The 56,668-nt window shown below is 53.4% G+C and carries 58 protein-coding genes and 6 pseudogenes (2 of these 64 cut by a window edge); 23 read left to right on the forward strand and 41 right to left on the reverse strand.

Annotated elements, in window-relative coordinates; genetic code table 11:
- The 14 genes and pseudogenes from K3T83_RS50450 to K3T83_RS50515 form a co-directional block, all read right to left on the reverse strand.
- Positions 1-132, reverse strand: partial view of a hypothetical protein gene (locus tag K3T83_RS50450; protein ID WP_220210694.1) — the 5' portion only. The gene continues 12 nt to the left of window position 1, outside the view; the window shows 132 of its 144 coding nt (coding positions 1-132); its start codon is at positions 130-132; its stop codon lies beyond the left edge, outside the window.
- A gap of 437 nt (positions 133-569) precedes the next feature.
- Complete coding sequence (locus K3T83_RS50455; protein ID WP_220210695.1) at positions 570-1,136, reverse strand: DUF4202 family protein; 567 nt, start codon at positions 1,134-1,136, stop codon at positions 570-572.
- Between the two features lie 503 nt (positions 1,137-1,639).
- The gene (locus tag K3T83_RS50460) at positions 1,640-2,281 is read right to left on the reverse strand and encodes a hypothetical protein (protein WP_220210696.1); all 642 of its coding nucleotides are present in this window, start codon (positions 2,279-2,281) and stop codon (positions 1,640-1,642) included.
- A gap of 19 nt (positions 2,282-2,300) precedes the next feature.
- Positions 2,301-2,834, reverse strand: a complete 534-nt coding sequence (locus K3T83_RS50465; protein WP_220210697.1) for a hypothetical protein — start codon at positions 2,832-2,834, stop codon at positions 2,301-2,303.
- A 93-nt stretch (positions 2,835-2,927) separates the two neighbouring features.
- Positions 2,928-3,281 (reverse strand): hypothetical protein, encoded by a 354-nt coding sequence (locus tag K3T83_RS50470; protein WP_220210698.1) that lies wholly within the window; start codon positions 3,279-3,281, stop codon positions 2,928-2,930.
- Positions 3,282-3,863: 582 nt separating this feature from the next.
- A complete protein-coding gene (locus tag K3T83_RS50475; protein ID WP_220210699.1) occupies positions 3,864-5,090 on the reverse strand; it encodes a cytochrome P450 in 1,227 nt (408 codons plus the stop codon).
- Positions 5,087-6,586, reverse strand: a complete 1,500-nt coding sequence (locus tag K3T83_RS50480; protein WP_220210700.1) for an NAD(P)/FAD-dependent oxidoreductase — start codon at positions 6,584-6,586, stop codon at positions 5,087-5,089. Before K3T83_RS50480 ends, K3T83_RS50475 begins: the two co-directional genes overlap by 4 nt.
- Positions 6,583-6,825 (reverse strand): ferredoxin, encoded by a 243-nt coding sequence (locus K3T83_RS50485; protein ID WP_220210701.1) that lies wholly within the window; start codon positions 6,823-6,825, stop codon positions 6,583-6,585. Before K3T83_RS50485 ends, K3T83_RS50480 begins: the two co-directional genes overlap by 4 nt.
- A gap of 475 nt (positions 6,826-7,300) precedes the next feature.
- Positions 7,301-8,503 carry an AI-2E family transporter gene (locus tag K3T83_RS50490; protein WP_220210702.1) on the reverse strand — a complete coding sequence of 401 codons (1,203 nt, stop codon included), beginning with the start codon at positions 8,501-8,503 and terminating at the stop codon, positions 7,301-7,303.
- A 429-nt stretch (positions 8,504-8,932) separates the two neighbouring features.
- The gene (locus K3T83_RS50495) at positions 8,933-10,288 is read right to left on the reverse strand and encodes a serine hydrolase domain-containing protein (RefSeq protein ID WP_220210703.1); all 1,356 of its coding nucleotides are present in this window, start codon (positions 10,286-10,288) and stop codon (positions 8,933-8,935) included.
- A 650-nt stretch (positions 10,289-10,938) separates the two neighbouring features.
- Complete coding sequence (locus tag K3T83_RS50500) at positions 10,939-12,435, reverse strand: bifunctional nuclease family protein (protein ID WP_220210704.1); 1,497 nt, start codon at positions 12,433-12,435, stop codon at positions 10,939-10,941.
- 13 nt (positions 12,436-12,448) lie between these two features.
- Positions 12,449-12,748 (reverse strand): annotated as a pseudogene (locus K3T83_RS58365) (RNA polymerase sigma factor); the annotation flags it as partial.
- Between the two features lie 57 nt (positions 12,749-12,805).
- Complete coding sequence (locus K3T83_RS50510; RefSeq protein ID WP_220210705.1) at positions 12,806-13,060, reverse strand: RNA polymerase sigma factor; 255 nt, start codon at positions 13,058-13,060, stop codon at positions 12,806-12,808.
- A 460-nt stretch (positions 13,061-13,520) separates the two neighbouring features.
- The gene (locus tag K3T83_RS50515; RefSeq protein ID WP_220210706.1) at positions 13,521-13,700 is read right to left on the reverse strand and encodes a hypothetical protein; all 180 of its coding nucleotides are present in this window, start codon (positions 13,698-13,700) and stop codon (positions 13,521-13,523) included.
- A gap of 161 nt (positions 13,701-13,861) precedes the next feature.
- Here K3T83_RS50515 and K3T83_RS50520 point away from each other — a divergent pair, with 161 nt between their 5' ends.
- The 7 genes and pseudogenes from K3T83_RS50520 (at position 13,862) to K3T83_RS50550 (ending at position 18,901) form a co-directional block, all read left to right on the forward strand.
- A complete protein-coding gene (locus tag K3T83_RS50520) occupies positions 13,862-14,101 on the forward strand; it encodes a hypothetical protein (RefSeq protein WP_220210707.1) in 240 nt (79 codons plus the stop codon).
- Between the two features lie 40 nt (positions 14,102-14,141).
- Positions 14,142-14,363, forward strand: coding sequence for a hypothetical protein (locus tag K3T83_RS50525; protein WP_220210708.1), 222 nt, complete (start codon positions 14,142-14,144; stop codon positions 14,361-14,363).
- An 89-nt stretch (positions 14,364-14,452) separates the two neighbouring features.
- Positions 14,453-15,624 (forward strand): annotated as a pseudogene (locus tag K3T83_RS50530) (IS3 family transposase).
- Positions 15,625-16,430: 806 nt separating this feature from the next.
- A complete protein-coding gene (locus K3T83_RS50535) occupies positions 16,431-17,723 on the forward strand; it encodes a WD40 repeat domain-containing protein (RefSeq protein WP_220210709.1) in 1,293 nt (430 codons plus the stop codon).
- A 144-nt stretch (positions 17,724-17,867) separates the two neighbouring features.
- Positions 17,868-18,200: pseudogene (locus tag K3T83_RS50540) on the forward strand (transposase); the annotation flags it as partial.
- 91 nt (positions 18,201-18,291) lie between these two features.
- Positions 18,292-18,504: a helix-turn-helix domain-containing protein gene (locus K3T83_RS50545; RefSeq protein WP_220210710.1), complete on the forward strand. Its 213-nt coding sequence runs from the start codon at positions 18,292-18,294 to the stop codon at positions 18,502-18,504.
- A gap of 16 nt (positions 18,505-18,520) precedes the next feature.
- Positions 18,521-18,901, forward strand: coding sequence for a hypothetical protein (locus tag K3T83_RS50550; protein WP_220210711.1), 381 nt, complete (start codon positions 18,521-18,523; stop codon positions 18,899-18,901).
- Between the two features lie 8 nt (positions 18,902-18,909).
- Here the strand turns inward: K3T83_RS50550 and K3T83_RS50555 are convergent, their stop codons facing one another.
- The 6 genes from K3T83_RS50555 to K3T83_RS50580 form a co-directional block, all read right to left on the reverse strand.
- On the reverse strand, positions 18,910-19,335 hold the full coding sequence (locus K3T83_RS50555) for a tetratricopeptide repeat protein (RefSeq protein WP_220210712.1): 426 nt from the start codon (positions 19,333-19,335) through the stop codon (positions 18,910-18,912).
- 159 nt (positions 19,336-19,494) lie between these two features.
- Complete coding sequence (locus K3T83_RS50560) at positions 19,495-19,674, reverse strand: carboxymuconolactone decarboxylase family protein (RefSeq protein ID WP_220210713.1); 180 nt, start codon at positions 19,672-19,674, stop codon at positions 19,495-19,497.
- A gap of 239 nt (positions 19,675-19,913) precedes the next feature.
- On the reverse strand, positions 19,914-20,420 hold the full coding sequence (locus K3T83_RS50565) for a DUF2269 domain-containing protein (protein ID WP_220210714.1): 507 nt from the start codon (positions 20,418-20,420) through the stop codon (positions 19,914-19,916).
- 181 nt (positions 20,421-20,601) lie between these two features.
- On the reverse strand, positions 20,602-21,237 hold the full coding sequence (locus tag K3T83_RS50570; RefSeq protein ID WP_220210715.1) for a hypothetical protein: 636 nt from the start codon (positions 21,235-21,237) through the stop codon (positions 20,602-20,604).
- A gap of 125 nt (positions 21,238-21,362) precedes the next feature.
- Positions 21,363-22,307, reverse strand: coding sequence for a TIGR03621 family F420-dependent LLM class oxidoreductase (locus K3T83_RS50575; RefSeq protein WP_220210716.1), 945 nt, complete (start codon positions 22,305-22,307; stop codon positions 21,363-21,365).
- A gap of 122 nt (positions 22,308-22,429) precedes the next feature.
- Complete coding sequence (locus K3T83_RS50580) at positions 22,430-23,104, reverse strand: DUF998 domain-containing protein (protein ID WP_220210717.1); 675 nt, start codon at positions 23,102-23,104, stop codon at positions 22,430-22,432.
- A 214-nt stretch (positions 23,105-23,318) separates the two neighbouring features.
- Between K3T83_RS50580 and K3T83_RS50585 the strand changes: the two genes are divergently transcribed.
- The gene (locus K3T83_RS50585; RefSeq protein WP_220210718.1) at positions 23,319-23,900 is read left to right on the forward strand and encodes a TetR/AcrR family transcriptional regulator; all 582 of its coding nucleotides are present in this window, start codon (positions 23,319-23,321) and stop codon (positions 23,898-23,900) included.
- 291 nt (positions 23,901-24,191) lie between these two features.
- Positions 24,192-24,392, forward strand: a complete 201-nt coding sequence (locus K3T83_RS50590) for a hypothetical protein (protein WP_220210719.1) — start codon at positions 24,192-24,194, stop codon at positions 24,390-24,392.
- Here K3T83_RS50590 and K3T83_RS50595 read toward each other — a convergent pair.
- Both K3T83_RS50595 and K3T83_RS50600 read right to left on the reverse strand, forming a co-directional pair.
- Entirely contained in the window at positions 24,381-24,629 is a 249-nt protein-coding gene (locus tag K3T83_RS50595; protein ID WP_220210720.1) for a hypothetical protein, read from the reverse strand. The two genes, K3T83_RS50590 and K3T83_RS50595, sit on opposite strands and share 12 nt — an antisense overlap.
- 134 nt (positions 24,630-24,763) lie before the next feature.
- The gene (locus K3T83_RS50600; protein WP_220210721.1) at positions 24,764-25,132 is read right to left on the reverse strand and encodes a hypothetical protein; all 369 of its coding nucleotides are present in this window, start codon (positions 25,130-25,132) and stop codon (positions 24,764-24,766) included.
- Between the two features lie 139 nt (positions 25,133-25,271).
- On the opposite strand from K3T83_RS50600, the gene K3T83_RS50605 reads away from it, so the two are divergent.
- The 6 genes from K3T83_RS50605 to K3T83_RS50630 all read left to right on the forward strand — a co-directional run bounded on the left by K3T83_RS50605 (position 25,272) and on the right by K3T83_RS50630 (position 30,392).
- Entirely contained in the window at positions 25,272-25,958 is a 687-nt protein-coding gene (locus K3T83_RS50605; RefSeq protein ID WP_220210722.1) for a helix-turn-helix domain-containing protein, read from the forward strand.
- Positions 25,959-26,095: 137 nt separating this feature from the next.
- On the forward strand, positions 26,096-26,746 hold the full coding sequence (locus K3T83_RS50610; protein ID WP_220210723.1) for a dihydrofolate reductase family protein: 651 nt from the start codon (positions 26,096-26,098) through the stop codon (positions 26,744-26,746).
- Positions 26,747-27,268: 522 nt separating this feature from the next.
- Positions 27,269-27,439, forward strand: coding sequence for a hypothetical protein (locus K3T83_RS50615; RefSeq protein ID WP_220210724.1), 171 nt, complete (start codon positions 27,269-27,271; stop codon positions 27,437-27,439).
- A gap of 174 nt (positions 27,440-27,613) precedes the next feature.
- Positions 27,614-27,856 carry a hypothetical protein gene (locus K3T83_RS50620; RefSeq protein WP_220210725.1) on the forward strand — a complete coding sequence of 81 codons (243 nt, stop codon included), beginning with the start codon at positions 27,614-27,616 and terminating at the stop codon, positions 27,854-27,856.
- A 113-nt stretch (positions 27,857-27,969) separates the two neighbouring features.
- On the forward strand, positions 27,970-28,716 hold the full coding sequence (locus tag K3T83_RS50625) for a hypothetical protein (protein ID WP_236065269.1): 747 nt from the start codon (positions 27,970-27,972) through the stop codon (positions 28,714-28,716).
- A 731-nt stretch (positions 28,717-29,447) separates the two neighbouring features.
- A complete protein-coding gene (locus K3T83_RS50630; RefSeq protein ID WP_220210726.1) occupies positions 29,448-30,392 on the forward strand; it encodes an LLM class F420-dependent oxidoreductase in 945 nt (314 codons plus the stop codon).
- An 817-nt stretch (positions 30,393-31,209) separates the two neighbouring features.
- Here the strand turns inward: K3T83_RS50630 and K3T83_RS50635 are convergent.
- The 5 genes from K3T83_RS50635 to K3T83_RS50655 form a co-directional block, all read right to left on the reverse strand.
- Positions 31,210-31,767, reverse strand: a complete 558-nt coding sequence (locus K3T83_RS50635; RefSeq protein WP_220210727.1) for a hypothetical protein — start codon at positions 31,765-31,767, stop codon at positions 31,210-31,212.
- 48 nt (positions 31,768-31,815) lie between these two features.
- Complete coding sequence (locus K3T83_RS50640) at positions 31,816-32,562, reverse strand: hypothetical protein (protein ID WP_220210728.1); 747 nt, start codon at positions 32,560-32,562, stop codon at positions 31,816-31,818.
- A gap of 783 nt (positions 32,563-33,345) precedes the next feature.
- A complete protein-coding gene (locus K3T83_RS50645) occupies positions 33,346-34,005 on the reverse strand; it encodes a class I SAM-dependent methyltransferase (protein WP_220210729.1) in 660 nt (219 codons plus the stop codon).
- Between the two features lie 38 nt (positions 34,006-34,043).
- Positions 34,044-34,478: a hypothetical protein gene (locus K3T83_RS50650; protein WP_220210730.1), complete on the reverse strand. Its 435-nt coding sequence runs from the start codon at positions 34,476-34,478 to the stop codon at positions 34,044-34,046.
- A 39-nt stretch (positions 34,479-34,517) separates the two neighbouring features.
- Positions 34,518-35,369 carry a TetR family transcriptional regulator gene (locus tag K3T83_RS50655; RefSeq protein WP_220210731.1) on the reverse strand — a complete coding sequence of 284 codons (852 nt, stop codon included), beginning with the start codon at positions 35,367-35,369 and terminating at the stop codon, positions 34,518-34,520.
- A gap of 136 nt (positions 35,370-35,505) precedes the next feature.
- Here K3T83_RS50655 and K3T83_RS58375 point away from each other — a divergent pair.
- A pseudogene (locus tag K3T83_RS58375) lies at positions 35,506-35,709 on the forward strand (ISL3 family transposase); the annotation flags it as partial.
- Between the two features lie 483 nt (positions 35,710-36,192).
- On the opposite strand, the gene K3T83_RS50665 reads toward K3T83_RS58375, so the two are convergent.
- Positions 36,193-37,359: an FAD-dependent oxidoreductase gene (locus tag K3T83_RS50665; protein WP_220210732.1), complete on the reverse strand. Its 1,167-nt coding sequence runs from the start codon at positions 37,357-37,359 to the stop codon at positions 36,193-36,195.
- Between the two features lie 208 nt (positions 37,360-37,567).
- Positions 37,568-37,765 carry a response regulator transcription factor gene (locus K3T83_RS50670; RefSeq protein ID WP_220210733.1) on the reverse strand — a complete coding sequence of 66 codons (198 nt, stop codon included), beginning with the start codon at positions 37,763-37,765 and terminating at the stop codon, positions 37,568-37,570.
- A 38-nt stretch (positions 37,766-37,803) separates the two neighbouring features.
- On the opposite strand from K3T83_RS50670, the gene K3T83_RS58720 reads away from it, so the two are divergent.
- The gene (locus K3T83_RS58720; protein WP_236065270.1) at positions 37,804-38,040 is read left to right on the forward strand and encodes a hypothetical protein; all 237 of its coding nucleotides are present in this window, start codon (positions 37,804-37,806) and stop codon (positions 38,038-38,040) included.
- On the opposite strand, the gene K3T83_RS58725 is transcribed toward K3T83_RS58720, so the two are convergent.
- Positions 38,007-38,477, reverse strand: coding sequence for a tetratricopeptide repeat protein (locus tag K3T83_RS58725; protein ID WP_220210734.1), 471 nt, complete (start codon positions 38,475-38,477; stop codon positions 38,007-38,009). The two genes, K3T83_RS58720 and K3T83_RS58725, sit on opposite strands and share 34 nt — an antisense overlap.
- Before the next feature lie 4 nt (positions 38,478-38,481).
- Positions 38,482-38,757: a tetratricopeptide repeat protein gene (locus tag K3T83_RS50685; protein WP_220210735.1), complete on the reverse strand. Its 276-nt coding sequence runs from the start codon at positions 38,755-38,757 to the stop codon at positions 38,482-38,484.
- Positions 38,758-39,212: 455 nt separating this feature from the next.
- Between K3T83_RS50685 and K3T83_RS58385 the strand changes: the two genes are divergently transcribed.
- Complete coding sequence (locus K3T83_RS58385; protein ID WP_373324724.1) at positions 39,213-39,470, forward strand: DUF4158 domain-containing protein; 258 nt, start codon at positions 39,213-39,215, stop codon at positions 39,468-39,470.
- 365 nt (positions 39,471-39,835) lie between these two features.
- On the opposite strand, the gene K3T83_RS50695 is transcribed toward K3T83_RS58385, so the two are convergent.
- Positions 39,836-41,380 (reverse strand): transposase, encoded by a 1,545-nt coding sequence (locus K3T83_RS50695; RefSeq protein WP_220210737.1) that lies wholly within the window; start codon positions 41,378-41,380, stop codon positions 39,836-39,838.
- A gap of 564 nt (positions 41,381-41,944) precedes the next feature.
- Between K3T83_RS50695 and K3T83_RS50700 the strand changes: the two genes are divergently transcribed.
- Complete coding sequence (locus K3T83_RS50700) at positions 41,945-42,259, forward strand: hypothetical protein (RefSeq protein WP_220210738.1); 315 nt, start codon at positions 41,945-41,947, stop codon at positions 42,257-42,259.
- Here the strand turns inward: K3T83_RS50700 and K3T83_RS50705 are convergent.
- A complete protein-coding gene (locus K3T83_RS50705; protein ID WP_220210739.1) occupies positions 42,252-42,635 on the reverse strand; it encodes a transposase family protein in 384 nt (127 codons plus the stop codon). The two genes, K3T83_RS50700 and K3T83_RS50705, sit on opposite strands and share 8 nt — an antisense overlap.
- 221 nt (positions 42,636-42,856) lie before the next feature.
- Here K3T83_RS50705 and K3T83_RS50710 point away from each other — a divergent pair, with 221 nt between their 5' ends.
- Positions 42,857-43,366, forward strand: coding sequence for a hypothetical protein (locus K3T83_RS50710; protein ID WP_220210740.1), 510 nt, complete (start codon positions 42,857-42,859; stop codon positions 43,364-43,366).
- A gap of 84 nt (positions 43,367-43,450) precedes the next feature.
- On the opposite strand, the gene K3T83_RS50715 is transcribed toward K3T83_RS50710, so the two are convergent.
- The 5 genes and pseudogenes from K3T83_RS50715 to K3T83_RS50735 all read right to left on the reverse strand — a co-directional run bounded on the left by K3T83_RS50715 (position 43,451) and on the right by K3T83_RS50735 (position 50,881).
- Positions 43,451-43,957 (reverse strand): AAA family ATPase, encoded by a 507-nt coding sequence (locus K3T83_RS50715; RefSeq protein ID WP_220210741.1) that lies wholly within the window; start codon positions 43,955-43,957, stop codon positions 43,451-43,453.
- A gap of 857 nt (positions 43,958-44,814) precedes the next feature.
- Entirely contained in the window at positions 44,815-46,944 is a 2,130-nt protein-coding gene (locus K3T83_RS50720) for a serine/threonine protein kinase (protein ID WP_220210742.1), read from the reverse strand.
- Between the two features lie 351 nt (positions 46,945-47,295).
- Positions 47,296-47,616 carry a hypothetical protein gene (locus tag K3T83_RS50725; RefSeq protein ID WP_220210743.1) on the reverse strand — a complete coding sequence of 107 codons (321 nt, stop codon included), beginning with the start codon at positions 47,614-47,616 and terminating at the stop codon, positions 47,296-47,298.
- A 387-nt stretch (positions 47,617-48,003) separates the two neighbouring features.
- The gene (locus K3T83_RS50730) at positions 48,004-49,236 is read right to left on the reverse strand and encodes an MFS transporter (RefSeq protein ID WP_220210744.1); all 1,233 of its coding nucleotides are present in this window, start codon (positions 49,234-49,236) and stop codon (positions 48,004-48,006) included.
- An 824-nt stretch (positions 49,237-50,060) separates the two neighbouring features.
- Positions 50,061-50,881 (reverse strand): annotated as a pseudogene (locus K3T83_RS50735) (IS6 family transposase).
- A 504-nt stretch (positions 50,882-51,385) separates the two neighbouring features.
- Between K3T83_RS50735 and K3T83_RS50740 the strand changes: the two are divergent.
- Entirely contained in the window at positions 51,386-51,799 is a 414-nt protein-coding gene (locus tag K3T83_RS50740; RefSeq protein WP_220210745.1) for an NUDIX hydrolase, read from the forward strand.
- Here the strand turns inward: K3T83_RS50740 and K3T83_RS58390 are convergent.
- Positions 51,768-51,995: pseudogene (locus K3T83_RS58390) on the reverse strand (hypothetical protein); the annotation flags it as partial. The gene K3T83_RS50740 and the pseudogene K3T83_RS58390 overlap by 32 nt on opposite strands.
- 132 nt (positions 51,996-52,127) lie before the next feature.
- Positions 52,128-53,297 (reverse strand): hypothetical protein, encoded by a 1,170-nt coding sequence (locus K3T83_RS50750; protein WP_220210746.1) that lies wholly within the window; start codon positions 53,295-53,297, stop codon positions 52,128-52,130.
- A 38-nt stretch (positions 53,298-53,335) separates the two neighbouring features.
- Between K3T83_RS50750 and K3T83_RS50755 the strand changes: the two genes are divergently transcribed.
- Positions 53,336-53,902, forward strand: coding sequence for a serine hydrolase domain-containing protein (locus tag K3T83_RS50755; RefSeq protein WP_236065271.1), 567 nt, complete (start codon positions 53,336-53,338; stop codon positions 53,900-53,902).
- Between the two features lie 56 nt (positions 53,903-53,958).
- Here K3T83_RS50755 and K3T83_RS50760 read toward each other — a convergent pair whose 3' ends face one another.
- Positions 53,959-54,975 carry a LacI family DNA-binding transcriptional regulator gene (locus tag K3T83_RS50760; RefSeq protein ID WP_220210747.1) on the reverse strand — a complete coding sequence of 339 codons (1,017 nt, stop codon included), beginning with the start codon at positions 54,973-54,975 and terminating at the stop codon, positions 53,959-53,961.
- Positions 54,976-55,380: 405 nt separating this feature from the next.
- On the opposite strand from K3T83_RS50760, the gene K3T83_RS50765 reads away from it, so the two are divergent.
- On the forward strand, positions 55,381-56,668 hold the 5' portion of the coding sequence (locus K3T83_RS50765; RefSeq protein ID WP_220210748.1) for an ABC transporter substrate-binding protein. It continues 14 nt past the right edge of the window; 1,288 of the gene's 1,302 nt are visible here — the first part of the coding sequence; it begins with the start codon at positions 55,381-55,383; its stop codon lies off the right edge, out of view.

Genomic DNA, 56,668 nt, shown 5'->3' on the forward strand with positions numbered 1-56,668 from the left:
CAATTCTTGTACAATCAAGCCGATCTTCTGGCTCTGCTGTGCTTGCTTTGCGGGATCGTGGGAGCGGAGTCGAGAAGATGCATAAGCATTGGAACTTACTTTGTCATTTTGCTCATCTAGGATACTGGCCATAACATCTCCCATACCACAACCAAGCACATTTTTCATTTCTTCCTGGAATAGGCCACGTTTTGGAGGGGAATTTAGAACCATCAGGGAGTGTTGTTCTATTAAATGAAAAGGCTTTGGCTAACTGCTCGGGAGTCACTTTCGCATTTCTCAGATCCGCCCCAAACAATTCTGCGCCCGTTAAACCTGCCCAGAAAGATTGGCCTCTTCGAGATTCGTTTCGGCAAGATTGGTGGGATCACATTATCCCGCTCCGGGCTTCCATTCCAGGGACTGCCCCCAGATCCTATGGCTGTTCGAGCAGCTGGTGAGGAATCACAATACCATCATGAGCCTAGCCTTTGGCCCTGATGGCTCGCGGCCTTTTCGATGAAAGGGAGGGTTTACCCCTGGTTTTTGGCAGTGCGACTCAGGTATCGTGCTACCAGAAGGCGACGTTTCTACAAGAGGCGACTTTCGGCTTTGCTCATCGCCTCCTCGTAGAGCGGTCTTGCCAGGTCACGAGCCTGGGGGAGTTGGATACGCTCATACATCCACCGCACTTTCGCACGCACCACCTCAGCGTTCTCGCGAGCCTTATCTTCCCCCAGTTTGTCCACGAAGTTGTCAATGTTGACTTCAAGGAAGCTGAGGCTGTCAGCCGCTTGCACCAGATTCTCATCATCCTCGCCACCATACTCATGTGCCCGAATAAGCCGTGCAACGTGTTTAATGCACTCCTGAGAAGTCTCTTGTTCCTGTAAATAGGAACTGACAATGCGGGCGGAGCGTTCACTATGCGCTCGATTGTAGAGCGGATCATCGATGCCACGAGAGAAGTCTGGTCGTGGGCTATCTGACGCGGGGAAGGCACGCTCCATATCGTGCAGAAGCGCGGCAAGCAGCACGGCTTCCGAGGCATCCGGCTGAAGCTGCTGCGCCCACTCTTCTGCCCGGAGGAGATGCCTCGCCCCAGAAGGGTAATGAGCACGTACCCATTCACGCGCTCGGGCTCTCACGGTCTCCATAGCTCTCCCTTTTGTTCCGTTTCTATGCACTGGATACAGCCTCTTTGTGAGCTGCTCGTTCTTGTCAGCTGATGGTGCTTTCAGAAAGAAGTGGCTTTCAACAGACGCTCATTTCCTATCCCTGGCATATCACACAGGAAGTGGAAAGCGGCAAGCTCAAGAGTGATGATGATTGCCTATCACACTCTGTAATATAAGAACCCCTAGTTAACTGCATGAGGGAAACGCAGAAAGAGATCAGCCAGATCAGTTGCCTTCGCAGCATCACCTAAGAGAGGGATAGTACCAAAGATTTCTTCTACTGTGCGCAAGACTGAGTGTGGCCTGAAACGTTACCGTATATTCTCCTTCTGGCAGCAATTCATCGATATGTACTACTACCTCGCCGTGGTGATTTATGAATGACATGGTGATCTCCGTACAGAGAGAACTCAAAAATTGGCTCCGGCTACACTGTCTGCCAGAGGAGAGTAAAATCCCTCCCCCATTGCGAATGGACTTGCTTATTCGCTGACCTTGTCCAAGAATTCGTCCAACGCCTTCCCGACGCGCTGAAGTCGTTTGGCCTCCGCTACCGACAGATTCGGATTCGCGACATACCAACCCTGCGCTGGGATCTGGTAATTGGCGATCCAGTCTTTCACTGATGGGTTACGAATCCCCGGCCACCCCTCGCAATTGCAGAACAGCAAATCCAGTTCGTTGGGGATCTTCGTCGCGAAGTCGTCGATGTAGGCATCCCACTCGCCATCGTAGGCGGTGGCGAAGAGCAGCTTCGTATCGTTATCCAGAAACACAAAGCGCATATCGTGGACGGTGCCAACCCTGTCCGTTTCCTGGAAGTTGCCTTCCCGCAGTTGCAGCAGGCCGCGGAGTCGCTTCGCTCCGCCTTCCGCAAAAGGAATGAGCATGGTCAACTCTGAGACCGTGCCCTGACGGCTGCCGACCCGGCCGGCGCTTTCCATCTGTGATGCTGGCTCCCCCAACTCCATTTCGCGGAGCGCGTTCTCCAGCGCGGTTTTCCCCACCTCCGGCGCGTCGGCGTAAAACTCCCGCATCTCTTGCACCTTCTGCTGGATATCCGAGGACTGCTCCGGTGCTGTCGCTACTTGTTCATGCTTGTTCATGCTTGTCTCTTCTTTCATATTTGCGCGATCCTGGTCGTCAAAACATGGTGCAGGTTGCTGTGACGAAAAAAAGCGCTCTTTGGTGAAACCGCGATATCGACCCGGTAGATGATCGAGACCCCAGCCAGATCGTCTTGGCTGCTCTGCGCAAGGGCGAAAGCGCGGCACGGTCGCCCGAGAAGAACGAAAGGGCCACATGCACCTCCGGCGTCCCGAAGGGCTTTTCCCAGGTGCTGGGAGCGCTCTCCCCCACGTCACCCAGGTGTGAGGCACGCGCCGCCATGCCTTGTTGAAACTCGGAGGCAAAGCTCTTCAGGCTTGCCTCTGGCACGCCCAGGGCCTTGAGTCCCTCAAAGGTGAAGGCTATATTGAACCAGGCTATGTCGGTGTAATGTTGCCAGTTAATCCCCGAGACCACCTTGGGGACAAGGCGACGCAGCAGCAAGCAACCATGAGCCGGGTTGTCAATGCGCAGCAGGAGATAGGCCCCGAAATAGGGAAAAGGACGATCCCGCAAGATGATGCCCTGGATGTCGTCCAGTTCGAGCGTGGTCGTTGATGGTTGCGTCATCGATGTTCTCCTTTGATCGTGTGGCAGTTTCGTAGGCAAGGATCAATGGATGTACAAGCATGCGCATTTATTGATCTTTCACAGGTGAGCCACTCAACTTGATGCAGCATCTAACAGGGTTTCAAACGCTTCCATCATCTTCCCTGCTTTGGCAATATCCTTGACGGTCATGTCTGGATTGGAAGCAAACCAGAGATCAGCCTCGACCTGATATTGGAGAACCCACTCTGCGATATTGGGAGCATTTGAACCAGGATAGCCATCAAGGACATCAGAGAACATCTCATCAAACCAGGGGCCGGCCTTGCTAAAGATGTCAACGAGATAGGGCTTTAAGTCGCCATCATACCCAACGCGTTTGCCTGGGCCATCAGGTTCTCTTGTCACCGTCTGCCGATATTCCTTGAATTTCTGAGCGAGTTCTGGTGAGATGGTTGATTGAGACATCTCTTTCTCCTTCCTTTGTTTCCCCTGGTTGTATCCCCCCGACGAGGTCAAGTAAGCTCTTCGAGAGGCGTCTCCCGATCCTCGATCCCGATTGAGCACTGCGCCAACACTGATCAGCGCAGGCTCCCAGTTTCAAGGTGAACGACTGAATGCCACTTGTGTTGAGCATGGCACACATGCAACGACGCCTCTTACCATAGTGGTTGAAGGCAAGAGATCTGCCGCCTGATCTGGCAACATGCACCCGATCAGTCACTGCAAACTGGGTAAACCCATAGAACTCATGGCGCTCCAGCATGCCGTAGGCTAGCTCATCGACTCGTCTGGCAGAGTCTGTGGAGTACATCCAGATATTGTCGCTGCTCACTCATCACGTCACATTCCTACCCTTCTGTTCAACATCTGACCACCCTCCTCTGAAAAAGTGTCTTTGTGGTTCGCTCCTCAAGCAACTTGAGGGTGGTTTCTTCCTTTGACTCTGTGATGGGATGATGTCGGTCGTTCATTTTCGTGGAGCCTCCAGTTCCAGAAGAAGCTCAGCCCTTCATCGTCAGGAGACCGAAAAGGGTCGGCCCTCCGTCCTCACTCGTTCAGATGCTCGAAGGCGATCTGCAAATGTTCTGGGCCACGCAAGGCTGCATTCTTTCGATACGGGGGCGGGTCAGTAACCAATCGCGGAGCCTGTAGACGCCGCGCGAGCGCCTTTACCGCCACCACTCCTTCGCGCCGAGCCAGCGGGGCGCCAACACAGTAGTGGTCGCTGCCGCCAAAGCCAAGATGCTCGTTCTCCTCCCGCTCGGGCCAAAACCGATCGGGATCGACAAAGCGAGCGGGATCATGGCTGCCCGACGCCAACAAGAGGGCAACTCTGGCTCCTTTGGGGATGCTCACACCAGCGATCGATATATCGGCAAGGGTTGTGCGTGTGCGAAATTGCACTGGTGGATCGTAGCGCAGCATCTCTTCCACCGTCGCGATTGCCAGATCCGGGTTGCGACGCAGGCGCTCAAACACCTCGGGATGACGCAGCAGCGCTAGCATGCTGTTGGTGATCAGGTTGACAGTCGTCTCATGGCCGGCGATGAGCAGCAAGACCATCGTCGCCAGCAGATCCGGCTCAGACAAGCGACCGTCCGGGCTATCTCCAACAACCAGGGCAGAGAACAAATCATCCTGAGGGTGTGCGCGACGTGTCTCGCTGAGCTGTTTCATGTATGCAATCAGCTGTGTGTGGCTTTGCACGGCGTGCTGCTTCTCCGCCTCACTCAAACTTTCCGTCGGGTCAAGTGTGCGCACCAGGGCCGAGGACCAGCCACGAAAGCGCGGTTCGTCCTCGGTCGGCACTCCGAGTAACCGGCAGATGATGGTGACTGGCAGTGGATAGGCAAAATCCTGAACAAGATCGAACTGGTGCTGTTGCTTCCTGGCATCGAGCAAGGCATTGACCGCCTGTTCGATGTGCTCTTGCATGCCCCCAATCCGTTGCGGGGTAAACTGCTGCATGATCTGGCGGCGCAACAGGGTATGCAAAGGCGGATCGGTAAAAATGAATGCCGGCGGGTTTGGTCCTCCCGGAGTATCCAGGGTTCTCGCCGGATGGGCACTCTTGCGCTCGTCGGAACTTATCCGAGGATCGTGCAACAGTAAGTTGATCTCCCGGTACGTGCTTACGACATAGGTCCCATCCTCTTGGAGCGAGACCGGCGTCTGGCGCAAGCGAGCATAGAGTGGATAGGGATCGGCCCGACTGGTCGGGTCGAGCACCTGGGCAAACAGTTTCTCTGAAGGAATAACAGGTGTCTGAGTCATGAGCGTATTTCTCCGGTGTGGACTTCTTGCTGAAGGGATGTATGCTCCATGCTAGTCCCGTTTGTGTATCGCGTGATGAGGGGTGGCGCACTAAGCGGGACACGTGGGTCTAATAGCTTGCGCACCTCTTCCTCACCCCATTGTTCCGGCGTGCTGGGGCCAGCCCCTGTCGGTGCGACACCTGGATCATGGGTGGGCTGTCCCCGTTTGGGAAAGCCTGCTGGTATGGGATGCAGCTCGGCTGGCCCGTCGGAAGCATGTAGCTCTGGTGGGAACGGCGCCCGAGCTTCGATCAGCGCTTGATAGGATGTTAAGATCCTGGGCGCGTTGGCTGCTACCACCGCGACCAGACGGCCTCCTCGCCCGTACGCAGCGACCAGGCGGCGCTCCTCGGCTGATGCCTGAGTGAGCACGATTGTATCCGCAAAGGTGGGCACACCAACAGACCTGATGTTGACCCTGAACTGGTTGGACCAGAAGGTGGGCATATACTTATGCGCGCGGCGTGTCGTCGTAGGGGCTAGCATGTTATGTGCGGCGGTCTCGGCCTGGGAGACGGCGTTGCTCCAGTGCTCGACCACCAGCAGTTCGCCGTCATAGAGGGGATGAGGCCAGCGAGCGACATCCCCAGCGACGAACATATCGTCGGTGACCACTCCATCGGCATCGAAGACACGACAGGCGGCGTCGCACACCACTCCACGCCCGTCGGCAGCCAACCCCGCGCCCTGTAACCACTCCGTATTGCGTAGGGAGCCCAGGGCCACCACAGCCACGTCTACGTCAAGCTCGTCTCCATCGGAGAGCTGAGCACGGTGCAGCTTTTGGTAGGCATCTCCTTCCAGATGCAGAACCGTGGTGTTGCAGCGCAGATCCACCCCATTGCGGCGCTGTAAAGAGGCGGCAAAGGTCCCGGCTGCCTCGCCAAGAGCACCCGCCAGCGGGGTCGCGCTACGCTCTGTGACGGTCACTTCTAGACCCAGCTCGCGGCAGACGGAAGCCACCTCCGAGCCGATGAAACCAGCACCAATGACCAGCACCCGCTTGGGGCCTGCCGCGAGTCTGGCATGAAGCCGCGCAGCATCATCACGAGTGCGGACCGTACACACGCCGTCGAGGGCGGCTTGCTCCTTGTCGGGCCAGGGACGCGCCCGCGTGCCGGTGGCGATCAACAGGCGATCGAAGGGGACCCGGCGCCCGTCGGCGAGCTGTACCTGCCGGTTGGGCAGATCAAGCGCCGCAGCTTTGGTCCCCAACAGCCATTCTGCCGCGATATCTCGTTGCCGAGGCAAGGTAGTATGCGCCTCGGAGATCCACCCGCCCAGGACCGTTTTGGACAAGGGTGGGCGATCATAGGGTTCGTAGGGTTCGTCGCCAATGAGGGTCAGATGGCCCGTAAAGCCTTCTGACCGCAGTGTCTCTGCCGCGCGCAAACCGGCGAGAGAGGCTCCAACGATTACCACGCGGCCAGTGGTGGAGCCAGCTGTACTCGTCATAACTTTCCTCCCATCCGCTCTGGTTGAGCTACCGTCTCAGGTGGCCCATCGAGGTAATCTAGCAGAATGGCCTGGACTGGGCAGGCGGCAGCGGCCCATCTGACCTGCTCACGCATCTTGTCATCAGGAGTATAGTCATATTCGAGGGCTTCCTCGCCATGAAAGCGGAAGACGTTTGGTGCCAGAAACACACACTGTCCATAGCTCTGACAGCGTGTCAAATCAACCACAATTCTCACGTGAACGCTCCTTTCGTATCTCCGGAATTTTCCAATGTTCTGCCGCGAATTTCCACATGCACGAGTTGAACTGGCCTTCATTCAAATGGAGGGTTTCACACCCCCAATGACAACCTGGTTGAGCATGTACATGCAACGACTTCTCCCTAGGAGCATAGCGGATGAGGGCAAGCAGACTGCCGCCTGATTTAGCTGCATGCACCCGACTGGTTCCTTCCCATTGCTCTCTCCTTTGCTACACCGCTCTCACTGTTCACAAAGAGAGGCCGCTCCTGCCGTTAGCTAGACCCATTCGCTCGGTTAGCTGCTGAGTCAAACTGTCAGCTGTCGCGTCGTGATAGGCAGAGCTATAGTTTGGAGTGTTAAGTGGTGGCAGACAGTATGCCTTAGAGATGACCGGGAACACAGCTATCTCACACGCTGTGTTCCCGGTCATCTCTGAAGCGATATGGGAAGGTTGCAGATACAAATACAGTCAGGGGTTCGGATCAGTGGCAGTGCCATCCGTCGGAGCACTCTGTTGTTCTGGCGAGAGCGTTGCTTGTGGAAGAGGCACCTCTTCTGACGGGAATAGTTCGGGATGCTGATGTTTCCACCAGTGCCAGAGAGCGACGATGATCTGTTGAAGCACACCAACAACAGGGACAGCGAGGAAGCCTCCAAGCAACCCGAAGAGTTCTGCACCAGCGATGAGCGCGAAAATAGCCATGATGGGATGAACGCCAACGGCTCTGCTGAAAATGCGCGGTGCCAGGATCTGTCCCATGACAATCCCCTGAAGAAGCATCATAGAGACAGCCACAATGAGCGTTGCTACCCACCCCTCTGGGAGAGCAGCGAGCATGCACAGGGCTCCGATTATATAGCCACCGATCACTGGAACGAAGTAGAGGAGAAAGAAGAGCGCTCCCAGCAAGGCTGCATAGGGGATGTGTAGCAGGGTAAGCCCAACCCCGGTACTCAAGGCTCCAATGAGGGCAAGGAAGAACGATCCTCGAAAGTACCCGCCGATGCTCTGATCGAGCGCGTGCAGCAGGAAGGTCATGGTGCCCCGATGAGTGATCGGAGTTTTCAGGTTGAGCCAGCTAATGATGCCAGGGCCATCAAAGACAAAGTAGACACTGAGTGTGACCACGACGATGAGGTTCACGATATTATTCAACAGCCCGCTCAGGAACGGAATCACCCCTGAGAGCGCTCCCTGGGCTTGAGAGAGCAGGTGGTTCGTGAACTGGACAGTCTGGTCTTTGGTGAGGCCAAGCGTTCCTAGAACACCAGTAAGCGATTGCGTCTGGCGCTCTCCAGCCGGACTTGATAGGAATTGGATGAAGTGCGCGAGCGAGGACGATTGCCGAATGAGGGAGGAAGTCACGAGAAATATACCCACCATCAGGACACTTACAACCAGCAGGTAGGCTATGGCTATGGCCAGAGAACGGCGGAGGCGGCGTTGTAAGAACCGCACAAGTGGATAGATGAGATAGGAAAGCAAGGCGGCAAGGATTATGAGCGTGACGGCATCTCTGATCAACGAAATCGCATACAAGATCATCGATCCGATAGCGATACACACCAGCACCGTTAGTGCGATGACTAGTTTCCTCAGTTGATGGCGGCCAGAAGAGATTGCGTCAGTTGATCCCTTCTCGCGTGGAGTATCAGTCGTATGTGAAGACATTGCTTGCCCTCCCTTTTCCCGGTGCTTCTGTTCCGGGTGTCTGTTGACTCGGACTGGGATTCACGGACTAGGAGAAATCTGCTCATCTGCTCTATGGCAGTGTGAGGGTAAGGGCCGTCCTGATCGGAGTGCAGCATCTCAAAGGGTCATCTCTAAAGCTCGCCTGACCAACTCCTCGCCCACGGTCAAGCGGGAAAAGAGATACTGGAAGTCACCCGATTTTGTGTAGCAGAAGAACCAAGAGATTGAGAATGATCGTTTTCCGCTCTCTCTACTCTTCCTGCTGTTTTTTCTGGATGACGGTCTGGGTCGGTGTCTACCATAAGCCCTCCTGCCTCGCGTGCTTTCTGCGTCAAAGGCAGACCACTGCATGAACAGGGGCCAGGACCAGTGGAGATTGGCTCGCTGGCCGAGTTGCTGGCGTAGGGTTTAGCTGATCCTTTCCGCCGTATTTCCGCTAGAGATGAGGGTTTGAGCGTTGCCTGCTTCATCGAAGGTGAAGTGGATCTTTTCGCCGTAGGCACCGCCGGGACGGCCACTCATGACGGTAAAGCTACCATCTGCATTGAAACGCAGTCGTTCCACAAATTCCAGGGGAAGGTCGGCGGCGGGATCGTAGCGCAGGAGGCTCTGGCCGATGTGGGCGATCTGATTGTCTCCCCAGATGTTACGATAGGTGCCGACGAAGCGTTCGGGATGCTCGACGGCCAGCTCGACGTTGGCGAGTTCGTCGTAGTCTACGATACATGTGTTGATGACCGACAGGACACCGTTGACCAGGGTGAGCGCGGGGCCGTCGATGGCATTAGTCAGCACGGCAATGCCGATCTGACGGTGAGGATCAAAGGCAAAGCGGGTGCTAAAGCCCTGGAAGCCGCCTGAGTGACCATAGACACGCCAGTCTTTGACTTTCCAGGTGGCAAAGCCAAGACACTGGTCGTCTACTACGTTTTCGCCCAACCACTGAACCCGCCGCATCTCGCGCTTGCTCTCTTCGCTGAGCAAGGTCATATCGCCGGGGAACTGAGCCTGGATATAGCGCAGAAGATCGGGCACGTTGGAGAGAAAGCCGGTCGCCGAGGCCATGACGCCAGTGCTGATCTGAGGAAAGCGCTCACGAGGCTGGCCGGGAATATCGCGACTGTAACCCACAGCCAGCTCTTGCTCGGCTTTGGCGTTAAGATCGGGGGCGGTATGGCGCAGGCCCAGCGGTTCAATAATGTGTTTGGTCACATATTCGTTGTACGCCTCGCCACTCACCGCTTCGATCACTTGTCCGACGATGGTATAGCCAACGTTGGAATATTTCCACTGCGTAGCAGGATCAAAGACTATAGCTCCGTCAAAAATATGTTGCTGGATGACAGACAGTGCAGGGAATTCTAACGTGACCCACTGCCCAGCCACACCATCACGGTCCAGGCCGGAGGTATGCGAAAGCAACTGGCGCAGGGTGATAGAGGTCACGCGGGGATCGTGGGGGGTGGTGAACCAGGGTAAATAGGTGCTCACTGACACATCCAGGTTCAGCTTGCCCTGCTCTGCCAACTGCATAGCGGCGATGGCACTAAACGTCTTAGAAAACGAAGCAATCCGGTAACCTGTCTCTTTGCGGGTAGGAAGACGCTCTTCAAGATTAGCATATCCATACGTCTGGTGCAAAATAATCTGGTTTTTATGGACAATTCCTACGGATAAGCCAGGAATGCGGCCCATTTCTGTTTTGTAGGCTAACCAGCGGTCAATGAAGCTGGCCGCATCGGTCATGGCTTTGTGGATGCTCATGCAGGATCTCCCTTTGAAACAAAAAAAGATGGACTTCTATTCTACAATGAGCGCGAGTTCAGCGTCAAATCGGACGTGTAGATCCCAGCATCTGACTCTTGAGCTACATCTCGTTGCGCATTCCGTGAATTTGAGCATTTCAAGATGACCCTGTGCTTCAGTTGAAGCACTCAAACCAGACGTGGCGAGGAACGTATGAGATGCGCTCCTCGCTCTCGGCTCAATCTTCGCTCTCGCCTCTTCCCTCAACAAGGGAGATCCCAAGGATGAATGCCTCTGTCAACTTACCTATAGGATCTGCCATTCGCTCCGCATCTTTAAGGAGTTGTCGGTAACGATGCTTTTCCAGGAGGTATGCCATCACTCACGGATTGCGCAACGAGGTGTAGCCCCTAGCAGAGGAAGCGAAAAATATGCCTCCTTACAAAGCTATACTATTAATACCAAATGGCGTTCACCTCTCTCACGCCCCACAGGTGTTCATCTGTAGGGGACCGCTTCAGCTTCTTCCCGCTGTTCACCACAGCGATTGCCCACGCGAATGCCAGTGAGTATAAAAAGAGACCGCTGTCTACGAACAATAACACTGCAAATTGAAAAGAAGAGATGCCTCTCTAAACGGATCGTGCAGAAGAGAGGCATCTCTTCTTTTACCCCACAACCTCAAAAGCCAGATCTTTCAGCCAGACCTGCCCTTTCCCATTCAACAGCAGCCCTATTTCTAGCTGGGACGCTTCTTCATGTAAAAAGGTCGCTATCTCGCATGCAGTCCAGTCTTGCGTGCCCACTATGCAGTGTTCAACATACCCCTGTATTGCACCTTTCCTCATATAGAGGCGGGCTGGCTTAAGCAATCCATTTCCCTTGAGACTTCCACGCAGACGTACCCGCTTACCAAGATAGTTATCTGCCTTGATGCTTTGTTGGAGCCGCATCAGACTACGTGGCTCCTCCCTGATAGCCTTGATATACATGCAGTGTGTGCCTTTTCCATCTACCGACTCAGTACCATAGGTATAGTCTCGCGGATTACCGCTCCTAGAGAACCAGCCATCCAGGCCGTGCTGAAAATCGAGGTTTTGCAGATCTGCCAGCGGTAGAGTGTGATAGAACTGTGTGAGCGGGACACTCTGATCGACAGGCTCCCACTGGATAGCGCTGATCCAGAATGTTCCCTGGTCCGCCATGTGGAGCTTGAGCATGATGACACTGGCGTTTTGTGGAACATCGACGACCAGTTCTTGTCGCTGCCAATCGGCGGTCTCCTCTAGAAGAGGCGTGCGCGTGATCAGTAGCTGGTAGTGCTCGCTATCTGGCTGTAACGGGGGACTGGTGACAACTATCTCAAAATAGGCCTCTTTTGCCTCTCTTACCTGGCAATAAGTGACCAGACGCATGCGCTTGCCACGATAGGTATCGGCGAGAAAGCCTTCATGGCTCAAGCTAATGACATTGCGCAATATACTTTCCTGGTTCGTACCATCTTCTCCTTGCAACACTGCCCGCAGAACTGGACGCCCCTGATACGTGACCTCAGGGTCGAGCTGCAAGTCAAAACGCTTTTCCCATAGAGGGAGCCCTCGTGCTTGCCAGCCTTTCAGGCCATCACGAAAATCGAGGTTGCGTGGCTGCTGAGACGTTATGGGTGACGCCAGGGGTCTGATGGAAGTATGTTGTGCCATTGCGGCTACGGCCTCAAACTGCAGCTCACGGTTTGCTTCCTTTTCTGTTAGTGACACGCTGAGATGCTGCCATAACTCATCGTTGATCGCCAGTGGTGTCTCTAGCCGCAGCGCCAGTGAGAGTGCATCATCGAGCCGCGTATTGACAAGAGCAGGTTTGCCATCACGCCCGCGCATATGTAATCGGGCGTAGGTGATATCTCCTTGTAAAGCGTCGATTTCTATTCGCTCGATGCTGCCACCAAGCTCCTGTATCAGTTTGAGCAGAAAATCAATGGCAAATGGTTCACCTATCACCTTGCGGCCAGCCTCGATAAGCGGGTCATGAATAATGGTAGAAAGCTCTATCTGGAGATTGTGATACCAGAATGGTAACGCCCTCTCTTCTCGCTCATCGCTCAAGACAACTGTTGTTGTCCAGAGCTTAGTAAGCTTCTTGACCAGGGCAATTTTTAGTGGGGTCATGGTTATTTGCTCCTTATGATGTCTTTTTACGCTGCGCGTCATGATGTCTTTTTACGCTGCGCGTCGCCAATTCGGGATAGCGTGTCTGCAGGTAGTTGCGCAGTTGTTCGCGGCTCTTATATAAGCGATTTTTGACGGCGGGTAATGAAAGATGTTTTTGGCGGGCAATCTCTTGTATGCTCAGGTCCTCATAATAGAAAAGTCTAGCCACCTCACGATTTTTGGGCGAGAGGAGCAAGAGCGCCTCAGAGACGATCTGCTGTAATTCTCGTTCCAGTACGACCTCCTCGGGATCAAGACAGATCTCCTCTGCTTCGCTCCCTTCGGTGAGCGCAAGCTGGCGTGCATCTAGACGTTTGCGCTGACGTAGCTAGCTCTGACACACATGTAAGGTGATACCGTAAAACCAGTTTTTGAAACGGCTGCCATCGCGCAATTGCTGTAATGAGAGATATGCTTGTAATAAGGCCTCCTGTACCAGTTCGCGTGCTACCTCTTCGTCTGCCACGTAGCGTTTGATGATATAGAGCGACATCACCTGATAGCGCTCGATCAGCAAAGAGAAAGCTTCTTTGTGGCCAAGCAGGCTCTGTTCTACCAGGAAAACATCCGAAAGCTCTTCCATATTCTGATAGTCATCCTCTCTTCAACTACGAGCAGGCCCGCCCACTGCATCTACCTACAGCGAACGGAGCGCTCCATATATATAGTGGTCAGTAAGATCGAAATGGTCTCTTTTTTGCTCGTCTCGCCTTGAGGTTTCCGCGTGTCGGCTGCCACATCAAAAGTTATACAGGTGTTCCATGACATAACGGTTGGCAATAACGTGTAAATATGATAATTATGAGACTCATACGCAAGTTCGATGATAGCTCAGACAATCTCTTCAATTGAGAATACACCAACCAACTCTAGAAGCGAAGACTCGTTTTTCGTGTCGGCTTAGGATGAGCGAGAATCATCGAACTTGCGTATGAGTCATTATGATGGCGGAATTTTGATAACTATGCTGTTTGTATAATTCGATCATTCAGCGCAATTACCATCATCAACTGAGTGAGAGAGGGTTGTGTGATGAGGTGGTCTCATCCGGTCGTAAACAAAGGCAACGGGAGTTGTTGAGCGAGAGGAACGATCTTGCCCGCTTTCTTGCGTGGGCTTGGCTCTGGTCTGCGCAGCGCAAGTAACCATTCCGTCTCGGAGATCTGCCAAAGGTCAAGCTGAGGGCTCCGAAAGTGCGTCTCTAGGCGGCGTGGGTTCCTCACCTGAGACCTCCTCATCTAATGCTTCACGTAGATGGAGCCTTCAAACTGACACACCATCTTGCTAATCGCGCTGTTACCTCCTACACTGATCTGTGATACGTGCGCGAGTCCTGTGAGGGCCGCGTGTGATGACAACATTTCTGGTGTAGGAGGCAGGCCACATGCTTATCGTGAACGACGAACATCTCAAGAGAGCTGGCATTAAGAGTCTCTCAAAACGCTGCTCGTTCTGCCGCAAACCGCTCTCGGAGTACCCTTTGATCATGAACGACGATGCTGGCTTCCACGTCTTCCATGCCGCCTGCGCCGCTGCGCTTGCGACCGATATCATACTCTATCCTCGCTCATTCCCATTTGACCCACGACTTGCACAACGCAATGAGATGCGGATTCAGCACTAGTGGGTTTTGCCGCCTTCCTCTTTGCTCAAATGTGTGGTGTATGAGCACGTTTGTTTTTGGAAAGCAGAAGGGAGAAGAGCATGATGCCTCCCTTGTTCCCCATGAATCAGAAGTGAAGTTCACCCGTTTTTGTGAAGTCAGAGAAGCAAGAGCATCGCTCCACTTCACCTATCTGGGGCATTTGGCTTCTCTTCAGGGCCTCCACGCACATCGGGTCACGATCAGCGTGACCCAGCAATTGACCTATGGGGAATTGACTTGAGCATTGCGATATGGTGTTTGAGCTTCCCCCCGTTTGAAAGAGTCGGGAAATGTGGAATATACTAGACTCAATCAAACGAGGGAAGAAAGATGACCAAAGAACAAAAAGCCTACACGAAAGAGTTCAAAATCGAAGCTGTACGCTTGGCCGAGACCAGTGGCAAACCTATCACCGAGATCGCTCGTGATTTAGGGATAAGCGACAGCACCATTCATAACTGGCGTAAGCAGTTTTCCGAGCACGGCGAGCAGGCATTTCCAGGCAGCGGGCATCAAACACCCGAGGCCGAAGAACTGCGCCACCTCAAACGCGAACTGGAAGTCGTGAAACAAGAACGAGACATTTTAAAAAAAGCGCTTCATATATTTTCACGACAATAGCGGTGAAGTTTCAGTTTATCGAAGATCACCGGCAAGAATATGCGGTAAAGACGATGTGCCGAACACTTTCCGTCTCAGAATGTGGCTATTATGCTTGGCGCAAACGACCAAAGAGCGAGCGTGAGCAGAAGAACGAAGAACTCACGCAACACATTCAGCAAATTTTTGAGCACAATCGGCAGATCTATGGGAGTCCGCGCATTCATGTGGAACTGAACGATCTGGGGGTGAAATGTTCGCGTAAGCATGTGGCTCGTCTCATGAGAGCGGCAGGCATAAGTGCAGGACAGAAACGTCGCCGGGTTCGGACCACCGATAGCTCACATAAGAATCCAGTAGCGGACAATCGCTTGAATCGAGAGTTCAATGCTTTTGCCCCAAACACCAGATGGACAGGCGACATTACCGGCATTGAGACGGGGCAAGGCTGGCTCTATCTGGCGATCATCCTGGATCTGTATTCGCGGAAAGTGGTTGGATGGTCCATGTCCTTGCATCGTGATGAGGAGCTGGTCGAAAAAGCCTTGAAGATGGCACTGATCCAAAGATGCCCCAAATCAGGATTGATGCATCATACAGATCGAGGGAGTCAATATACTAGCCAAGCATATCAAGGTCTTTTAGCTAGTGCAGGAATCACCTGTAGTATGAGTCGAAAAGGCAACTGTTGGGATAACGCCCCTACGGAGAGTTTCTTTGGCACACTCAAACGAGAATGGACTCATCGACACCACTACCAAACTCAGACCCAAGCCAGGCAGTCCATTTTTGACGACATCGAAACGTTCTACAACCGCAAACGTCGGCATTCGGCACTCGGCTATCTCAGCCCTGTAGCCTATGAGCAGCTAAATAGAAAGGAGCTTGAAACAACTGTTTAAAACGTTGACGTAACGTATTTTTTCTGATAGAGTAAAAGTATCTTAAACGTTTAACGTAACGTTCTCTACGTTTTCTTCATCGAAAGCAAACTCATGAGACGTGGAACGCTCAGACGTTCTCCACACTCCTCGACTCTACGAAACGGGGTCAAGCTCACCCTCGCTCTCGGCTCAGTCTTCGCTCTTGCCTTCCTGCTCATCAATGGAGATCCCAAGTAGATTAGCCAACGCTTTTGTCGTCTCAATCACGTCATGAGCGATTTCGGGGCGTGTGAGATCATTTCTATGAAAGGCGGTCTCATAGCAACCCTCACAGAGTCCAATCAAATCGCTATTGAACTCACCTTCTATTTGCCTGAGAGATAGGCTCTTCTGGTAAAAGTGAATACACAGATACTACCAGAGGTAAGGAAAGAATTGATAGTTTTATACAGTAGTATCTATTGATAAAGTGACCCTAGCAGCTTGTCGGAGAGAAACAGGCGCCCGCCCGTGATATGAAGCTGCAGCATGTATGAAAGAGGTGAGCAGCGTTTGTGGCGAAAAACCTCTGGTTAACTTTGTTCTCGCAAGTAGACATTGGTTTGTATGAGGCTTGACAGAGATGCGCAGTATCGCCTGGAATGCACAGCCTTTGCCTAGCTAACAAAAATGGATCACGGTAACACATAGGTCATATGCCCCATGTACTCTGCAATCGTTGCGCTGTATACTTGCCTTCATCAGACGTCGTGCGGGTTGAGAAATGCGGCGACGTATGTTTCATGTGATACCTGAGAATATCTGAAGAAAGGGGACACAGGGTTATGTCGTCTCCCCATATCTTTTGTTCCTATTGCGGCTTTGCCAATGATCCGGGCATGGAGCACTGCCATCGATGTTCGCAACCACTCTTTGGGAAGATCTCCAACAACAGCGTTCCGCAGCTCTCAATACCGCGTTCGAGACTCTCACGCAGGACCATTCTTTGGGGAGTTGCCGCTGGAACGGCAGCGCTCTCAACAGGCGGATATCTGGTATATCGAAGGCTGACCGATCCCTCTCTCCTGACCTCCCATCTCTTGACCTATGCAGAGAATCAGGGAGGTATCGTCGGTGGTGTCCTAGACGTGGCCTGGTCGCCCGATGGGAGGCGCGTCGCCTCGGTTGCTGGGGTTGATGATGGGGCTGTTCAGATCTGGAATGCCACAACAGGAGAGAAGCTCTCGACCTGTAAACTGGAGCAACCTGTACCAGGAGGACTTCCAACACTGAGCGTGATGGGGCCAGCAGATGGCAAGCGTGTGGTGTGGTCTGCGGATGGGAAGTACATTCTGGCTTTTGTCGGACCGTTGGAGAAGCCGATAGTGCAGGTATGGAATGCGGCAAACGGGCAACGTGTGCGCAGCTTCCCAGTGACGCAATTGCTCACTTTGCCAGCAAATGGGGATGGAGGCGACCAACTCAGAGTGACTGCCTGGGCGCTCAATGCACGCTATCTAGCAGTGGCAAAACAGTTCGTTCTATCGGGGAAACCTTTTGTAGAGGTCTGGGATATAGCTGCTGGCAGCAAAATTTCTACATTAGATCCAACTTCCCCAGATCCTGGGGCGTCCTCTCGCCAATGCCACCGGATAACATGGGCACCTGATGAAAAAAACGTGGTTCTGGGCTGCTCTACAGAGAAAGGGGAGGACTTCGAAATCTGGGATGTGACATCCGGCAAGAGCATATCTGCTTTCAAGAAGGGGGATACTACAACCATGACGGCCTGGTCGCCGGATGGGAAATTTTTGGCGGCGGGAACAGTGGCCTATGATGTGGAGACGGGTCACAAGGTGACAACGTACTCTGTGGAATGGACACCGTTCTCGCTCGCCTGGTCGCCAGATGGGAAACGGGTGGCGGTGGCTTCCTATCGAGGAGAGCGTTATTGGGTGCCTACGTATGGTTACCTTTCGGTGTTTGATGCCTCCAGCGGTAAGCAGTTGGCTCAGTACGATCAAGGGCGGGTTGATATAGCCGTTTCGGGAATGGGCCTGATAGCTTGGTCGCCGAATGGGAAGTATCTTTTGGTGTTAAACGGACATATAGATCTCTGGAGGATGGAACAGAGGTGAGTTTCACCATCTCGCGCAAGTATGGTTTTATGCTCTTTTTGTGAGCTGGGTAAGGAGTGAAGGAGGATATTGCACATCTCTGTCAAACCTCACAAGAGCCGATGTCAAGCAGATATCTCTGTCTGTGATGGTATACTAGGAAGTATGAGTAGAACTTTCAAAACGGTGGACTACGATCAGGTGCTCGATTTGACCGTGCGCTTGGGTGGCTGTCTGCCGCCCGACCATCTCGCCCGCTTCGTGGTGGACAGCGTAGCTCAACTGGATCTCTCGGCGCTGTACGTCCAGTATGGGTCACGTGGTGGAGAGCCGTATGCTCCCGAAGTGTTGTTGGGCTTGCTGCTGTATGGGTATGCCACCGGAGTGTTCAGTTCGCGCAAGATTGAGCGTGCTACCTATGAGGCGGTGCCCTTTCGCTTCATTGCAGGCAACCGGCATCCTGACCACGATACGCTGGCAACCTTTCGGCGCACCTTTTGACGGATAGATCCTTCATTGCTATAGTAGCTACTATCAAGAGGAAAATATCGATATTTCTCACTATATCTGTCAAGAGAGGAAATAATGCATGAATACTGATCTCTTAACTGTTTCAGAGGTAGCTCGTCTCCTGCGTGTTGACGATACGACGGTGCGCCGCTGGGTGAAGCAAGGGGCACTTGAGGCGGTGGTGCTTCCCCATGTGAACGCTCGCCAAGCCTATCGCATCAAACGGGCCACCCTGGATCGGGTGCTTGGACAGCCACCCCTCGCACAAATGGCTCCGTCAGCGCAAGGATGAAGCTCATACCCACCCTATGAGCCGGACTTTCTCCCAGACCGATTTCCTCCAGACCAATCTTTCGGCTTGGGAGCAAGTCGGTTACGGAATTGCAAAAGGGGTGTTTGATAGGAGGGGAGGTATCACTTCCTCCTGTGTCTGCTGGCATGAAGAACCTCTGGCTCACTCAGCCTTTCTCATCATTTTCATCTTCTTCCTGCTCATCCTCTTGAATGGGAACAAGTATCCAGAAGTCGTTCTCATCAGTGTTACAGCTTGTGATCGTGATTCGCAGGAGAACGCCCTCCACTTTCTCTGGGTCATAATGGCCCTTTTCCCTCTCCATCTCGCATTGAAGAGAGATCAGACCGCCTGGAAATTGGTCTGGTTTCCAGGCGGAGAGCGGAAAGCTGGTTGAAACAACCTTTATTCCGACGATCCTTCGTTCCCACCGTGACCTTCTTGCTCCTCTTGCACAAGCAACGAAAGGAGAGCATCCATATCCCCGTTCGTATGGAGGTGCGATAAGAGTGTCAGGTAGTTCATGATGATCTGCTGTGTTTGAGGATGTTCCACGCCCAAAGAGGCTTGAGAAAGCAGAACGGCGCGTTGGAAGAGAGGTTCGGCCTCTGGGTCGCGTCCCTGGTTCGCGTAGAGGTACGCCAGATTGTTGAGGCTGGTAGCCGTATGCGTGACGGCTTCCACCACGGCGCTCTTGGTCCCAAATTTCTTGGTAAGAAGCGCCTTGACGCCCTGATAGGCATCGCCCACAACTGTTTTGGCGGTATCGGTGAGGCCACCAGCCGCGCCAACGGTCAACGCGGCAACGATGGCGGTCGTAATTGGGTCCATACGGGGTCGCTACGTTTTTCCCTCTCCAAATTACTCTAAGAAGGAAGAAATAGAAATTCGTCTCAGACTTTTTCCTCTAAAAAAGGGGTCAGCGCATCAAAACCTGAATTCTGTACGCTAAGGCTGGGATGCGCTGACCCCAAGCAGAGCAATCAACTCCTAGAGATGCTCAGTACGATCTGTGAAAACCTTTCTCGCAAGGCCGATTCCATTGAGCGCAGCAGGGAATCCTGCATATACCGCCATCTGTTGAATCGTTTCCACGACTTCCTCCGCCGTCGCACCGATATTGAGAGCCGCGTTGATATGGACCGCTCGTTGGGGCTGGGCCGTGTCCAAGCGGTACACATGGCAATGGTGGCAAGTTCTTTGATCTTCTCATCGAGCCCGGCACGGCGGAAGATTGCTAGCCCCGCTGCGATGTTTCACATCCGATGGATTGACTCCCGCCACGTGCATCCGCACATGCACCTCATCTGGTCCGAGGTGAGAAACCTCCATAGACTGCATACATGGCCTGTTTTCTTTTCAAAACATGTCCCGGAAGCTGGAACTTCCGGGTATGCGCGCTCGCTTACTCATAGAAACGTGGCAGGGCTACTTTTCTCCGACAGAGTGCTAGCCGACACGTTGTTCGGCGCCCGTTGGTCCGCCGCCTCCTGTCGTGAAGTATGTCTTCTCCGAGAGATGAGCAGGCTTGAGAGTAACCCGAGCACCAGAGCAACAGCCATCACAATGAGAGAGCCTCCCAGGTCTGACTTGGTCGTCATCAGGAAGACAATCCCAAGCAGCAGAACCGCCGTGGTTTGCGATGTCGCCCAGAGGACGGGGTTGTGGATGTGCTGAGAGAGCGCCAGAGAAATCTTCCCCTCTGGCGCTGAACGCTCCAGTTGCTTGATGAGGTCTCTTCTCCGTGGCCCGATGAGCGTAGCATTGGTTGTGAGGATCAGGATCAAGCTGATCAGCGCGACGAGAATCCAGCTCGTCAGCAAGCTCCAGGCCGACAGGGCCAGGTAGAGTCCTGCAATGAGCAGTACAAGTCCGCTACCATCGCCGAACGGGCCTGACAGGTCATTCACATGCATGAGGGCACGCACTTCTGCAACGCGCTATGCTCGCCGCAGACCCACCAGAATGAACAGCCAGCTACCAATGCTCAGAAAGTAGCCGATGGCTCCGATGATATGCACAAACAGGACGATGGTAGAGATACTCATCATCTTTCTCCTTTTTGTCTATACAGGCTGTACAAGCCGTGCCTGTTTTTCACACCTCAGGCCCGAACGGCATTGGTGGAAGCTCAGGCTGGCTCGTGGGCTGTCGAGACGACCACACCCCAAAACCGAGCCAGGCCAACCCGATGAGGAACAGCACTGAGCCAGTCGTGCCAACCACTGGTGGCAGGAAGGGAGCAGCTAAGCTGAGTACTACCCCAACGATGAGTGGGAGACCTGCCCAGCGCGCCACCGTCTTAGCACGCAGCATCGTGACGCCGAGCAACACGCTACCCACTAATCCCAGTAGACCTCCGATAAGAAAAAAGATCACTAATCCTTGTGGGGGCGACCCTTTCAGGAGGGAAGGGGCCGCCGATGCGAGGAACGGCAGAATGAAGGCTTCGACGGTATCACCGACTACTCCCTGGATAAGGATGTAGACAAGTGTGAACAGGAAACCGATCAGCCCTAAGAGACCTGCTTGTTGGGCTCGTCTGCTATACACCCCAGGCAACCCTACGACGATCAACATGTCGCCAATGATGCGAAGCAGAGCCGCTGTGGCGGCGATAGGGCTGCTAGGATCTTCACCAGTGAAGAGGACGGGAACGGCAGCAAGGGCAGCGAACAGGCCCCCTATGAGTAAGCTGATCCCACTCAAGCGATACAGTGTTGTTGATGACATGGTTTATTTCTTCTCTCCTTGTGTGATATCGTTTTTCTCTTGCTCACTTTGTTTGTTCTCCGCTCTTGGTCATGGCGCGAGTGAAATGCTCTCTTGATCATTCCTTTTTCACTCGTCGCCTGCGTTTACTTGCCCGAGAGCCGTGCGACAACGGGAGCAAAGGTTTCCAGGTCCTGTTCTAAGACACCGATGTAAGAAATGCCAAAGCGCTCACGGTTGGACAGCACCTGTTCGCAGATCTGATCCACCGAGCCAACCAGGGTATAAATGCCCTGGGGGGACTGCTGCTCTCCGGTGGTCCGAGACCGAAAGGTCGCCGCGATCCGTGGATCGAGTTGCTGTTCTCTCTCCGTCTTGACCCCTCCGATCACAAAGTTGCCAATCTCAATCTGGGCGAAGCGGTCTCCTGCCGCCTCGCGAATCCAGGCAATTTGCTGTGTTGTCGCATCCGCCGTCGCCTCGGCCATGTCAAGGCTATTGCCGTCTGGTGCTACAGGAGGATTGAGGGTAATGATGTCAGCGTAGCGGCCAGCAATCGACAACATCCGTTTCCCTCCACCAGAGAGCAGCAGAGGGGGATGGGGATGGTGGAAGGGTTTGGGAAAGATCTCAAATCCGTTCAGCGAGTAGTAGCAACCGGCAAAGGTCATCGGCCCATCAGAGAAGAGACCTGTGAGCACTTGAACGGCTTCCTCCAGTCTGCCCACACGTTGACTTGCGGGATCGAAAGGAATGCCTGTCATCTGGGACTCTCTGGCGATCCATCCTGCGCCCAGTCCAAGCTCGAAGCGTCCTTCGGAGAGCAGATCAAGCGTAGCCACCTCTTTGGCAAGCAAAGCAAGATGCCGGTAATTGATGTCGAGGACCAGCGTTCCCAGACGCAGCGTTCGGCTGGCCTCTGCTGCTGCCATGAGTGCTAGGATGGGAGAGAACTGGTTTCCCAGGTGGTCTGGCACCTGCAGGACGGAGTAACCAAGATCCTCGACTTTGTGGACTTTGGCGATCCATTCGTTCCTGGAGGCGGCTCCAAACAAGGTAACCCCAAAACGAAAGGGATGAGGTGTACTCATACTATCTTTCTCTTTCTTCTATAGTTAAAGTTTTCGGTACTCAATGTGCCAGAAAAAGCGAATAAAACATGATCTATCATCTGCCAAGCTACGTATGCCTGCTCCTTGGGCTGTTCCACCGCTCAAGCTATCGAGACCTTTTTGCTCATAAGGCGGATCGCTAGCAGGGCGACCCAACACCCGCTAACAATGATGCCAATGCGTGCAATGAGTTCTACTGGACCCCCGTCCAACAATTTGAAGGTGAGGACGAAGACGATATCAGAGGCGACGACCAACAGACCTGTGGCAACCGAATACCAGGCCCAGCCGCGCGATGCCTGATCGGCGGCATCGCGCCGTGCCAGCACGAAGCAAGCAGCAGCCAGCGAGATGAACTGAAGCTGGCCAAGGAGATTATGAAGGATTCCGGGAATGGTTGCCGTGCTCGACGCTCCGGGCGGGTATCCCAGCACCGGGTCGGTCACGAAGATCCCAATCCCGATGAAGGTGAGGCCAAAGAGGCCGAGCAGGATGTGTCCCCAGGTAGAACCACGTCCGGTGTGCAGGACACGCCTGAGCCCGATGGCAAAAGCGAGCAGGAGCACTCCAGTGACGATGTAGTTGGTGATTTGTATCCACCCGCCAGGCCCTAGTTCGAGCGAGCTATCGGGGATTTGCCAGGCATTGTAGCCAGGACGTGTGGCCCCAAGGATGAGAAGAACAATAATGTTGAGCAGCGGACCAATGGCACCGCCAGCCAGGAGCAGTTTGCTCGCCACCTTCTGCTCTCCAGCGCTTTGTGCTGAGGTTTCCATGTGTTTTTCCCTTTGTCGTAAGATCATATGACCATTCTCTGAAAATAGTCATACCTACTCTATTCAAATTCTTAGGAATACTATGTTCGCTACCGAATATGGTATTCTGAGGAGAGTGTACAAAGGAATGTTCTCCCCGCCAAGTACAAAGCAGGGAAACCGTTCTCTATCGAACAATTGACCCTGATTGTTCGCCAAAGAAGGAGGGACAGAAGTGAAACAGCAGAAAGCAGATCGTCGTTCCCAACGCACCTATCGACTGGTGAACGCTGCCTTTGCGGAACTTGTGGTAGAAAAACCCTACGATGAGATTCTGGTGCAGGATATTTTGGATCGGGCAGGAATTGGTCGTACCACCTTCTATGCCCATTATTTCGATAAAGAGGATGTTCTCAACACTATCGTAGAGCAGGAGCTAGAGCTGCTTACTCGCCAGATCGCCCATGCAGCAGCAAGACAACGGGTCGTGCCCAGTCTGGAACTGTTTGAGCATGCGTACCACTCTGAGAATCAGCAGTTTCGGGCGCTGATGCGAAGCCGTGCAAGCGAGTTCTTGTGGGAAGCCTTGCAGGCGGCCCTCTGCCGAGCGATTGAACCGGCCCTCTGCGCCTTCTGTACAGAGAGACGTTCTCCGCCGATCCCTCTACCAGTAGTCTCCCAGTACCTGGCCGGGGCCTTTCTCACCTTGCTCAAATGGTGGGTCGAGGCATCTCAGCCCTACCCACCAGAACAGATGGAAACCATCTTCCAGCAACTGGCGCTACCCGGAGTGTGGGCAATGCTCAAAGAAAAGTGAGCAGCAAACTGAGAGGAGAATGAGAGTCATGGGGTCCCGACATAAATTCCCGATAGATTCCGCTAAGGACAGGCAAGCAGTGAGTTGGTTCTGAATTTTTCCGCTAAGCCTGGGTTTCTGGTGCTTTCCTGCTTCCCTTTACATAGCGGAAAAATGTTGAGCGTGAAATTTCGAGCAGGGAACAGATATCAGCGACGGAATGCTTTGGAGTCCTGGTAGAGTTGCTGGGCCAGGGCAACTTTCCCATCAGAGGCCCTCCTAGTCCCTCTTCTGTCAAGTTGGGAGCAGAGCATGGAAGAGGTTCATAATACCAGTAAGCTGAGTAAATCCAATACGCAGGCTAGAGAGGTCGAACAGCAACATCCAGGGCCAGAGCAAACAGCCAAAGATGAAGGGCTGGAGGATGAGCTGCAAATTGTTGAGGCCGTTCTTCCAGCCGTGCCCCGTGTTCCACTAGGATGTTCGGGGGGCCGATCGACCTCAGGAGCCTGAGGAGCAGCAGGAACAGTGTCCTGCTCGCTGGTCTGCAAAGCAGAGCGACTTCCAACTGACGAGCGTGTAGGCACAGAAGACCAGTTCCCACCAGCGCTCGATCGAGGCGTAGTCTGTCACGCGGTAGTCCGCCCAGCCGAGTTCGTTCTTACTCTGTTTGAACCCGTATTCGATCCACGTGCGAAACCCGTAGGTGTTGCCGACCGTGTGATGGATCTTGCCCTCCAGATTGGTCATGATGAACCAGGTGCCATCCTTGGGCAAGGTGCACGGGTCAACGGTGGGAAGACTAAAAGCGCACGGAGCCGCGCCAGCCGAAGACAATCTCACGAATGGAGCGGGTTTCCTTCTCGCCATTGGAAAACACGCGGTCAAAGGGCCGCCAGGACAACTGGCGGATGCGACTGCCTGCAGGTAGCCAGGCTCCATGGTTGGAGCGGATGGCCAGCACGTATTTGAGGTGCCGTTTCTCCAACGCGCTGATGAACGTGTAGCTTTCCCCATAGACGCGAGTCCGCCAGGACCACGTCAAACTGGAAGTCCCGTTGTTCGAGCTCCTCAAGGATCTCCACGGCCAACTCCGGTTTGGTCTTGTAGGTGTCCTCAGGCAAGAGCCGTGTGTGCGGCTTGTAGACTTTGAAGAGCAACGGGAAGGTGATCTGATCCAGCACTCCATAGGCATTCACCGAAACAATCCCATTGGCCAGCTTCCCAATGTTCCCGATGTATTGGGGCGCCACGTAATCCGTCGATTTTGAGAATCTTCTTCACCACTTTGTCCACAGAGCATGTTGTACCCTTGAGCAAGATAGAAGAAGTTTTTTTGTCAGCCTGTGGTAACCTGTTTGTGCTCACGCCTGGTCCATTGGAGGCAAAAATATGAGTTCTTTCTTTGAGGGAAGAGGGTCGGACTCCCCGTATATAGAAGCGGTCTGGCATGGCCAGGCCGGCAGCGATTATGCTCCTGTTTGCCCGGCTTCTAGCCATTGGCATTTGCTCTTTCTTAAACAGCATGGAAGCGTCAACGTCACGGTGGTGGGACCATTGACCAGGGCGATTCCTGTCGCCCAGGCCGAGGGGACCTCCTGGTTCGGCATCACGTTTCCGCTTGGTACCTTTTTGCCTGCTGCGCCCGTAAGAGATCTCCTGGATGAGCAGGCCATTTTGTCTTTTGCCGCGAATGCATCCTTCAGCCTTGTAGGCTCCCGTTTTCAATTTCCTGACTACGACAATGCCGAGACGTTTGTCGACTGGCTGGTACGCAAGCGTTTGCTGGTGTCAGATCCGGTCGTGAAGGCGGTCTTAGCTGGTCATCCCCAGGAGATATCGTTGCGCACAGTAAGGCGCCGTTTCCTGTTTGCAAGCGGGTTAACGTTCAAGATGATTTCGCAGATCGAGCGGGCGAAGCAGGCAGCAACGCTTCTAGAGCAGGGTGTTTCACTTTTTGATGCAGCATATCAGGCGGGCTATGCCGATCAGCCACATATGACCAGAGCGCTCAAGCACTTCATCGGATACACACCTGCTCATATTGCTCGTCTCGGCAGCAAAGGGGAGTTGGGTTAGCTGTCCATTTTGTTCAAGACAGAGCCTTTTGATGAGCTGTATACTCCTACCAGTGACCATTGTTCGCGCATTTCAAGCCTCTTTCGAGGGAAGACTTGCGCAAAAATGATCAATCAAAAACAGAGGAGAATTGAGCTATGCAAACAGGCAAAGTGTTTTTCGACATGGTGATGTCTCTGGACGGCTTCATCGCTCCAGAAGGGATGGAACTGGCCCATATCCATGATCCGGAATACAAGCAGTGGTCGAAAAAATGGATGGGACTCATGCATTGGGTGTTTCAGCAGAAATTCTTTCGTGAGAATCTCAAAATTGGTGAAGGTGGCGAGACAGGTCAAGATAGCAGCATGCAGGAAAAAACCTTTCAACGTACCAGCGTGAGCATCATGGGAAAGAATATGTTCAGTGCTGGCGAGCCACTCTGGCCCGAAGAGGCCCCTTTCCATACCCCCGTCTTTGTCTTGACCAACCAGGTGCGCCAACCATGGGTGCGCCCCGGTGGCACGACCTTCTACTTTGTCAATGACGGTACAGAGAGTGCGCTTCGTCAAGCGCGAGAGGTTGCTGGCAACGGAGATATCAGAATAGCGGGAGGAGCCAACACAGTCCAGCAATACTTCAATACAGGGTTGATTGACGAGTTCACGATCCACTATGTGCCGGTCCTTTTTGGCCAGGGCACCCCGCTCTTTGCGAACATGAACCCCGATATCAAGGTGAAGATCAGGGAAACTGTCCCGTCTTCTCAAAACGTTCTTCATGTCACGTACGATGTCGAGAAGGAGTAACAGGTAGAACCATGTCGCGATAACGTGTCGTTGGTTGTCACGGCGTTTGTCGGTGGTCTAAACCGGCCTGTGGAGCGAGCCGATGGGCATTTGTCACGGTTGTCGTTGGTTTTGAGACTATTTTTGAGAGCGTGCCTGGACGAATGCGAGGAGAGGATAGCCCGGCAGACAGAAGAAAAAGAAAAGAAGAATCTTTGAAAATCAACGACAACCGTGACAAATGGCCTTGAAGTGGCGCTACAGGCTGACCTAGGCCACCGACAAACGCCGTGACACATGCAGGAAAGCAACGAGCTGGTGCATCGCCGAAGTTCCCTCCTAGCTCGTTACCCCCTCCTGGGTCTCACTTTTCCAACGGTTTTGACACTCAGCAGTTTCTTGAGAGAAAGAAACTGCTGAGTGTTGGACAGGAGAATTCAAAGAAAAGACGTGTTAAGGGTGTGAAGCAATGCTGCTTTCTGCATGAGCTAACTCACACTGGATTGGCACGGAGCGTACCTTGTCACTCCTGATGGGATGACGGTGACGAGCCGTGTGCATGCGGCGGTGCTCATCTGTGTCAAAACGCCAGCGATCCTTGGCGCGATTCTGGCCCTGGGGCCACTCAAGGAAGAAGACTATCTGCGCCTGGTGAAGGTCTGTACGGAGAGGAAAGATCACCTGGTTGGCATCAATGGCTGTGAGCATTCCTGACCGTGTTACGGCAAACCTGCGATTATCTTTCATGATCGAGGGAAGATCTTCACCTCTGAACGTGCGCGACAAGTGCTGGTGGATCGCTTGGGAATTATCACCGAGCAAGCCCCCCGTACGCGCCATCTGCAAAAGGAACGGTCGAATCACTTTTTCGGTGGATGACGGAACGTTTTGAAAAGAGACTTCCCAACTCATCACCTCTTGTGGGAACAGGCTGTGGCGGCATCCGGGGTCCCCCTGTATCTCGGTTCACCCGATGATTTGAAGTTGTTGCTCATGAAGGCCCAAAATCGCAAGACCCCGCATTATGGCTATCGTGTGCAAAACGGCAACAGATTATCGTTTCAGGGCGCTGGTACGTATGTCCTGGACTCCTCGTCGATGATGCACACGATCTCTCGCTCGAACACCTGATGTTGCTCAAGGAAGTGACGGACCAGGGGAAGTTACAGTACGATCATCCGCTTGGGTTGTGCCTGGTGGCCACAGGGCGTGGGGACACGATTCCCTTGAAGGAAACGTTCGATTTGCCTGACTCAACATGGCTGCAATTCCGACGACGCTTTGACAAATTGCAACCCTTTTGTCGCATCGCTTCTCACACCTCCAATGAAGTGCGTGCCATTCTGGCAACCCTGGAGCAGGTATACCAGCCCATCTTTCCACAGCTCAACATGCGCCAATGGACGAGCAGCATCTATGGCTGGCTCACCAATCCAGTCCTGGACCCGACCCACTCAGGCCGTGTCACGATGGACAATCTCATGAAGTTGGTCGTGACGGTTCTGGAATGGTCGTATCTGGCCGGAGAAATGGAGGTAAAGGCCGAGCGGTTCAAGTCCGCCGCAGAACTGCTGGTCCTGCGCCATGATACACTCAAGCTCATTGATGGAGCAGGCCCCGAGGCTCTCTCCCAGGATCAGAACCAGCGAGATGTGTCGGGCGTGAATGGAAAAGAACCTGAACAGCAAGCTGCCTCGGAAAACGCCGCGCCGAACACAGTGGAAACGGTGGAAACAGCGAAAGAACAGGAAGAAACGAGCAAAACAGCCAACTGCACGTTCTCTGGAGTGGTTCGTATCGATCCCCAACGATTTACCAACAGTGGCATCAATCTGGTGGAATGTCCTGGCTGTGGAAGAATGCGTTCGCTTACCCCGGTCAAGGGCATCCTCCGGTTCAAAGCGCACACCCCACGCAAGCAGCAGACCCGGTTGACAGCGAAGCGCTGGTCAACCACAGGAAAAACCGACTGGGAGGTGGTTGAAGGATAAACGAGGAACGGCAAGGATCGATTCTCTCGAAATCGCTCATCGTTTGCAACGAACCCCGAACTTTTGCCCCGCACGATCCGGGGAAGATGGTATGTTTTTCATACTCTCCCCATCACGATGCTCATACTCGCTATTTACCAGCAGGGCTTTCCAGTTCTCCGCTCAAAGGGGTGCAGGGGTCTCCCTGCCGGGGTCTGGGGTGTCCCCAGTTTCCTTCCCTCCTTCGCGCGCCGCCGCAGGCGGCGCGCAAAAGAGAAGAAAAAAGGTTTTTGCGGGGACACCCCGCACCCCGGCAAAGGGCTGCCGCCCTCTGCACTCCCGCTAGATGGGAGAATTGGAAAGCCCTGATTTACCAGAAACGACGCTTGACATCCCGATGCGCCCTGTGATAAAGTGAGCATATCTTTTCAAGAAGCAAACAGCCGCATAACACAGCAACTTTATCGATGGAGCAAGGGGGAAGCGTTGACACCTCCTCCAACCAATGTTCATGGTCAGCGTTCTTGCTTATCGTGCGAGGGTATTCGTGCTGCATGCATGAGGCGCACGGCGAGGAAAGAGAGTAGCAATAGAAGCTCTACCATTCGCCATCCTCTGTGAATACAGCTCGTAAAAAGTGTGCAGCGTCTCTACCGCGCGAAAAAGCTCCAACTTGTTTGAAAAGATTCATGCTACTCCTCCATCTGGGAAGGCGTAGGATCGAATTTTTTTGAAAAGGTAGGAACCCAAACATGAAGTATGGCATTTTGCTGCCCCAGGGTCTGGCCATGGATCTGACCAGCATCAAAGATCCCGTTGAAGCCTATGAAGCAATGACCCGCATCGCTCAGACCGCCGATGAATCAGGTTATCATTCCGTCTGGCTCTCTGATCACTTTCATACCACCCCTCAGCCATCACAGGAAGCCACCTTTGAGTGCTGGACCGCCACGGCTGCCCTGGCCCGCGATACCAAACGCGTGCGCATCGGCCAGACAATGACCTGTAACGGCTATCGCAATCCTGCCCTGCTGGCGAAAATGGCCAGCACCGTCGATGTGCTCTCGCATGGACGTTTGACCTTGGGGATCGCGGCTGGGTGGAATGAGCAGGAGTATCGTGCCTATGGGTATGCGTATCCCGATGTCCCCGAGCGTCTCCGCAGGTTGCGTGAAGCTGTCCAAGTGATTCTGGCGATGTGGACGCAAGAAGAGGCCGAATTTCTCGGCCAATACTACCAGATTCGCGGAGCGATCAATCAGCCAAAGGGCGTACAGAAACCCCACATCCCACTGCTGATCGGTGGCAGCGGCGAGAAAGTTACGCTCAAGCTGGTCGCGCAGTACGGCGATGTCTGTGACCTCGCTGGCGATCCTGCCACATTAAAGCGCAAGTTTGCTATTCTCAAAGAGCACTGTGAGACGGTGGGGCGCGATTATCATGCCATCCATCGGATGGCCAGAACCGTTGGTCTTCTCGCTGATAGCGATGAGGAAGCTGTAGCCAAAACACCCGAATTTGTCAAAGCCCACTTTGGTGATGACCTGGCCTATGGACTGATCGGCAGCCCGGACACCATTCGTCAACGCTTGGCTGACTACGAAGCTGCTGGTGTGCAAGAATTGAGGATCATCTTCCTGGATGTTCCCCAGTTGAACTCAATCCGCCGCTTTGCCAGCGAATTCATCGCATCATAAAGGGGTGCCCCACAGCTTTTTGCAAAGAGAGCCTCATATGAAGATTGCCATTCAGCAGGAAAAAAGAGGGAATTCGCTAGCAAGAGAGGGTGTCTGGCAGATGGATATCATCCCGGTAGTTGTGTAGGGAAAGTTCGTAAAGAAACAAGCAAAGCAGAAAGTGTATAATGCTTTTGTACACATCACACGCTTAGAATTTCCCATCAAAGAGGAGCAAGATGACTCGTTTTAGAGAAGCTGGAAAGGACCCAATAACCCGTAGACTATGCGAGATAGCGGAGCCCTTTGCTATTGATCTTCTGCATGATAAGTATAGCAAACAGGAATATAGTCCTTGTAGCAATGTCCTATTAGAAAGTCGTAGCGCTGACTATAGGGGTAACTATGAGGAGGCCTTTCGATTATATGTCCAGGAGGCCTGCAAGCAGGGATATAGTTATTGTAGCAATGACCGATTCGTAGCTGGTTTTGTTATTGCATCCAGAGAAACTGAAAAGGGCCCAACATTCCGTACATTGTGTGACATAGCGGAGCCCTTTGCTCTTGGTTTTATGTATGGGGGAAAATATAGCGAGGAGGAGGCCTTTCACTTGTATGCCCAGGAGGTCTGCAAACTGAGAGATATTCATTGTAGCAATAACCAGTTCCTACTAGCTTTTACTGAGACATGTAGCGTGAATAGATAGGGAGTGGCTTAGCGCCCAAAGCCGAGGCCATCTCAAATATTGTGGAAATGATATGCCGATTGCTACAAAAGTGAGATGTATGTAGCTGACTATGATAGATTAGCTCATAAAGCTGTACGATAGGCAATCTCTTACTCATACTGTCGCTCACGATAGGCGCGTTGGCGACAGGCATTAGAATAATACCGTCTGGCTCGGCCTCCAATTAACTGTGTCAAGGGCGTTCCGCAAACGCAAGTTTCGCTGCTCATCTCGCCTGATTTGTGACGCGAATATTTTCCCCGATTCCGTGCAGTATGCTGCTTGCGCCGACTGGAAAGACGACAAGAACCGGATTTCACTACAGACACAGCAGCAGGAGCGGCGGCCTCTGATGGCGATTGGGAAGGAGCAGGCGGTTGGGGAGTGGGGGCATCACTAACAGCGAGGAAAGCTTGTGCCTGTTGCTCTGACCGGGTCTTCCGACGAAGTGCTTGAAGCTTTCGATAGTGACCCAGCGCCTTTTGCCGCATCTCCTGCCAACGGTCATTGCAGACAGCATTGCGTAAGGCGAGCATGGGATTGACATAGTTGCCTTGCCAATGCATCCCTGGTCCTTTGAGGCGAGCTTCGACGATGTTTTTGTTGGCACTCTCCACCATACCGGAACCAATCGGCCAGCCGTCTCGTCGGAACCGAGGGTACTGCATCAATGCCTCTCGTTTCTGTAGGTAGTCCAAGCGTTCATGAAGCCCTTTTTATTGAGCCTGATCGCTCCCTAAACGATCAGCCATGTGCAGGAGAGGTCGAGGTCCTCTATGTTTGAGAAGATGCAAACAGCGAGAGAGCATGTGAGGAGGAAAATGCATACCCGCTTGTTCTAGAGCTTCCAGCAATTTGGTCGCGTGTTCTGCTGCATGGGGAAAATCCAAAATACGCAGCGCATCAGGTCGATGCCTGTTCGTAAACAATTGCCGCCAGTCTGCCCCATCCATCACGGCGCACACCTGCTTTGCCTCTTTCACTTTGCGTCGTTGCATCTCCACTGCTGCTAGATTGGTAAAGGTTGAGGCATCCGCCAGCCGTGAAAAATACGAGAGTTTGCCAACATGGATCTCCCTTGCTCCTTGGGCATTGAGCTTCTCTTGTGGCGAGCCTATGGCGACGGTGCGGGTTCCTACCCATTGTTTGTGGACCAGAGAAATCATTGCGCCATCGGCGCTAAAGACGCAACGCTCCAGCAGTTGCGCGTTTTCTGGTTCAGGTGCAGCATCAACTTCACCTTCTGCTATTTGCGCGGCTTCCACCCAGATTCCAGCCTGCTCGGTGAGTCGGCGTACCGTTTCCTCGTGGGTCTGCACCGAGACCATCTCTTGCATCATCTGAGCGACTTTGTCAAAGGGCATGAAGCAGGCCAGGTGCACCAGATGTTCGTGTTGACGTGGAGCAAGATTGCTTGGCAGTAACCCCAACTCCTCATCCAGGGGGAAAAAGACCTTCTCCACATTTGGGGCATGTCCCGTAAGTCCTGCTGAGGGTCACATTTTCTCCGCCATTGCCTTGTAAGGTGTGCTTGTGTTTGCCTCGTGCCTGCAAGGGCGCTGCGCATTTAGGACATAACACGGCTTCCTGCTCTGACCCTCTTCCCCATTCTCGGCTCGGACTCTGCTCGACTGCACCTTCTATCAGTCTAGCTTCCAATTGCATCAGTCGCTTGTGAATCTCATCTTCTATCTGCATATAGGCGGCTCTGGGATTGGCTCGCCGCCACTCTTTGATCTCCGTCAGGATCTCTAGACTCATTTGCTACAAGGCTTGTTCATCCATCGGTTTGTTGCCGGCTCTCTCCTCTTCAAGATGAATGTATTTTACCACTTACCTTTTACCTGAACATTTCATTTGCAAAACCGTGAGGGGCACCCGTGGCTGATGATTGCAGGTGGAAAGCGAAAGCCTTTAGAAGCAGGAGCAAGAGTGTTTGTTTTCATGCAGCTACTCTAGCATATGGTTCAGCTCTGCTCCCAAGTTGACAATGCCGATGCCAGGGAACGGATGAAAATTCTTCACACATCTTTTCTAACAAAAAATGTACTATTATCGTGGGATACTCGAAAATGTGGAAATAGTGTCGAACATTGAGCGCAAATTTTTTTGACCCGAATGTTCGACACTAGGTTGGTCTCCGCTCAATTTGCGTCGAACATTCGGGTCAATTACCAACAGGGGTTTTCACCACCTGGCCTCACGTGCGTTCCTCCTCGGTCATATACACGACCGGACCGCTTTGTTCACTCAGACTGAAGAGGACGGATCGTGCTCATTATCAGCACGGGCTGGAGTCCCCCTTGTACCTCTCGCGCCTTTGTGAGGAGGAAGCCAGCGGAAAGCACGGCCTGCCGGGTATCGCGGTTCCAATGGCAATTGCCAGCCACCCGTGTCGTCAGTGGCACCAGCACATCCTGAACCCATGCCGCTCTTTTTCCTTGCGCGCGGACATGTTCGATCAGCAAGAGTGTTCCTCCAGGCTTGAGCACGCGCCAGATCTCGTGCAGGCCCTGCTCGGGATCACCGACCGAGCAGAACACCAGGGTTGCTACCACGCTGTCGAAGTGCGCATCGGGGAAGGGGAGCGCCTCGACCGTTGCCTTGGTGAGTGTGATGGGAACGGGAGCCTCTGGAAGTCTCCGACGGGCAACCACCAGCATTGCTTCGTCTGGCTCGGTGGCCTCCACGCGTTCCACACGGTCGGCATCGTAAAAGGGGAAGTTCTGACCTCCGCCGGCTCCGACTTCGAGCACGCTTCCCTGTGCTTGGCCGACGATTTCTCGTCGCAAGGGATCTACCCACCGTGTGAGCCGAGGGCGAGTGGTCATCCAGGTATAAAACGCGGCAAAACGTGGATAGGAGATGTCCTGCAAGACCTCACGATGGTTCACATCCTTGTTCATTCTGTTGCTCCTTCTTCAGATTTCACCTAACAGGTCGTCTAACTATGCACATGATGTGATGGCCTGGGCGAGCGCGAAGTTTCAGTTCGCGCCTTGCTCCCTTTGCTGGTCATGTGGGGCCAGTCACCATACACTTGCAGCAGTTCGAGTTGGTCATCACGTGTGAGGTATATCACCAGAGCCGTCGCCGTGACTGTGCCCTCATTGATCCTCGATGCACACACCCGATCCTGCGGTCCCACCTCTGTGTACAACCTCACTTCCAGCAGGATGTGGACCCCCAAGCGTGTGGAGGAAGACCGAAATGGCCCACATCCCTCTGGAGCGCTCATCCAGTCATTAAGCACACAATGGACGATGCGCTCCTGCAAGCGAGTCTCGACGATCTGGCGGGGTGCAGCCAGATCGGTAGATGGGTGTTGGCGTGTACTGATAAGAAGTACTCTCCTCTCCGCTATGTAGTGAACGCCCACAGCGTCCACAGTACTTGTGTTGTTCGACGCTCCTTGTTCTCAGACGGGTCCTCCTGGGAGATCTGTTGGCGAGACGGAACGTTCTGGCGCTCCCTGCTCCACAAGACCTCCGGTGTCCCTGGAAGGCGCCAGCCCCTGCCAGAGCAGAGCCGCGATGGCGGGGGTGAGGGTAGCCAGATGGAACTCCTCGTCCTCTAGTAGCGACAATTGCAGCAGCCCCTGCAACAAAGCGTTGAACAGGACTGCCACCGCCATCGGATCGATCTCGCGAGTCAGGCGCTGCTCCTGCTGAAGTTGGCGCACGAAGGCACACACCATCTGGCGGCAGTCGCGCAGCATGGCGCGTAAGTGATTGCGCACCTGCTGGTCGCGGCTCGAAGCCAGAAACTCGGTCAGGAGTCTGGGCCACACCACATCCTTTTGTGCTGGGAGTAGTTCAAGCAGCAGCGCGCTGAGCCAAGTCACCGGATCTGGCGCGCTGCTGGCCCGCTCGAAGGCCTGTGGCAAGAGCGCCGCCTGTTCCTGGCAGTAGGCTTGCAGCAAGGCAAGGAACAGATCGCTCTTGCTGGCAAAATGCCAGTAAATGGCTCCCTTGGTCAGTCCCGCTGCGGCTGCCACCTCATCGAGCGTGGCCCCGACATAGCCCTGCTCAGCAAAGATCTGGTGGGCAGCGGCCAGAATGCGACTGTGGGTGTTCTGCTCGGACGTGGCCGACTCGCCGCGTTCCTCCGCCAGCAGCTCCTTCAGACGAGCTGTGTTTCCGATGTAGCGTCGTACAGTAGGCCAACTGACCCCAGCGGCGCGGGCGACCTGGGCCAAGCTCAACTGATCAAGGGGGTATTCAGTCGCTAAGCGCTGAGCTGCGCTGAGAATCTGCTCGCGGACGGTCATCTCTCTCTCCTTCAAAACATACTGACAAGTATCTAATTTAGATACTTGTCAGTATGGAGTATACTTACTCAGCGCTTCCCTGTCAAGGCCGGTGTACTCGCGGCTCTTCCTGGTTTTTGGTGAACCATTGAAAAAGATGGATCAATCTGCTACGCTCCTGCATTCTCTGTTTGCAGGAGAGAGCAGAACATGCCGACCAGAACGCAGCGTCGAATCAGTGGTAGCCTGGCTCGAAGTGCATCCAGAAATAGAGATCGTTAGCCGGGATCGGGACAGTACCTACGTGGACGGAGCGACCCAAAGCGCTCCTCTCGCGACTCAAGTGTGTGACCGGTGGCACCTGCTGAAAAATTGGAGAGAGGCTGTCGAAACCTTCCTCATCCGCACCCATGTCCGTCCGCCTGACAAGGCAAGCAGCAGAGTACCACAAGCACAGTGTGAAACACCGAGCGTCACACCCACCCAGGAACGTTCTTTTACCACGTACTCTGCTCCTCCCGCACAACAGGGGAAAACCCAAGCTCGTCTCCTCCGCAAATGGAAGCTCTATCAGCCCATCCAGGAGCTACACGTAGGCTCATCCCGCCTGCGCAAGATTGGCGAAGAACTGAGGGTAGCTCGCAATACCGTACGCAAGTATTTTCGACAGCCGCCAGAGCCGCCTCTGCCTCCTCTCCGACCTCTGCGAGCAAGTAAGTTAGATCCGGGATTTGCCTACAGGAGGAACAGAAAGTTGGAAGAGAAAAACAGTCCAACTTTCTGTTCCTCCTGTAGGCAAATCCCCATTATGCATGTTCGCCGGACATCACTTCACGAAAGAAGGCTAGTGTACGAGCGGGAGAAAACGCTCCATGCCCTCCTCGGCCACTCTGCCAGCAATCGCTGCGCGGGCGAACATCGTTGCTTCATAGCGGCGCACGGCCTCCTCAAGCGTGCTGCATTCGCCGATGGCGGTGGCAAGATCGACTGCATCGAGCATAGCGAGATTGACTCCTTCCCCCGACGGTGGCGTCAGATGGGCGGCATCACCCAGCAGCGTTGCTCCTGCATGGAACTGCCAGCGATGACCGATGGGAAGCGAATAGAGCGGCCTGACCGCGAAGAGGTCATTCGATTCCTGGATCAATGCCAGCAAGCTCTGGTCCCAATCAGAGAAGTAATTGAGTAGCCAGGCACGCGCCTTCTGGGGATTACTGGCATCAAAGCCGTTCGTGGTTTCCCACTTTTCGGGAATGCGCATGGCTGCATAGACCCTGATATGAGCATGGGCATTGCGCTGAGCGACCAGTCTTTTGTTGTTCTCTGGCAGAACACCCATGCTTCCATGCCCGACCAGCCGCGCTAGCGTAGGATGGAGCTGATCCACATCATCCAGGCCGAATTCGATGAACGTGACTCCTGCGTAGGTGGGCGTGGCGTTGGAGAGCAGAGGACGGACACGCGACCAGGCTCCATCCGCGCCGACGACCAGATCGAAGTGTTCGGTCTGGCCATGCTCAAAGACCAGTTCATGGCTGCCATCATGAGCCTGACGAACGGAGCGCAGAGGGTGGCCCCAACGCACCACGCCTGGAGCCAGCGAGTCCAGCAACATCGCTCGTAGCTCGGCTCGATCCACTTCGGGACGCTCTCCCCTCACCATCGCTCGTAGCTCGGCTTGATCCACTTCGGGATGGTCTCCCAGCACCTCGACCTCATTCTCCTGTTCACTTGTATAAAGCACCTGCCCCTCTTTGGAGAGGACGTGCATCCCCTGGTCCTCATAGCGGGCAATGGGAGCAAATTGCGCATCTAACCCGGCCAGATGGACGGCCAGGAGGCCAGACCCCGTATGCAAATCCAGCGTTCCTCCCTGTGGTCTCTCGTTGGGGTGGTTTTCCTTTTCAAAGACCGTTGTGGGGATCGTGTGCATTTGCAGCAGGCGTGCGAGCGTGAGGCCGCCAGGCCCCGCGCCGATAATGGCAATCCGTGGAAGCGTATTCGTTGTCATTGTGATCGGTTTCTCCCTAAACATGTCAGTAGCTCATTCAGTCAGCAGAGTGTCTCTGCTGAAACTGGGATGGCATCATTCTCGCCGTTTTCAAGCCGAAGAAGAGAAGGATATGGGGTCCACACCTTCTTGCTTCGCTTGTCCCTCACGAGTATAGTGCTGCATGGCCTACTCGTCGTACTCCTCTGGGAGTATTTCAGGGAGCATATTACGGATGCAGTGAGAGGACGTGCAGTTCGCGTGCCCGGAGCACTGCCTGAATGCGGTTGGTGGCATCCAGCTTGCCGAGGATATGTTTGACATGACGCTTGGCCGTGTTGGGGGTGATGAACAAGGCATCGGCAATCGCCTGATTTGAGGCACCATCGGCCAGCAGGGTGAGGACTTCTTGCTCACGAGGCGTCAAGGGGTCAATGAGTAAGGCATGAGAAGCAGGGGCAATGAATGGCGGGAAACAGACAACGAATCACCTGGCTTGAACGCTTTGTCATGTGCTGTCGCTGCCAACAAGGTGTGAAGATAGGGGAGCGAGGGAAGTGGGACAGCCTCCCGTTGCTTGGGGTGGGCCGCAAGACGGGTGAGCAGACGCGCCATCGGCTCTCCTTTATCAGCAAAGGTGCGGATGTAGCCTTCCGGCTCGGCCAGTATCAGGCTTGTTTCAAGGTAGCCAATGCCTGCTGAATATTGCCACCTTCCTCAAAGGCCATTGCCTTGAGTGCGAGTGTCTCGATCAGCAAGCCGTTGAAGCCACGCTGCTTGCTGAAATGGCACCATCTCTCGAGCAGCTTCAGAACCGCTGTCAGCCCGTATGGGTCCTGCGTACTATGAGCTTGAGTGATCACCACTTGCGCCAGGGTCATCTGTTGAAAGAACTGTTCTCTATCCAATTGCTCATTGAACTGGTCGTCGCCACGCATACGGCACTCGTGGACCCAGCGCAGCGCTTCTTCCAGCTTCCCGCCACGCAGCAACAGATGCGCCCGCTGCGTATCAGCATATGCCCGTATTGAGAGGGGAATCTTCCCTGTGGCGATGATGTCATCTAATGCATGCAGCATGTGCAATGCCTCATCGATGCGCCCCTGCGTAAGAGCGAGAGTGGCTCGCGGGAGTGGCATCAGGCTACATATCCCCTCTCGCCCGCACCCTTGCTGATGCGCCTGCACGGATGCGGTCCAGCAAGGTCGCAGCCTCATCCAGACGGTTCCATTCATACATCAGAGCGATAGAATCAGCGTAGAGAGCGAAGAGCATCACTGGTGGGAGTTCAGTGGTGATAGGGAAGAGAGACAGCAGATGGTTGTAGTGCTGAACCATTTTACGCAGATGTCCCTGTGCTTGGTACACCTCGGCCAGATCATGCATGGCGATCATGCTCAGAAAATGGGAGTCTCCCATAGGCTCCATGTTGAGATGGAGTGGCCGCTGATGACTCCATGCGTCCTCCCCTCTGCGCGTTGCACGTGTGATCCCAACAGTTCCCTAACACAGTATATCTCATTGCGCTCCCATGCAGTGCTGGAGTGGTGATCGCCTTCGGTGTAAAGCAATCATGGCACATGCGCGTTTCCTGCTTGGCTTCATACCATGCAATGAAGTGGGGGAAACCGCTCAGATCATGGCGCATCGATGCAGTTGCAAGGTCTTCTCGCTCGCGCAACCAGCACTCATGGGAAGCAAGTGCTTTTTCCCGTAGTCTCTGAGCGGTGGATGTGCTATCCGCTTCCTGTATTGTTCTCTTTTGTTGCGAACAACCTTAGCAGAAAGGGACTTCGAGGGATACGAAGAACAGTGGTAGAAAAAAAGTCCTAGAATATTGTCCAGATTTTTCCGCAAAATATATATTTGCAGAAGTGCATGCGAATGTACAGAATATTTGGCGAGTCACGTGGAAAGAGATCTTATGTATACCTGTTGAATGTTTGACGCTAGAGCAACGTAACCGCTATGGCCGCTATGTGGGCGAACCATCACCTGAGAAATTGGTACTCTACTTTCATCTCGACGACCGTGATCGCACTTTGTTAGAACCCCGGAGGCATGCTCCTCATACACGTTTAGGATTTGCCCTCCAGCTTTGCACTGTTATTCCTGGGAACGTTTCTCTCTGATTCAACCGACGTTGTGAGGAACGTTGCCCTCACACTCGCTTCCCAGTTCAACAGTGCCGAGTCTTTCGGTCCTCTCTCGCTAGCGCGAGGGCGAGATACGCTACGATCATGTCCATGTGCATCATAGCTGAGTAGGGCAAATAATTGAATAGAAAACGGATTACCTGTCCTTTGCCTCTGCTATTGTATCTTCAGAAGGTGCTAGTATGATGCCAATTGCTCCTTGATACGTCAGCCGTTGGTGGCAGAACCAGTTTTCGCGTGTAAGCTATTGGGACACGGCTCATTCTCCAACTTATGCCGGGCATATCAAATTAATAGCAATGGAAAGGTTCGCAACTGAGGATTGGACCCCTAGTATTTGGTCAGACGCTTGAGCCAACCGAAGGCCACGAGGTGGTCATCAAGGGCTTCGCGACTGGACGACCAAAACCTTCGTTATAACGCTTTGGACGAGGAGGTGGATACTCCTCATGATATGAGTCATCCCCAATTTTTCTGAAACCTTTCGAGATCTCGAATGAGGGAAGCGACAACGAGAGGATCATCAGAAGGGGAATGAAACAACTCAGATGAGGGCGATAATCGTTCCAGAGACGACTGAGCGCCCATCGGAGCCGATAGAGCGGTGCTTGACTGTTCAAGCACCGCTTTCCAGTGCGGTGGCATCTGAAGCGCAAAAGCGCGGCTACTAGATCTTGATAGGAGGAATCGAGCAAAGAAAGCAAGAAAGCATAGACGAGCATAACCATTCCCAGCAGTTTGAGACGAGCTTCCAACGACCACAAACGCGGACATTCCAACGCCAATTCGCATTTGGCATAGCGAAAACTCTGTTCAATTTGCCAGCGTCGTCGATAGGTGAAAAAGACCTCCCAGGCTTGTGTTTCTGTGTGAACGGTTTCATTCGTAATAAGATACATCACGCCTTTCTTCACGCGAGCTTTGACCAGAAACAGCGGTTGCCCTGACTGAGGATGGCGAACTGCACTCCACCAGAGGTCGCAAGACATCTTTTCTCCGGTGGTCGTATCCCAGATCTCTTTATGCGCTCGATATCTCTTGCCTTGCCCAATTTGCCAGAGCTTCTTTTCTTCTCCAGCCAGAGTGAGGAACACATGCTTTTTGATCCAGCGGATCACAAAACGAACACGATATTGCGAAAGGACGTGAAGCCAATATCCTGAAGCATACCCACGATCAAACACATGGACGAGCAACGGCCCCCATTTCCTGACACAGACACGTAATGCCTCTTCCTCGGCGTCCCGTAACTTGGTCGCAAAGACGCCTTTGGTCGTCCACCAACGACTCAGCGCTAGATGGGGAAGTCCTTGCATTCCCACAATCAGCGCTGCGGTCCATTGCATGCCCATGACCCGCACCGGGCGCACAGCAGGCCAGTTGAAGACCAAGCCCCGTTTCGTGCGGCTTCGTCGTTTTGCTTTACTCGAAAGAACGGGACACAATCCTTCGAGTTTTTCACTCTCGGCTTTTTCCAAGACACTTCCATCCCAAATGCAGAGAATCCGTTTTCTTTGTACTTTGAGGTTCTGTACTTCTTCATCAGCTTTTTCCAGGAGATAGTGGTCAATGACATCCACTGTCCATTTCACTGACCGCAGCAGTTTCCCAACCCGTTTCGTGCCTGCTGTCGCACTGGAGGCATATCCAGCATAGCCGTCCAGAGAGGAACCCAGTTCGCTCAACCAGAGGGCTTGCGGGTGATTGCGCAAGCTAATGATCGCCACCAGGCACTGCAACAAGGTACGCACAAGCCGTTTATCCAGGATCTCATCCAACGCTGTAAGCAAGGGGAACAAAAACGTTTCGAGCAAATGAAGCAGATGTTGTGATCCTCCCTGCGGATCTCGTTCCAGGTGTTTGAAGGTTTCAGACAGTTCTGCCATAATGACAACGGATCTCCTCGTTCAGGTGTTGATTGCTTTCATACTCAACAGTCTAAACGAGGAGATCCGTTTTGCCTAGCCTCTTTTTTTCTCTCCTGGCTACATATCAGTGTCCAGAAAAATCAGGGATGACTCATGTCTCCAATGACATCACCAGAGGAAGAGAGATCGAGCAGAGATGGCTGTTATTTGAAGAACAAGGGTTTGCGCTCGCAAGAACTTCTCAGTAGAAAGCGTGACCATAGACAGACCATGTGCTTCACCCAACGGATCGAGGCAGTGAAGCACATCCTCGGATTCGGCAAAAACACTCCTGGCATGAACGGAGCAGAAGATCGCCTCATATCTCCCTCTGCTACACGATAAGCAGTTCCAATACATAAGGTAACACCTGACACATTCGAGACACAGATACAAATGCTGTCAGTTACTCCTTCCCATGTCAGACGACTTCTGTTGCAATCGCTGCAATGGCAGGTTTGCGATCATCAGATCCCAATGCACCGTTTTTCTTCTTTTGTAGAACAGGTATCTGGTTGGCTTGACCAGGAGACCGACGAAAACATGTATCGTTCTCTCCTCAATGTTCTCTCTGTCTGGCAAGATAAAGAGACGGCGCAATTGGTTGGAATAGCCTTACTCAAGCAATTCGATGCTCTTGAGAGAAATCAGGAGCAGGACAAGGCAGCAGTACTCAAGGCACTGGCTCGTCTGACGCACATGCAACCTACACTGATCGAATCTCTGCGGATCTCGCTGTCCCAGAAGAGTATCGCCCAATCATCCACGCCGAGAACTCGCACAGATGGAATATTGGGCAAAGGAGCTGCCCTCAGTAAACGGAGAAGTGAATCATTGCTCAGAGACAGGCTCAAGTGATGAAGAAGTCGCTCCTCTGGCCTGCCCCCAGAGCAAAAGCGACCTGAAGGAGCAAGCTCTTCTGCCGTAGCCATCGTCGTGCATAAGCTGGAGCGCCAGGGTGAAGCCGCTCGACAAAGATCTTGCGAGAACATGATGTATTCAGACATTTGTATCGTCGAACCTGAATGGACCAACGAACAGGAAGCCCAGAACAAGGGAGATCTGCAAGGGTGCGGATATAGTGAGAGTGGATTTTCTCAGAAGAATGCTGGCAAAGTGGGCAGAGAGCCCCTTTGTTGTGGGTTGTCGCATGCACAACAATAGCCTCATTTCTGACTTCCATCTCAAGGATCTGTAGATATTCAGGGTCGGGTGAGCGCAATGCACTGGTCATGAGTTGGTTCCTTCCATTTCCTTTCAACTTATGACCGAAGTATAGCTGATCGCCCGTTAAGAACACATTAAAATTGAGTCAGAGCCAAATCACTACACGTAGTTGGGGAGAGCAAGTTGGCGAACCAGCTTGTCAAACACAAAGCCAGTTCTTACACTGTTCTGGAGAAGCGTGCTCTTGTTTAGGAGCCGTGCGAAAGGATTAGTGTAGGAGACTGCCAGATGCTCATTGTGAATGATGAACACCGAATCGCGGCTGAGGTTAAGAGCCTCTCGAAACGCTGCTCGTTCTGCCGAACCCCCTTTCAGCGTATCCGCCTTCCCATGAATGATGATGCGGGCTTCCATGTCTTTCATGCCGCCTACGCCGCTGCGCTTGCCACCGATCTCATTGTCGATTTGTCTACCTTTTTTCACCCACCAGCACCCTACCACCAGTTCTTTGTGCTCACAACACAAGCAGGCGAGTGCAACAACGAACGAGGAGGGACAGATGGAATCAACGGATCGCGGAACGAGATCAAGGCAGCGCTCTGGGAACAAGCCTCTCATCCCTGTATGCGGGTGAACTGGGGCACAGCACAAGTGATGGCAGCAAGACGCAGTAAGGGACAACTGCTGGTACAGCTCGCGCGGGTTTTCGCGCTGGCATCCTGTGGAAGCAGTGACCATTTCTCGACCTCGGCTGTGCCCAACTGGTGGCTGCGACCTCGAAGACGTACTGGTAAATAGCATCCGCGCGTGAGCAGGTTTGGCCCTTCGACCTCGCGCACTTGCCCTCCCCTATGGGCACAAAGCGTTGAGGTCAAAGCCTTATCAAGCCGAAGCTTGGACATGGCGAAGGATTTCGTCCACGACGCTGACAAGCGGCGGTGTGGCATCTATTACGATGCCACTGCTAGGGATGCCTTCTTTCGTTTGATACAAGCGCGCAGAGATTTCCCGTTCCTCTGGTCTTCCGCCCCAGTCAGTTGGGTCCAGTGCCACTCGCTCATCAATCCGCCGGAGACTGGTGTCAAGGTCGACCTCAAGAATAAACACGCCATCTAATAACTCGAGGAATTGGGAAAAATTCCTCGACCCACCGCAGAAAAAGGTGACCGCCTCATCCTTGTTAGCGATGAAGGCTTGTACTTTCTCTACATCCCAAATATGATGCTCGGGGCGGAAGCCTTCCGTTTTCTCACCAGTCGTTGGGTCTCCTTGGTAGGCCAGTTCTCTATCACCATGAATGGCCTGGTAGCCACGACGCTGTAATTCTGTGCAGACCGAGGTTTTGCCCGCGCCGGAGACTCCCCCGATCAGATAATTTCTCTTCCCCATTCATTGTCCTTTTCTTGATACGTGTGAGGAACAGTATACCTGATAGGGAGTGGTTTTTCCAGGAAACGCGTGTGAAAGTCAGGGCTTTCCAATTCTCCCATCTAGCGGGAGTGCAGAGGGCGGCAGCCCTTTGCCGGGGTGCGGGGTGTCCCCGCAAAAACCTTTTTTCTTCTCTTTTGCGCGCCGCCGCAGGCGGCGCGCGAAGGAGGGAAGGAAACTGGGGACGCCCCAGGCCCCGGCAGGGAGACCCCTGCCCCCTTTGAGCGGAGAACTGGAAAGCCCTGGTGTGAAAGTCGCCTCATAGGGGAGGGCAAGTGCGCGAGGTCGAAGGGCCAAACCTGCTCACGCGCGGATGCTATTTACCATTTGGTGGAGCAAGATCTCTTCAAAAGGGCCTTGCACCTTTTCTTGTTATCCAGTCGCGCCAAACAAAGGCAATGGGAGTTGTTGCGCGAAAGCCGTGATCTTGCTCACTTTCTTGCGCGGACGCGGGCTCTGGCCTCCTCAAAGCAAGTAACCATTCAGTGTCGGAGAGCTGCCACAGATCCATTTGGGGACTGCGAAAGTGTGTCTCCAGACGGCGTGCACTCTTGACCTCTTTTCTCGGGTTCGTTTCTCTCAATGATATCTCCTCCTGCGCACTATCTACATCCACTGCTTGTGAGAATATCAGAAGCACTGGCACTACTTTTTGGATAAATGACGTGAAAAGTGGGTCTGTCAGATTTGATGATTCGGGAATTTTGGATGACTGACTGCAACCATCTGAGAAAAGGGTTACGAGAAGATCTCACCTGTTCTCTCTCGCGGCCTTAAGGCAGACGTATACATCTTCACACTGCAATGCCAGTTCACATTCAGCAACTCACATGGAGGTGGAAAGGAAAGTCAGTGAGGCCCCCACCCAGATTCTTTGTTTCGACGTAGACTTCTCTGTTACTCGAATGTCCCCCCGCCGTAAAGACGAGTCCTGGATTGTAGACCAGCGCATTGCTTGGGTCTCCGATAGTGGCAACATAGGCGCAGTGGCTCACATCTTGGTTGAAAGTGATCTCATAGGCACCAGGGCCGCGATGAGTAACAGCACTGCCAGTGCTGCCCCGGACCAGACTGCCATTAGCGTCTACGACTGCATAGGGACCCTGACAACTTACGCTGAGATGGAAAGGAAAGTTCGTGAGGCCCCCACCCAGATTCTTTGTTTCGACGTAGACTCCCTCATTGCCTCCATGTCCACCGGCAGTGTAGACGAGTCCAGGGTTGGAGACGAGTGCGTTGGCTGGATCACCGATAGTAGCAATATAGGCGCAGTGGCTCACATCTCGATTGAAGGTCACTTCATAGCGACCAGTACTCAGATGGTTTACCGTGCTCACATTTGCCCCTCGGACCAGACTGCCATTAGCGTCTACGACTGCGTAGGGACCCTGACAACTTACGCTGAGATGGAAAGGAAAGTTCGTGAGGCCCCCACCCAGATTCTTTGTTTCGACGTAGACTCCCCTGTTGCTCGAATGTCCCCCCGCCGTAAAGACGAGTCCTGGATTGTAGACCAGCGCATTAGCCGGATCTCCAATAGTAGCAATATAGGCGCAGTGGCTCAGATCTCGGTTGAAGGTGATCTCATAGCCACCAGGGTCGCGATGACCAGCCTCGCTGACATTGCCAAAGCCCCGGACCAGACTGCCGTTAGCGTTCACAACCAGGGACAAATCAGAAGCTACATCTGGTGTGGAGGGTGGCAACATAGCAGAAGATGCTCCAGGTGGTGTCCTTTGAGCAAGAGACCCGAAGTACCACAGGCCACTGCCGCTGAGTGCGACGAGGAGCACCAGGCCAAAGGCGAAAAGCACACGTCGGCTTCGCGCTCTCCTGTGCTGAATCGGGCGAGGTACAGGATCTGGCGAGAGTGGCGTAGTACTGTCAGGAACTCCTTCTGAAGTGACTGTGGCAGCTTCAGACGGGATGGTTGGCGGGACCTCTTCTGGCATTGGCTGGTCAGCACTTGTCTTAGCAAAAGGTGGGGGAGAGGACGCAACAGATGGGAAGAGGCCACCTCTTGCGAGGTCTCGCTCAGTTGCTTGATTCGGCATAGGTTGCTTCCGTTCTGAGGGCACGGGAAGTTCTGGTGAAGAGGATGTGGGTTTGGGAGGGGCAATATGCCACTGGCTGGCAACCTGGAGGGCAACAGCGAAGTCCTCCACGCGGGCAAAGCGCTCCTGGAGCTGTTTGGAAAGGGCTTTGAACACCACCTGCTCTACCTCGGGTGGCAGCGTGGATACCTGATCCAAAAGCCTTGGCGGTGGCGCGTGGAGGTGCTGAGACACCAATTCTGGCACGGTCCCTTGAAAGGGACGTACCCCTGCTAGCCATTCATAGACCACCACTGCCAGGGCATATTGATCGCTTGCTGGTCGCGGCTTGCCCGTATGCTGTTCGGGAGCCATGTAAGGCAGCGTTCCACCAAAGTCCTGATAGGCACTGGCCGAACTAGAGGCGTGGGCCACCGAAGCAATGCCAAAATCGCTGAGCAACACGGTCCCATCCGTGCGGCAGAGCATGTTCTCCGGCTTCACGTCGCGATGCACCAGATGGCGGTCATGGGCATACTGTAAGGCAGAGGCAAGCTGGGCGGTCAAGTCCACCACCATGTCCAGAGGAACACTCCTGCCTTTGGGATAGCGGTCGCGCAGCGTCCCCCCAGCGACATATTCCATCACTAGGAAGGGCAGGTCGTGCGAACTCAGGCCAAAGTCGAGCAACGGCACAATATGCGGATGTTTCAGACGTATGGAGCGGGCTTCATTGAGGAAGGCTTTGAGGTCCTCTCGTCCAGTGAGAGGAGCCTTGATCAGTTTGACAGCCACCAGGCCGTGTTCTCGGAGATCCTCAGCCTGATAGACTTCCCCGAAGCTGCCACCCCCGAGTCGGCGCAGCAAGCGATAGTCGCCGATCTGCTGACCGCTCCAATCCTGAGAGAGGACCACCTGTTGGGCACCGACTCTTATGAGTGGTTACTCATATTTAAAGTATTCATTGCGACAAAACTGGCCTTTTCCCACTGGAAAATCCACTTGAGGAGCTGAGAAAGCGTCAGGGTTGCGACTTTTTATCGCAATCAAAAGTTGCAATATGTGTTACCACTCATAAAAGTCGGTGCCACCTGTTGCCTCCTTCTTGTTTGTAAGCAGGAATGCCAATGAGATCACGAGGCGAAAAGATATGGTAGCGCTTGAGAGATACTGTAGGGGATATTTGTCGTGTTGTCAAGGGTCTTTCTTGGGCAGGCGAAGCCCCAGGCAGCACTCGACGCGAGATCGACCTGAACCCGGACGCGTTCAAGAGGATGAGTGACGGGCATGAGCACCACAAGTACAGTGAGCAAGCAGCTCTTCCAAACAGGAAATCTGACCTTGTAAAGCGAGGATCGTCTTTTTGAATTGGATCACTTCTTGCCCAGGATGACGTTCTCCAAATTTTGCCATCTGTGCTTCTTTCTGATAATATGCGGCATCTGCTTGAGTCTGCTCCAGTTCCGCTTGCAACTGCTCAATGGTGTTTTGATAGACTTGCTCGGTCTGGCGTCGTTGAATGCGAGGATTGGCCTGTTGGACAAGTGTGAAGAGATCAGTTCTCCGGTAGATCGTTGCAACAGACACTCTCGCCTCTTTTGCAACTGTCGGAACGGTGATTTCGTGCGGCTTCATGCCACGCCGAAGCATGGCCTGGACATCTGGACGTTCCTTGCCGCTCTCTGTGTCGTTGAAGCATCTCCCAGACCTGCTCTCCTGAAAAATGGCCTTGTTAGTTTTCTGGCAAGAGTGGGCTACAGTCTATGACAAACAGAGACCTGTTGCTTATCGGCTCCTGACACCACTTGGAGAGGTAAGAGAGACGCTCTATTTAAGCAAGTAAGCTCACTTTTTCTGGCGGAGAGTCTGAAATAAACGAGCGATACGATAGAACGAGGCATCCATCTTCATCCCCCTATCGTCAGGAGGCCGGAGAGACCTGTAGGGTTTTCCAGCCTCCTTTTTATCTATTGCTCAGGATAGTGCAACCAGGCGACGATAAAAGAGGGTCATGATCACGGCCAGCAGCAATTGAGGGGCAAAGAGGGCCAGAACGGTCCCCACAGGCCCGATGAGCTGGATCAGCAGGCCCGTCAGCACGATACCCAGGGGCGTACTGCCATTCACCAGCAAGTGAATAATGCTGTTGACGCGTCCCTGCATGTGATCGGGAATCAGGGAGAGCTGGTAGCTGGCCTGCGCAACCAGGTAGATGGAGGCAATAATGAAGGTCGAGACATTGACCAGCGCAAACGACCAGAGATTGGGCACAACCGTCAGCGGCAGCCATGAGAGGACCCAGAGCCAAATCGTGACGAAAAAGATCTGCCCCGCCCGAAAGCGCGAGAGAAGCGGGCCAGCCAACAGCGAGCCGACAATATTCCCCAGTCCGCAACAGGCGAGAATCAACCCCGTCGTCAAGGCCGTTGCGTGGAGATGCTGCGCCAGTTGCTCAAAGAGCAGCACCCAACCAGCGGTAGGTGTAACCAGGCCCCAATGGAGGATTGTCAGGAAGCGCAGAACAGGATGACGCCAGAGCCATCTCATCCCCTCAATGATCTCGGTGCTCAGCTTCTGGCGAACTGCAAGAGGCTGGTTCTGGAGCGGCTTCTTGATGAAACAGAGCGAGACGACCGAGAACACATAGGAGATTCCATCAACCAGGAAAGGAAAGGTCTGACGGATGCCATAGAAGAGGCCGCCAAGCGCCGGGCCAAGCAATTGTGACGAGGCCACAAGCACCTGATTCTGCGCGACCGCCTGTGACAACTGCTCCTTCTCGACGATGCGCGGAAGGGAAGCCGATTGCGCGAGGGCGAAGAAAGGGGTTAATATCCCCTCCAGCAGGATCGCCAGGGCCAGGTGAAAGATGGTGAGATGACTGAGCGCGGCAGCAACGGGAATACTGCCCAGAGCGATGGCGCGTCCACAATCACAGACGATCATCACTGATTTGCGGTTCCAGCGGTCAATCAGCGCCCCGGCGGGAAGGCTGAGCACCACGCCGGGCAGTGTACCAAGCGCAAAGATCAGACCTGCCAGGGCCGGTGAGCCGGTCAGAGAGACGATTAAGAGCGGCGTGGCGATAACTGAGACGCGTGAGCCAAAGGCTGAAACCAATTGACCACTCCAGAGGATCATGTAGTCGCGATTGTGCCAGAGAGACGTACGCTGGCGCGTCTGTAGTAGGTTCTGCGATGCAGGCACGGAAAGACTCCTTATGAATAATCATAAAACAAACAGAAAGGGAGAAATGACACCTGCTCGCAGTGATGATGAAAGTATGGCTACATAAAAAGAAAGGCATCACCGACAGGAGGTGTCTGGCGATGCACGTCGAGGAACGATGAGAGAAGAAGAGAGATTGTTGGCAACGAGAAACTACGCCTGAAACAGATTTGTCAGGCGGCGTTATGATGTGCCTTGATACCCCACACAGGCCCGGCGTGCTCGCCTATGTGGGGAAGGTTTCCATGAGCCGGAAAATGGGAGTGTTCATGTGAACGTGTTCTTTCTTGCAATAGTAGTGTGTAGGGGGAGAGTAACATAGAGTTGATGAGCCTGTCAACCTGGCAGGGTCGCGAATGCAGGGCTTTCCAGTTCTCCGCTCAAAGGGGGGCAGGGGTCTCCCTGCCGGGGCCTGGGGCGTCCCCAGTTTCCTTCCCTCCTTCGCGCGCCGCCGCAGGCGGCGCGCAAAAGAGAAGAAAAAAGGTTTTTGCGGGGACACCCCGCACCCCGGCAAAGGGCTGCCGCCCTCTGCACTCCTGCTAGATGGGAGAATTGGAAAGCCCTGGTCGCGAATGTGGGCATCGTTACCCTTCACACTGGCGAGGGGCAAGCAATATATTTCCGATTCCCCATTACCTCATCCTTGCTCTTTCTTGTGAAAATTTCACACGATTCCACGCACTTTTGCGATTGAAATGAAAGGATGATTTATGAGTAAGAATAAGCGTCCAGGGGCTCTGTCAGAACTGAGAATACAAAAGTACAGAAAGCTCTTCAAAATCTCGCAGATACCATTTGCTGAATTATGAAATGGCAGTCATCAATTCTTGCAGGGCCACCAGCCGTTCACAGAATAACAGCCGTCGTTGCGCCAGTGACCGTGTTTCCCTTTCTCTAAAGCAGAAGCGAAAATATTGACGTAATTCATCAAATGCGCGACAAAAGCGTGCTGCTGAAGCGACGTAGCCGAAACCATGCATGGGATAATACCGTTGCTTGATGCCTCGATGATCCTGTTCTATCCGATTGTTCAGATACACATTCGTTCGATGCATCACCTCCTTGCCTATGGCTTCATGTACGGCACGTGGGTAGGAACGATGTCCGTCAGTCGTGACTTGTTCTGGTGCATGGCCAACAACCGCGACTGCTTGCGTGAAGAATTGTTTTGCTGCCTCCATATCTCGCTTCTCACTGAGCCGCGAATCCACGAGATTGCCGTTGTGATCAATTGCTCGATACAAGTAGCACCACTTTCCATGGACCCTGATGTAGGTCTCATCCACATACCAGGATCTTCCCGCTTGTCCGCGTCGCTTCGTCCGCAATTGATCTGCCATCAAAGGAGCAAACCGGGCTTCCCAGTCCCGAACTGTCTCATGGGTAAAAACAAAACCCCGTTCTAAGAACATCTCGGCTATATCGCGGAGACTCAACTTATAACGGAGTCGCCATAACACGACAAGGAAAACCATATCAGTAGGAACCTCCAGATAGTTGAAAGGGATACCAGTTCGCTCATTGAAAGTACACCGGCATGTTGACAGAAGAAAGTTGCATAGCCCAGTTCTGTTTTCTTCGCACGCTTCCTGATCGTCGTTGCAACACAATGGGGGCAGTTCATCTGCGGGTACTCCTTGTTTCATCCTGTTTTGCTACAATCAGCATAACAGAAGCCTAGCTTCTTTGCCAGAGCGGTGCTTGAATTCTGACAGAACCTGCGAGAAGATATGGGGACATCTTTGCCGCATGTCTCTTGCCCTCTTGCAAGATCGACGAATCTCTTGTGTATCGGGTATACTTGAGAAGGCAATCTGGCAGGACCTGAAACGAAAACGGTGCAGAACTGCGGGAACGCCACTTTCACAGGAGTCAAGGAAGAAAAAGCGTATGGAGGTAGGACTAGGATGCCTGTAAAATCCTATCACAAAGCAGGCTCCTGGCTCTGGGATCAATGGGGCCAGGGTCTCCCATTGGGTATCGGTCACATCTGAGGGATAGGGCTTTCGAGCACGCTGATTCGTCATCGAAGTTGATCCTTGCTCTTTGCTTGACTGACTCCTTTGCTTTTTCTCTCGGCACTTTTCTTCGTTACGACACACTCTCATAAAACCAAGTGAGGAATAACATGATAGAGTCAGTTGCGGATGTGTTAGTGATAGAAAACAAAAAAGTACTATTAGTACAGCAGAAACAACAGAGTTGCTACGGCTTATGGGGTTTTCCTGGTGGTCATCTTGAGCCGGGTGAGACCGCTCAGGAGGCAGTCGTGCGGGAAATTCACGAAGAGCTTGGTACCGTGCTCATGCAAGTCAAACCGTTCAAGGTGACCCGTATTGAGCTGCCAGGTGGAACGCTTGAACTCAACACATTCACCGGTGTATTACGTGGCCCCGTAGTCCTAGAGGACCACGAACTCATGGCCTATGGTTGGTTCAGCCTCGAATCGCTTCAAATCATGCGGGAGAGACTCCGGCTGCCAATCTTGCTGGAGCACGCTCAAAAACTACTCATATCTCTTTCGTCCGTCGTAGGCAAATAAGCAGACAGGCGAAATCCACCATGGCCTGGAACATACATTTCTTCCGCTCATACCGATAACGTAACTGGTGGTAGTTTTTAAGCCACGCAATAGCTCGCTCCACAAACGTCCGGAATTTAAATTGATCTTTGTCCATATGGGCGTGCGGCCCGTGCTGTCTGCGGTGACTTTTACGTTGCCCTTCGGGAATGTTGCTGGTCGTACCATGCTTGAGTAGGTTGCGGCGGAATGCTCTGCTGTCATACCCCTTGTCGGCCTATGGCAAGGAAAAGTTCCTGGAGCAGCCATATGAGCCGTTTATACTGTTTTTACTCTTTTCTCCCGTTCCTCATTTCTGTGGAGGAGGCACCATCACACCTGCGAAATAATCTTGCAAGCGGCGATGGATGAAGCTATAGCCTCCTCCGACGCGTCGAAGCAGGATACGGGTGGCGACATCATCAAGAAAGGCTCGCGCCCGCCAGGGAAAGCTCCGCTGGTGGGCCAGCAGCCAGCAGATCACATAATGGCGCAGGACCGTCACCCCTCCACTCACTGTCCACATCAAGAGTGCTCCCGTAAGCAGCAAGACTGGCCCGTCGATCAGCCCGACGCCCAGCCCCATGCCGACTCCCAGCGAGAGAGCCGCTTGCCAGACGTGTGAAGGAGCTACACGGTTGAACCACCTGACAAGACGCCCTCGCCGGAACGCAGACATGCTTCTCGTCCTGGGCTGCGGCGAAGATCGGCGATGCAGGAGCACCTGAAAGATCCAGAGGCTCAATCCACTCCCCAAGCCAAGGATGCTTCCGTCTCGCAACCAGTCGCTCATCGTGTATGATTGCGTGACAAGGTAGTCTCCTCCCAATGAGAGACCACAGCTTGCCGCAATAATCATTGCGGCAAGCATGCTGTTGCTGACAAGGGTCCATTTCGAGGTGGGTGAAGTGCTTGGGTGGGCCGCAGATCCAGCGCTCCTCTCTCGACTCAAGCAGCCTCCCGCGAATCCGCCAATGACCCCTACTTGAAGGAGATCAACGGTACTAAAGAAGGAAAGTCCCAGCAGACCCCAGACCAGCAGACTAGCACACGCACCAAGCACGATGGCGGGGATGCGCGTGAAGAGCCAGGCCACGCTTCGTTGCTGGTCGGCTTCGAGCCAGTCGGTTTGCAGATACTCGGCAGAAAAGACGGGAGTGTGATGGATCTGCATCTGCCGAGCAAGAAAGCTAAGCCAGGCGCAGGTACGTTCCAGGGGATAGTGGGTGACGCTGCCTTTCTCAGCCACCATGCGAGCCACATACTCTGTCCACGCCTGCTGCTCCAGATCCGTACTCTGCCCGACAATGTCCGAGGCACTGGCTCCTTGATAGGTGAGCAGGAGCACGCTGAGCGTGAGAGGCGTGCTCGCCAGTTCGCGCAGATCCTCTCGTTGCTCAAACGCCTTCCGCACGCCCAGAAACGAGGGACCAGCCTTCTGAAGAGCATCTTGGATCTGGGTCGGGCGCAACGGTTGCACGATTACCGCACCCTGGAGCGCCAAGCGCACTGAAGCGTATGTATACCCCTGTTCAGCTTGAAGATGGCAGCACAACAGAGTATGGTTTTGGATGGGGAATTGGTGACTATTGCGGTCATCGCATGGCGTACCATCAGGGTGCGATCAACGGCTTCATCACGTTTTTGGCTCGGTTCCTCGATGATGCGGTCACCGTAATTCTCCTTTCTAATGCAAACGGAAGAGATATCGAGACCTTATTCCGGCGCATCGTCCGACAGGTACTCGAAATTCCTCCTTTGAACCAGGAAATGTGCGCGCTTTCGCCAAGTACTCTGAGGAGGATGACTGGCACGTATGTACTGGGAAAACTGTTTAAGTATGTCGTGGAGCAAAGAGAGACCAGGATTATACTGCTCCCGTCCAATGTGGAACTTTTGCCAATTCAGAAGACGAGGTGGTGCTTTGCACATGATCATGAGATCGAGGTGTACTTCACTGATCAGGAAGGCCAAAGCCTTTCGCACCATGACGATTCACTTTCCCTTCTCCCCATTGACCCTGACGCGAGAGAGAGGCGCGCAGTGAGTCGAACGTTCCTCGGCGCGGGCACACTGCATTTTTGATCGAACCTTCAGCCTATGCACCAGCTTCACCCCCACTGATAGAAAGAAAATGCCGTTTATGGTCTACGACATGGCCCCGTGCTGCGTCGTACGGTAAAATCAGGTTTCAAGAGGAGTTGGGAGGGCTCTTGTTCCTTCCCTTCCAGTTTGCTGATGAGCATGGTTGCTGCCAGGCGGCCCATCTCGGCAGCCGGAAAATCGATAGCCGTCAAGGTCGGTGTTGTCATTTCCGCCAGAGGAGGTGCAGCCACTGCAAACAGAGAAACGTCCTCAGGCACTTTCAAAGCGCGATCAGTGAGTGCTCGTATCACGCCTCCGGCGATCCACTCATTTGCGATGAGCAGGGCACTCACGGAGGGTTCAGCCGCCATCAGAGCAGTTGTCACTTCGTAGCCAGCCTGTTCATTCGGGTCACAAAAACGGTCAATACCAACCAATCCATAGCCTTGCATCGCCTGATAGAAGGCTTGTTTCGCACGCACAACATAGCCCATCCCCATTTCGTAGAGTGAGGAGGCGTTGTTGATGAGCGCGATGTGACGATGCCCCAATTCTACAAGATACTTCACAGCAGTATGAAGGGCATAATCAAAATCCAAATCGACAAAACTGATGCCGTTATTATCAGCACAATGGCCGATCATTACAAAGGGATAATTACGCTCTAAAAAGGTTCCAACGCGTAGATCGTGCAATGCGATTTCCATCAAGATAGTCCCATCAATGAAGCTTTGCTCGATCATACGTAGAAGCTCTTGAACGTCCTTAGGGGCAGTCCAGAGGCTTAGGGGATATCCCTCGCTGGTAGCGGTTTCAGCAGCACTGATCACGAACCCGGTTTGCGATTTAAATATATCAGGGATTGGTGCAGGAAAGTGCAGTGAAATAGTTCTGGAACGCTTTGTGGCGAGGGCGCGAGCGACAATATGAGGATGATATCCCAGTTCTTCTATTGCTTTATAAACACGCTGTTTTATTTCATTTGATACAGGGCGTTTACCACTTAATGTATGAGATACGGTTGTTAAAGCTACGCCAGCTCTTTTAGCTACATCTGACATTTTTGGCTGCATATTATCTTTCTTTCGTGGCCTATGATTAGCAAAGCGCTTTGCACTAGTGTAATCTATGTATCTATGCGATGTCAAGAGCAAAAGTAGAGTGATTATTCTTCTATGGATCACTCTTGACAATCTCCATTGAGATCGCTTATACTTAGCAAAGCGCTTTGCGCAATAATTTGGCCCCTGATCTTCCTGATTCTTAACCTAATTTACTAGGAGGTAGGGATGTATTATGCTCACAGTTTATTAGGTGAAGTTTATGAAAGGAGCTTTGGCACACCCACCTTGATTCTTTTCTTCTGAACTGCTCGTGGCACATTGCATGCTTTTACTGGCCAGCCTGAAGACATGTTATCTTTACGTCAGTACATCCCGCTGTACTAATGTTATTTGTAATCCAAAGGAGGATTGTCCATGTTTTCCAAGAAAGGTATGACTCTCGACGCGCTGACCTCAGCAGTACAAACTAGACGTATGACACGTCGTGTATTTTTTGAACGCGCAGCCGCGTTTGGCCTTAGCAGTAGCGTGGCGGCGGCAGCTCTCGCGGCTTGCGGCGGTTCGAGTACTGCAAGTAGCAGTTCAGGACCAATTACCCTGAAGGTGTGGGATTATTTTAACCCTCCTGGTCAGGGCTTTATGGGCCTTTTGAATGGGTACTCAAAGGTCAATCCCTCAGTGAAACTTCAGAACACGAGCATTCCCTTTGCAGACTTGAAGCAAAAACTGCTCCAGGGAACTGCCTCTGGACAACTACCAGATATCGTGGTGATCGACAATCCTGACCACTCAGCCTTTGCCGCGATGGGGGTGTTGGCAGATCTGACCGAGCAGATCAGCGCCTGGGGCAAAGCCGACCAATATTTTGACGGGCCCTGGAAATCCACCATGTGGAAAGGCAAGAATTACGGCGTTCCCAATAATAGTAACTGCCTAGCTCTGTACTACAACAAGGATATGTTCCAGAAAGCTGGGGTGACGCCCCCTACCAACTGGGATGAGATGCATAGTGCCGCTCGCAAGCTGACGAAGAATGGTGTCTATGCGCTCTCGATGTCTCTGGTGAAGAGCGAAGAAGGAACCTTCCAATTTTTGCCGTTCCTCTGGGAGGCAGGAGCGGATCTGGATACCATTGGCAGCTCACAGGCAATCAGTGCGCTCCAGTACCTGGTCACGTTCACTAAAGAGGGGTTGCTTTCCACCGAAAGTCTGAACTGGACACAGCAAGATGCGATCACGCAGTTTATCGCGCAAAAGGCGGCGATGTGCATCAATGGACCCTGGAATCTGCCACCTGTACAGCAAGGGGCAAAATTCACCTGGGGCGTGGTCCCGCTACCGAAAAATCAGCAGTCAGCCTCTATTCTCGGTGGTGAGAACTGGGCGATTTCCAAAACCAGTTCCCATGTGAAGGAAGCCTGGGATTTCATTCAATGGACCCAGGACCAGGCTCAGCTCAGTAGCTATATTATCACGGATGTCCGGCTCCCCAGCGTCAAGTCCTTCGCCAAGGACCAGGCTTTCCAAAAAGATCCGAACCTCGCCGTTTTTGCGGACTCCTTGCTGACTGCGAAACCCCGTGCGTATGGTCCAAACTATCCCAAGATCTCCAATGCTGTCCAGCAAGCCTTCCAATCGGCAATTAGTGGGCAGGCAACTCCTGCCGCTGCTCTTGGGCAAGCGGAACAGACTATTAAACCCT

The sequence above is a fragment of the Reticulibacter mediterranei genome, from assembly GCF_016587455.1.

Coding starts and splice junctions, on each gene's coding strand:
- K3T83_RS50455 (WP_220210695.1), bottom strand. CDS start 1,136: ATGGAGACCGTGAGAGCCCGAGCGCGTGAATGGGTACGTGCTCATTAC.
- K3T83_RS50460 (WP_220210696.1), bottom strand. CDS start 2,281: ATGAAAGAAGAGACAAGCATGAACAAGCATGAACAAGTAGCGACAGCA.
- K3T83_RS50465 (WP_220210697.1), bottom strand. CDS start 2,834: ATGACGCAACCATCAACGACCACGCTCGAACTGGACGACATCCAGGGC.
- K3T83_RS50470 (WP_220210698.1), bottom strand. CDS start 3,281: ATGTCTCAATCAACCATCTCACCAGAACTCGCTCAGAAATTCAAGGAA.
- K3T83_RS50475 (WP_220210699.1), bottom strand. CDS start 5,090: ATGACTCAGACACCTGTTATTCCTTCAGAGAAACTGTTTGCCCAGGTG.
- K3T83_RS50480 (WP_220210700.1), bottom strand. CDS start 6,586: ATGACGAGTACAGCTGGCTCCACCACTGGCCGCGTGGTAATCGTTGGA.
- K3T83_RS50490 (WP_220210702.1), bottom strand. CDS start 8,503: ATGTCTTCACATACGACTGATACTCCACGCGAGAAGGGATCAACTGAC.
- K3T83_RS50495 (WP_220210703.1), bottom strand. CDS start 10,288: ATGAGCATCCACAAAGCCATGACCGATGCGGCCAGCTTCATTGACCGC.
- K3T83_RS50500 (WP_220210704.1), bottom strand. CDS start 12,435: ATGACCCCACTAAAAATTGCCCTGGTCAAGAAGCTTACTAAGCTCTGG.
- K3T83_RS50510 (WP_220210705.1), bottom strand. CDS start 13,060: ATGGAAGAGCTTTCGGATGTTTTCCTGGTAGAACAGAGCCTGCTTGGC.
- K3T83_RS50520 (WP_220210707.1), top strand. CDS start 13,862: ATGCTTATCGTGAACGACGAACATCTCAAGAGAGCTGGCATTAAGAGT.
- K3T83_RS50525 (WP_220210708.1), top strand. CDS start 14,142: ATGAGCACGTTTGTTTTTGGAAAGCAGAAGGGAGAAGAGCATGATGCC.
- K3T83_RS50535 (WP_220210709.1), top strand. CDS start 16,431: ATGTCGTCTCCCCATATCTTTTGTTCCTATTGCGGCTTTGCCAATGAT.
- K3T83_RS50545 (WP_220210710.1), top strand. CDS start 18,292: ATGAATACTGATCTCTTAACTGTTTCAGAGGTAGCTCGTCTCCTGCGT.
- K3T83_RS50550 (WP_220210711.1), top strand. CDS start 18,521: ATGAGCCGGACTTTCTCCCAGACCGATTTCCTCCAGACCAATCTTTCG.
- K3T83_RS50555 (WP_220210712.1), bottom strand. CDS start 19,335: ATGGACCCAATTACGACCGCCATCGTTGCCGCGTTGACCGTTGGCGCG.
- K3T83_RS50565 (WP_220210714.1), bottom strand. CDS start 20,420: ATGCATGTGAATGACCTGTCAGGCCCGTTCGGCGATGGTAGCGGACTT.
- K3T83_RS50570 (WP_220210715.1), bottom strand. CDS start 21,237: ATGTCATCAACAACACTGTATCGCTTGAGTGGGATCAGCTTACTCATA.
- K3T83_RS50575 (WP_220210716.1), bottom strand. CDS start 22,307: ATGAGTACACCTCATCCCTTTCGTTTTGGGGTTACCTTGTTTGGAGCC.
- K3T83_RS50580 (WP_220210717.1), bottom strand. CDS start 23,104: ATGGAAACCTCAGCACAAAGCGCTGGAGAGCAGAAGGTGGCGAGCAAA.
- K3T83_RS50590 (WP_220210719.1), top strand. CDS start 24,192: ATGGAAGAGGTTCATAATACCAGTAAGCTGAGTAAATCCAATACGCAG.
- K3T83_RS50595 (WP_220210720.1), bottom strand. CDS start 24,629: ATGACCAATCTGGAGGGCAAGATCCATCACACGGTCGGCAACACCTAC.
- K3T83_RS50605 (WP_220210722.1), top strand. CDS start 25,272: ATGAGTTCTTTCTTTGAGGGAAGAGGGTCGGACTCCCCGTATATAGAA.
- K3T83_RS50610 (WP_220210723.1), top strand. CDS start 26,096: ATGCAAACAGGCAAAGTGTTTTTCGACATGGTGATGTCTCTGGACGGC.
- K3T83_RS50630 (WP_220210726.1), top strand. CDS start 29,448: ATGAAGTATGGCATTTTGCTGCCCCAGGGTCTGGCCATGGATCTGACC.
- K3T83_RS50635 (WP_220210727.1), bottom strand. CDS start 31,767: ATGCAGTACCCTCGGTTCCGACGAGACGGCTGGCCGATTGGTTCCGGT.
- K3T83_RS50645 (WP_220210729.1), bottom strand. CDS start 34,005: ATGAACAAGGATGTGAACCATCGTGAGGTCTTGCAGGACATCTCCTAT.
- K3T83_RS50655 (WP_220210731.1), bottom strand. CDS start 35,369: ATGACCGTCCGCGAGCAGATTCTCAGCGCAGCTCAGCGCTTAGCGACT.
- K3T83_RS50665 (WP_220210732.1), bottom strand. CDS start 37,359: ATGACAACGAATACGCTTCCACGGATTGCCATTATCGGCGCGGGGCCT.
- K3T83_RS58720 (WP_236065270.1), top strand. CDS start 37,804: ATGGCGGGAAACAGACAACGAATCACCTGGCTTGAACGCTTTGTCATG.
- K3T83_RS58725 (WP_220210734.1), bottom strand. CDS start 38,477: ATGCCACTCCCGCGAGCCACTCTCGCTCTTACGCAGGGGCGCATCGAT.
- K3T83_RS50685 (WP_220210735.1), bottom strand. CDS start 38,757: ATGGGAGACTCCCATTTTCTGAGCATGATCGCCATGCATGATCTGGCC.
- K3T83_RS50695 (WP_220210737.1), bottom strand. CDS start 41,380: ATGGCAGAACTGTCTGAAACCTTCAAACACCTGGAACGAGATCCGCAG.
- K3T83_RS50700 (WP_220210738.1), top strand. CDS start 41,945: ATGTATCGTTCTCTCCTCAATGTTCTCTCTGTCTGGCAAGATAAAGAG.
- K3T83_RS50705 (WP_220210739.1), bottom strand. CDS start 42,635: ATGACCAGTGCATTGCGCTCACCCGACCCTGAATATCTACAGATCCTT.
- K3T83_RS50710 (WP_220210740.1), top strand. CDS start 42,857: ATGCTCATTGTGAATGATGAACACCGAATCGCGGCTGAGGTTAAGAGC.
- K3T83_RS50715 (WP_220210741.1), bottom strand. CDS start 43,957: ATGGGGAAGAGAAATTATCTGATCGGGGGAGTCTCCGGCGCGGGCAAA.
- K3T83_RS50740 (WP_220210745.1), top strand. CDS start 51,386: ATGATAGAGTCAGTTGCGGATGTGTTAGTGATAGAAAACAAAAAAGTA.
- K3T83_RS50755 (WP_236065271.1), top strand. CDS start 53,336: ATGTATACCCCTGTTCAGCTTGAAGATGGCAGCACAACAGAGTATGGT.
- K3T83_RS50760 (WP_220210747.1), bottom strand. CDS start 54,975: ATGCAGCCAAAAATGTCAGATGTAGCTAAAAGAGCTGGCGTAGCTTTA.